This is a genomic window from Deinococcus sp. AJ005, from assembly GCF_009017495.1.
Lineage (GTDB): Bacteria > Deinococcota > Deinococci > Deinococcales > Deinococcaceae > Deinococcus.
Map to the genome: position 1 here is coordinate 427,296 of NZ_CP044990.1, position 56,274 is coordinate 483,569.

Genomic DNA, 56,274 nt, shown 5'->3' on the forward strand with positions numbered 1-56,274 from the left:
GTAGAGGGGAGATCATACGGACTCCGATTGATAGGTATTGGAAACACCTGTCATCCGAGCGGGAATCATAGAGCTGTGCCAGGAGAGGAGCAGCGTCCTCTCCTGCGGAGCTGGACCAGTCATGGGCGTTTGTTCGCGACGATGGAGAGAAGGAGAAAAACGGGTTCCGGGTGTGGAGTGTGGAGATCGGAACAGCACCGATCTCTATAGGAAACAAACGGAATCCACACCATACTTTGGAATGCCCTGACTGTATTCCGGGGAGCTGGAAATGCTCTGGCAGAGTGCCGATGCTAGTTGCCTCTGTCTCTCGCCTTTTGTCGGGCCATGCAGAACATCGGCGCATGTGGGATTTCGCTTTCGGAGCCGATGCGGACGCTTCTCTTGACTCCAACGCTCTGGAACTCAGGATGAGTCGGCCCTGCCAGCATCATGCTCCGCTCCTGAACCGTTAGCCTGAGCTTATGACTGCCCCGCAGACCGATCAGAAGGCTGGCCCGCTGCGCCGCTTCCGGGCGATTGCCGTGCAACCGAAGTGGAGCGCAGAGAACTTCGTCAGTGACGGCGCTTTCCGAAGCTGGCTGCGTGGTCAGTTGCAGGCGGCGCAGCCCCACTTCTCGCCGGATCGCCCCAATCTGGTGGTCCTGACCGAGTTGAATGGCCTGCCGCTGGTGCTGCGTGGTGCGGGCTGGGCGCTGGCACTGAAAACCTTCGAGCGGGTGGCCCTGGCCCTGTTCCTGGCCCGCCTGCCCCGCGCGCTGCCCGTGATGGTGCGCGAAAAGGTCTCACCTATCCGCGCGCTGCAACTGGCGGCCAGCCCGGACAACGCCCGCCTGTACCTGCACACCTGCCGCGACCTGGCTCGTGAGTACGGCGTGTATCTGTGCTGTGGCAGTGTGCCCATGCCCCGCTACAGCCTGGTGAACGGCCAGCCTGTGCGTGAGGCAGCCACCCTGACCAACCAGACTGTGCTGCTGGCCCCGGACGGCACCTTGATCGGCGTGACTGACAAGGTTCACCTGACCCCGGCCGAGGAGGCAGGCGGCGTGGACCTGACACCGGGCAGGCTGGGCGAGATGCGCGTCTTTCCCACGCCGGTGGGCGATCTGGGGGTGGCGATCAGCCTGGACGCCTTTCGCGCAGACGTGATCGGGCGACTGGAGGCGGGGGGCTGCACCGTGCTGCTGCAACCCGATGCCAATGGCGCAGCGTGGACCTCTCTGGAAGGTCTGCCGCCGGACCCGGACAACGTCCGCGATCAACCGGTGGCCTGGCTGGAATCGAGCTGGACGGCCACCACCTCAGGCCGCAGCATTCGCTACGCGGTCAACCCGATGGTGGTGGGCAACCTGCTGGACCTCAGCTTCGACGGTCAGAGCGCCATCACTGGCCGCGCGGCGGACGCCCCCAGGCTTCGCAGCTACGTGATGACCGAGCTGCGCCCCGGTTTTCTGGCCCTGACGCCCTGGGTGGCCGATGGCCCCCACGCGGAGTTGCGTGCGGTAGGCCAGCAACTCGCCGCCCACAGCGGCCACCCGCGCGAGGACGCCTACCGCACGGATGTGCTGCACGCTGACCTGGAATTGCCTGCCAGCACGCTGACCCCGCCGCCCCGGACCCCACATGAACAGGCGCTGGAAGTCATCCTGATGCAGGCGGACAGGCCACGCCGCGTCTCTTCGGTGGGGGTGTGGCTGCTGGCTGGGCTTGGCCTGATCGCCGCCGTCTCTGCGCTCCGGCACAGGCGTTAGGCCAGGGCTTCGACGATGACCTGTCTCGCTTCATGGTGATCTCTCGGGTGCGGAAGCCGGAACACGCTGCTCAGCGCGGATATCCATCCGTGAGGTCTTGAATCCTGTGGTGGCTGTCCTTGAAATAGGTTTCATACGGACTCCGATTAAAGGGTGTTGAAAACACCTGTGATCCGAGCGGGACTTGCAGAGCTGCGCTCGCAGAGAAAGAGCGTCCTCATGGGGAGGAGTAGCCCCATACGGGTGCTCTTCCACGACGACAGTCTATTCATGACGAGAGCGAGAAGGAGAAAGACGGGTTCCGGGCGTGGAGTGTGTAGACCTACGCTTTCCCGATCCCTGCCGCGTTACAAACGGAATCCGTATCAGCACCCAGCCCTTTCCCTGAAGGTTTTCAGGACGAGATTCCTGTCCTCGCAAGATGGGGTTGTATCCTGATCAGGCGACTCGCGCTGAGCGAAGGTTTGAAAGTACTGTCCTGGATAGAAATTTGGAAACTGTCAGGGGCGGAGTCCCCCCGCCGCGCCACCCCCACTTGCGTGCCTTTGCCTACCTTGCCCGTATGCGGGCCGTTCTAGACTGCGTGCGTGCGCTTTTCGCCCTGGCTTCCCGTTCTGCTCATCCTGGCGCTGGGGGCTTACCTGCTGCCCAACTGGCAGCCGAAGTTCGAGCTGGTGCCCAAGCAGTCGCCGCAGGTGTCCACCACCCTGCCGGGCACGTTGCCCGAGGCCGCCCAGGCGCTGTTTGAGAAGGTTCGCCCCGCCACCGTGCGCGTGGAGAGCCTGGACCCCCGCACGCGTGAGGCGGGCATCGGCACCGGCTTTTTTATCAGCGACACCGGGCAGGTGCTGACCGCCTACCACGTCGTCAGCCTGGGCACACTGTTTCAGATCAGCATGCTGGATGGCAAGTCGTACCGTGCAAAGGTGACCGCCTTCGATGCGCGGGCGGATGTGGCGCTGCTGGACGTTCAGGGACGCGGGCCATTCCCCTTCCTGCCGCTGGCAGCCCGCGCGCCGCGCGTGGGTGAAACGGTGCTGGCGGTGGGCAACAGCGGTGGAGACTTCCTGCAACCCCGGCGCGGCAAATTGCTACGGCTGGGCGCGTCGGCGTCCCGCGCTGATTTCCCACAGGGCACGCTGGAAATGAATGCCCCGCTGGCCCCTGGCGACAGCGGTGGACCGATCATTGATGGGCTGGGCAACGCGATCGGCGTGGTCAGTTACATCAGCGTGGACAGCAGCGGTATCACCCGGCGCAGTTACGCGGTCCCGGTGGTGGACGGCGACAATCTGATCACGGCGCTGCGGACCGGTGAGAAGCGCGACACTCCAGTGCTGGGCATCGAACTGGACAGCGTTCACAGTGGCCTGACCGAACCGCCGGGCGGCGTGATTACGCGGGTGGTTCGGGGCAGTCCTGCGGACCGTGCCGGGCTGGTAGGCGGTGACTATGACGCGAATGGCAATCTGGCAAAGCTGGGCGACATCATCATCACTGTGGGTGGCCAGCGGACCCGCGACGCCAACGAGGTCATCCTGGCCCTGAGAAGTGGCGAGGTGGGCGATACCGTGACCATTGGTTACATACGCGGCAAGCAGCCTCGCGAGACCCGCATCACTCTGGTGGCCAAGGCCAGCCTGCCCAGCCTGCCGGACGAGTAAAGGCCCGGAAACGCCGAGAGGTAAAGACGGTGTTACGCTGCGCCTATCCGCGTTTCATCCTGTCTCAGTAAGCTAAAAGGATGTCTAGTGCATTTATGAAAGAGGAAGCGGGCGTGCCGTGGACGCCGCCCAGCGCCACCCGTGCCTACCGCGTCGTCTGGACGGGCGACATAGATCCTGCAAGTGCTGCCCAGCCGGAAGTCATGCGCGAGACCGACGATCTGCTGGACGCTTTGCGCTGGCTGGCAAACCGTCCCCGCCCCGGCTTCGAGCTGCGTGGCGTGGATGGCGAACTGCTGGCCACCAACGCGGCTTAAATGGTCCTGCTTACCACGCGCCTTCCAGCGTGATCCGCGCCGTTCCTGCCAGACTCTGCCCCGGCGACAGCACCCGCATGTCCACGCCCGCCACACCCTGCGCCGCCAGATTGAAGGCGTCGGTGGCGTGAGAGACGGGTTCCAGCGCCAGATTGCCGTCGGGCGCGGTGAAGACCACCAGATGCGAATAGACGTTGTCGGCGGTCTGGACCAGCGCACGCGCGGGCTGGCCGTCGGCTGACCAGTCCAGCCGGACGATGCCGTCCCAGGCGGTGTAGGTCCGGTCCACCTCTCTGGAGCTTATGGGTGTGGGCATGCGGAAATCCTCGTCAGGCTGGACCTCGCGTGATCCGCCCACCGTCAGTTGCCGTTCGTCGGTGTCGTAGGTCAACGGGGCGTCAAATTCCAGTGCCGGATCGATACCGTCTTGCAGGCGCTCGAAGTACGGATGTATCCCCATCCCGGCAGGCATGTCACGGGTATCGGCGTTGGTCAGCGTGATGGTGGTGTCCAGATGTGGCCCGTGCAGGCGGTACTCCACGCGCGCGGTAAAGGCCCACGGCCAGTTCATGTCGCTGAACTTCCGGCTATCGAAGTCGCAGATCAGGTGACTGTCCGAGGCCCATGTGACCGTCCACGGGCGGTTGCGGACGTCGCCGTGCTGGGCCAGCCCATTTTTGGTGTTGGGTGCAAGCTGCACGTCCTGACCTTCAAAAGGAAAGTGCGCGTCCCGGATGCGGTTGGAAAATGGGATCAGCAGAAAGCTGGCGCACTGGCTGCTGGTTTCCACATCCGCCACATTCACGGCCCGCAGCACCGGGCGGCCCGACGCGGCGCGCAGGTTCAGGACGCTGGCTCCCAGATCGGGCAGCACTTCCAGGGTCATCGCGGCGCTGGAGATCGTCTCGGTGCGGCGGGTTTCAGACGGGGTCACGCCTTGCCACGCCCGCGCATCACCTCATGAATTAGGATGCCCGCTGCCACCGAGGCGTTCAGGCTGTCTACCTGCCCGCGCGTGGGGATGCTCACCAGCACGTCGCATTTCTCGCGCACCAGACGGCGCAGGCCCTCGCCCTCCGCGCCGATCACCAGCGCCACGCGCCCGCTGAAATCCGTTTTGGTCACGTCCTGTGCCGACTCGCCCGCTGCGCCGTAGACCCACACGCGGTCTTCCTTGAGGGCGTCGATCAGGCGGGGCAGGTTCTTGGTCTGCGCCACCGGCAGGAAACTGGTGGCCCCTGCCGCCGTCTTGGCCACCACGGGCGACAGCGGGGCGCTGCGGCGTTCCTCCACCACCACGCCGTGCGCGCCCAGCACCTCGGCGCTGCGGATGATGGCCCCGAAATTGCGCGGATCGGTGATGCCGTCCAGTAGCACGATCAGCAGCTCTTCACCCTTTGCCTCGGCGCGGTCCAGAATGTCGTCCACGCTGGCCCAGGCCAGATCCTCTACCTCGGCCATCACGCCTTGGTGGGCGGTGGTTCCGGCCAACTGGTCCAGTTCGATGCGCGCGGCAAACCGCAGGCGCACGCCGCTTTCCCCGACTCCGGCTTTCAGCTCGTTCACAAAGCTTTCCTCGACGCCGCGCGCCACCATGACCTCGCTCACCCGTCCGTCTTTCAGGGCTTCCAGCACCGGATTCCTTCCATACAGCAACATGCCGGGCAGTCTAGGGCAAGCCGGCGCTGCACTGGCAAAACAAGAAAAAGCCCTCACGAATGGAGGGCCTTGAGGATGGACGCAGGTTACTCTGCGACAGGCTTGACGAACGCCGCGCTGTCGTAGTAGGTGCGGAATGCGCTCACCTTGCCGCCTTCGATCTCGATGATGCTGACGCCCCGGTAATCGATGTCGTCCCCGTTCTTCAGTTTGCCCGTGGCGTTCCATTCCATCACGCCCTGGCCGCCACTCTCGTGGTGGTAGGTGAATTCACTGTGAATCGTCTCGAAGTCGCTCAGGTACGTTTCCCAGAACGCCTGTGCCCCGTCGGTGCCCTTCCAGGTCTTGCTGGTCAGGTTGCTGAGGGTCACGTCCCCGGCATGCAGCGCCACCAGCCCGGCGGGGTCCTTGCTGGATTCGGCGTGTTGCAGCGCGCTCATGAACTCTTCGGTGATGGTCATGCCTCACCAGACCACCCGGCCCACCCGTAGAGGGTATGTGGCCTTACCTTCAAAAAGTTTGGTGAAGCTGTGGGGATCTGCCTTCAGCGCTCCGCGAGCCAGGCCAGCAGCTCCGTCTCGGGCAGCGGCGGGCAAACCCCGTAGCCCTGTGCGGCGTCGCAGCCCAGTTCGCGCAGGATGTCCAGTTGCTCGCTTCTCTCCACGCCCACAGCCACCACCTTCAGCCCCAGGCGGTGCGCCAGATCGATGGTAGAGGCCACCAGCGTGACCACCCTGGGGTCGCCGGGCAGGCGGGCGGTCAGGGTGGGGTGCAGCTTGATGGCGTCCAGCGGAAAACGGGTCAGGGCGCTGAGGTTGCTGCCCGCGCCGTCGCCGAAGTCGTCCACGCTCAGGCGTGCGCCGTGGCTGCGGAGCTGCCCCAGCATGTCCAGCGTTTCCTCGCTGTGGTCCAGCAGGCTGCCCGCCGCGACCTCGATATCCGGCGCGCCCTGGGCGCTCAGCAGCGGCAGCAGACGGCTCAGGCCCTCGCTGCGGCGAAGTTCTTCCAGGCTCAGGTTCACCGAGACCTGCCATTCGGGGTGCGTCTCTCCGCACTCGGCGCGCACGCGGTCCCGGCTGGCCACGGCTTCCTCGACCACCCACTCACCGATATGAGTGATCAGTTCGCTGCGGCCCGCCACCTCCAGAAAGCTGTGGGGCAGCAGCAGGCCCAGTTCCGGGTGCTGCCAGCGCAGCAGCGATTCCGCGCCCAGCGGCTTGCCAGACTTCAGGCCCAGCACCGGCTGATACAGCAGCGTGAATTCACGGGCGGTCAGTGCGCCGCGCAGGTCTTCTTCCAGCGCGTAGGCGCTGCGGACCCCGGCGCGCAGGGCAGGGGTATAAAAGCCCAGGCCGCCCCGGCCCTGCTGCCGGGCGTGACGTACGGCGATCTCGGCGTTCGAGATGCTGTCTTCGGCTGTCCCGTCCAGTGCGGCCACCCCCAGCGCAAAGGTCAGGGGCGTCTCGCGTGGGCCGCAGCGCAGGGGAACGCTCAGCGAGCGCTGCACGGCTTCCAGCGCGTCGTGGATGTCCAGGCCCGGCAGCAGCACGGCGAAGGTGCCGCCTTCCAGCCGGGCTGCGCTGCCGCCCTTCCCACCGGCCACGTCGCTCAGGCGGGCGGCCAGACCGATCAGCAGGCGGTCACAGGCCACCCGGCCCAGCGCGGTGTTCAGCGCACTGAAACCGTCGATGTTCAGGCAGACCAACGCGCCCACTGGGTTTTCAGCCGCCTCCACTTCAGCCGTTTCCAACTCAGTCTTCTTCAGTGCGGCCAGATCCTCGCGCAGGCCCACACGGTTGTGCAGGCCGGTCAGGGCGTCGTGGCGGGCGTCGTGGTGCATCTTGGCCTCGGCGCGGCGCAGCACGGTCACGTCGCGCAGGGTCAGCAGCAGGCCGCCCGACTGCACGTTGCCCCGGTTGCCGGTTTCGCGGCGGCCCGCTTCCGGTCCTACCGGGGTCACGCGCAGTTCCATGTGGCGCAGCGAGTGGCCGGGCAGCGCCAGCAGCACCTCGCGGCACAGCGGTGACGGCAGGGTGCGCCAGTCGGGCAGCGCCAGCGGTTGCCCGTCCGGCGAAAAAACCTTGACCCCTAACTCGCCCAGCACCCGCGTCAGGCCCAGGCCCACCAGCCGGGAGGCTTCCACGCCCAGCAGCAATGCGGCGCGCTCATTGATCAGTTGCGCCCGGCCAGCGGCGTCCACCAGTACGGTGGCGTCCTCGGAAAGTGAGAGCATCTGCGTGATCAGGCCCAGCGGGGCCGCGCCGCCCACTGGCACGCCCACACTCTCGGCCACCAGCAGCCCGCTGGCCGCAGAGTGGCGCACACTCAGGGTCAGCGTCTCGCCCCCGGCCAGGATCAGGTCCGCCTGCGCCTCGCCCCCCGCTGCCGCCAGCCGCACCAGATCACGCGCCGCCGCCACAGACGCGCCGTCAAAGCCGGGCCAGTCCCACAGGGGCGCGCCGATCAGTGCCGGAACCGGCTGACCGGGCATCTGCGGGGCCAGTTCGCTCAGGCCAGGGCTGGCGTGCAGAACAGTTCCGTCCTCGGTCAGCAGCGCGGCGGGGGTGCGGGTGTCCAGCAGCGCCGAGACCCGCGCAGCCCGCTCGTATTCGCCGCTCACGTCCTGCAAGGTCACCATCACGCCCGCGCCCCAGCCGCCCAGGTAGGGTCGGGCCTCGCCGCGTACCCAGCGCGGGGCGGTGTCTGCTTCTTTGGCGGAAAGCAGCGCGTCGGGCAGGTGCACCGAACGGCCCGCCACTGCGCCCTGAAGTGCCCCCAGCAGCGCGGGATGGCCGGGCAGCACCTCGGCCACCGTATGGCCCAGCACCCCGGCGTCGCTGATGTCCAGCAGTTCCAGAAAGGGGCGGCTGACCCGCCGGAACACCAGTTCGGGGGTCAGCCACGCCGTCGCCACCGGAAGCTGCGTGACCAGCACCTCGGCCTCCCGCCCCGCCCCGTCCGGGCGAGAGGCCGCCAGCAGCATGGTCAGCACCTCGGTGGCCGTGGGCGACACGGGCCTCCCTTCCGGCCCACCGTCGCTCCACAGCAGCCCCAGCAGTTCGCCGTCGCGCGACAGCCAGGTCATCTCGCCGCTTTCCAGCCACGCCTCGGGCGGCTCCAGCTCCGGGCCGCACAGCTCCAGAATGTCGTTCTGAAGGTGCAGCACCGCGCCGCCCACCCGCGCCAGCAACGCCGCTTCCGGCGCGTGGACGCGCAGCAGATCGCGCAGGGCGGTATGCAGCGCTGAGCTGGAATGATCCGTGCTAGGCACATGGACCCGGGCGCTGATCTGAATGGGGGCCGGGTGGCTGGCGCGTTTCCCGGTCACGGGGTCCGGGGCCGCACGCTTGGATTTGGACAGGGAAGGAGTCACGCTGAAGTTACCTCGCGTCATCTAGACGCTTTTGAATGTTCGGTCCTGGTGGGAAAACGCAGCAGCGGGAAAAAGGACAGGAAGGAAGCGGTGAAAACGGGCCACGGCGGGCGACGGATAGGGGTTGAAAAAAACAGACCGGGACGAACACGGAAGTTCAGGAAGAACGCAGCTGCCTGGCAAGAAGGAGTGTGGGGAAAATGGAGCAGCGGCGAGGGAAGGAAGAGCCGGTGATGATCACCTGGGCATCATCCTGTCACCCGAACTCTTACCCCAATCATTCAAGAAAGTGCGTGAGATACGGTGAAAACTGACCTGTCAGTCATTCAGGCATCTGCCGCTGGCCTGGAAAAGCCTACCAACACGCTCTTTTCGGGGTTTTGAGGTAAAGCCGACTGGGATCACGGATGCCCCCATCCCCCCCCATTGCAGCCGTCCAGGCGCGGCTTCCTGGCTCCAGGACCACGACTACTGGTGGAAACACGGCGTCACAGCAGGCAGCAGCCCTCGCCCCGGCGCTGGCCGGTTACAGTCTGCGGAGGCGGCATGTGAAAGGGCAGAGCAGACACGCGCAGAAAGTAAAGGGGCCTCTGCGCGTGTCTGCTCTGAAGATCCGGCCTGAAAGATCAGTCCTGCCAGCGTTCCTCTTTCCAGGTGGCGGGCCAGACCAGATAGATGCCCGGATCGCTGGGGTTGCTGGCCGCCACCAGTTTTCTGATCTCGCCCGCGTCCGGTTCGTCAATGACCCGTGTGAAGTCCGAGCCGTTCAGCACGGTTTCGCGCACCAGCCACTCGTGGTCCTGCGCCCAGCGCACCAGTTGCTCCAGCGCCTGCATCCCTGGCTGCCCGTAACGCGGCCCGAACGCCTGGGCCGCCACCGTCACCACTGGCCCCGCGATGAGGACCACCGCGTAGCCCGCACGGTCCCGGTCTCCCTGCCGGTCCGTGACCAGAATGAGCTGGCCCACCGCGCCCCCGGAATGAAACTGTTCCAGGTGCGCCATCATGGCGGTCAGCGTTTCCTGCGGCGCTCCGGGAACGCCCAGCGGGTCGGCAATTTGCAGGGGCGCGGTAGTGGTCATGGCCGCAGTGTACCCAAGCGGGACGCAAGGTGGCGTGTGGAGAGAGCACACCCCATTCTCAGGCCCCTATCAGCTGGCGGATCAGCGCAATCTGCCCAAAATGGTAAGCGTTGTGTTTGGCGACGCTGGCCGCGAGTTTGTAGCCTACGGTCCAGCCCGGCTCATCGGCAGTGGCCGGGTAAAGGGTGCGCGCAAGCTCCTGTGCATCTTGCCCCACCTGTCCCAGCCGTGCCAGATCGGCTAGAAATGCCTGAGCCAGATGCGGCCATTCTTCTGCGGAAACGGAGGGCCAGGGGTTTTCTGGTGGTTGGAACGAGAGAGGGTCTGCGCTCCCAATCAGCCCCAGATTGAAGGCGACGTTGGCGTGCATGTGTGCCAGGATGGCCGCGATGGAGTGCGACAGCCCTGGCGGCACGGTAACAGCCTGCTGGGGTGTTAATCCACTTAAAAGGCGTTCGGCGCAGGGAAAATCGTGTTCGGCAGGATCATCCAGCAGCAGTTGCAGCGTGGCTGGCGGCGGACCGAACAGTGTGTCCATGCACAACGCTATCTCTGGAATTGGAGACTGGCTGTAAACCAACGTCGCCGCGCTCATGAACATGGTGGTAGCGCGCCTTGGTGATCTTGCCTGTAGAGCTGTCTGGGTGGGTCAAAGCCGCGTCAGAGCTTTTCCTGCCGTCCTACTCTTCCTCGTCCGGGTAGACCTTGATGTCCGTGATGTGCGCGCGGTCCGGGCGGGTCAGGATGTGGGCCACACTCTTGGCGAGGCCACGCGGGTCAATCATCGTTTCCCATTTCATCCCTGCGTCGCGGTTGGCGGGGGTATCTATCGCGCCCATCGGATACAGCACGCACCCGCGCACCCCTTTGGACTTCAACTCGTCGTTCAGGCTGTTCAGGTACGCCCCCAGCGCCGCTTTGCTGGCGGTGTACAGCGCCGCACCGGGGCCTGTGTTGCGGGCGGCCTGCGCCGCGCTGACGCCCAGGATGATGCCGTCCTTGTTCTTGATCATGTTGGGCAACACGCCCTGAACCGCGTGAAACAGCGTCAGGAAATTGGCGTCCAGCATGGCCCGCAGATCGTCGGTGGTGGCCTTCTGCACGGGCTGCATGCTGTACGCGCCCGCTGTATGCACCAGGATGTCCACCTTGACCTTTTTCAATTGCGCCACGCACGCCGGGTCAGACAGATCGACGTCAATCACTTCGGTGGCGGGAATGCGGTCTGCGGCGCGGGCCAGGGCCTCGCCTCGCCCCACCAGTACCATCTGCGCGCCTGCGTCGTCGAGTTCCTGGGCTATCGCGGTGGCCAGCGCGCCGCCCGCCCCGGTGAGCATCACTGTCGAGGAGCTGAGGTTAGCCATGCCTCCCAGCCTAGCGGGTTGAGGGCCGTGGGGTGTGGGATATGCAGAAAAGATTCAGCAATGTCAGCAAGGGGGGGCCTGAAGAACAGATTTATTTCCCGTATCCTGCTTATTCCCCGTACCCTGCTGCCCGCACCGCCGCCCACTCGCCCTCGCCCAGCACGAACGGCTGGCGCTGAAGGTCCGTGGTCACCTCCGGGCCGTCCGGCGACAGGTGAATGTCCACCTCGGTGCGGATGCCGAAGCCCTTGGCTGCCGGGTAAGTGCCAGGTTCCACGGTCACGGCCAGCCCCGGCGTCAGCGTGCGGGTGTCGTGCGTTTCATAGTCGTCCAGATTTGCGCCCGAGCCGTGAATCTGCACGCCCAGATCATGCCCGGTGCGGTGGAAGAAATACGGTGCCCAGTCGGGTCCCATCGCGTCCCGCGCGGCGCGGTCCAGTTCCCAGCCCTGGAGGTTGCCCCAGCCCTCGGCCTTAAAGTGGGTCTTCAGGAGGTCCAGCGCTGTGTCCCGCGCGCTGCGTACGGCTTCCCACGCGTCCAGATATTCGGCGCTGGGTTCTCCCGCGTGTCCCACCCAGGTCACGTCGGCAAAGGGGCGGCCCGGTTCCTGCGCCCACAGGTCGATCAGCACGCATTGGCCCGCTTGCAGCACGGCATTCTTGTCCCCGCCCGGCTCGTAGTGCGAGTCCGCCGCGTTCACGCCGAAACTGACATTGACCGGATGGCCTGCGCCCATGCCCGCACCTGCGATGGCGTCCATGATCAGCGCCTGCACTTCCAGTTCGGTGATCTGTTGGCCCGCCTTCAGGCGTTCGTGGATCAGCCAGTACGCGTTGTCCTTGGCGCGCATCAGCAGGGCGGCGGCGCGCTTGTGGGCGGCCAGATCTTCCTCAGACCATGCCAGGAAGGATTGCAGCAGGTCGGCGCTGCTCACGATCTCCACCGCTCCCGCTGCCCGCACACGCTCAATCGTCCCGGCGTCCACCCGGCTCACGTAGGGCACGGCCCCATTCGGGCTGTACTCCATCGCAATCCGCTGCCCGGAGACGACTTCTTTCAACGCTGCATCTAACTCATCATGAGAGCCGAAGGCGCGGCGCTCGATGTCCCAGTCACGCGTGATCTCGCCCCAGGTGCCGCCCTCGATGTGGTTGTGGAGCAGCACCGCCTGACCCTCGCGCGGCACGTACACGAAAAACCGGCGGGTCAGAAACGCGCCTCCTGGCATGTCCAGCACTTTCCGGGCGTGCGGGTTGAGGTTCTGGAAGTCGTAGATCAGCCAGCCGTCCAGGTCCGTGGGTTGCAGGGCGGCGCGCATCCGGTCAACGGGAGAGGTCATGCCCTGATTATGGAGTGCGCGGCTCTGGTGTGGAACGCAATTCCCCCCGCAACCCCGCGATCTCGCCGCGCAACTCGCGCAATTCCTGGCGCAGGACCTCGTTGTTCACCTCGTCGTCATCGGCGTCGGGCGGCCAGTCCTGATCCGCGCCCACGAACAGGCTCGCCAGCGCCGCCGTGATGTAGCCGAAGACTGCGAAGCCGTACAGCGCCAGCAGAAAGGTCAGGGCGCGGCCCTCGGCAGTCAGGGGCCAGTATTCGGACCCCAGGCTGGTCAGCAGCATGCCCACCCAGTACAGCCACTGGCCAAAACCCTGCGGCGCACTCGTCTGGCCTGCCTCAAAGGACGCCATGCCCGCTGCCCCGGCCAGGGCCACCAGCGCGGTTGCCCCTACCACGAAGCCCAGGCCCCGGCGGCGTAGAGTACGCTCAAGGGTCCGCAGTCCCCGATTCAGGCTGGTCAGAATCCGCAGCAGGTTGGTGCCGCGCGTCAGGCGCAACACGCGTAGCGCCCGCAGTCCCCGGAACACCCGCAGAATCCGCAGTGCGGGCAGCATCAGGCTCAGGGCGGTCAGCCAGTTTTTCTTCAGGTACTCGGACTTGTCGGGCGCAAGCACAATCGCCAGTGCGAAGTCCAGCACGAACAGTCCCCAGATCACGTTGCTGACGATTTGTAGCAATGGCGGCAGCCCCTGCACCAGATCCAGCACCAGCAGTCCCAGCCACGCGAAACTGAGGACGATCATGGGCCGTTCCAGCAGCGCGTCCAGATGCGCCAGCGTGGTCAGGCGGGCGGACTTGAGTTCTTCTGGAGGGGGCGGGGTCAGGGCGGCGTCGGGCATGGGCTTCAGGGTAAGGCGGCTGGTGGGCAGGGAAATGGGCGGAGTCTTGGCTGTTTACCACGCTCCCCGGAACGCTCCGGCAGCCGTGTGGACATGCCCCGCCGCGTCCCCGCCCACCCTCACCAGATGGCGGCGCACCAGCTCATAGCCCAGGCTGTAGCCGCTCCAGCGTGGCAGACCCTCGGCCTCCGAGCCGTAAAACCAAGCCTCAAAGCTGTGATCGCTGCGGTTCAGCAGCGGCAGGGTACGCACCCACAAGCTGTCCAGATCGACCTGTGCCCGTGCGTAAGGCGGCGGCTGTCCACCCCGCTCGTCCAACTCGTTTGCCTGGGCCAGCCCCTCGCTGACCAGCACTTCCAGCAGTGTCTGGCCGTATCCTGGTCCCTGCCAGCGCCGCGCGTGGTGGAGTTCGTGGGCCGCCGTGGCAGGCAGTTCGGTGCGCCAACTGGCGGCAAAGTTGGGATTGTACGGGTCAAGGGTGATCTGCACCAGATGGTCCAGCGGCGCGTAACCGAAGATTCCGGTTTCGGGCAGCCCCCAGGGCGAGACCGACACAGCCACGTCCACGCCGTCCAGCTTCAGCCGCGTGGCCTGCCGGGTCAGGGCAGCCAGCGCCACCTCTCGCACTTCGTTTTCCAGGGTAGGGGAGAGGTGACCGCCAGCGTTCATGACGTGCAGGGCGTTGGACATGAACCGATTCTGACGGGTTTCTAGCGCCCCGGTTCTGGCGTCGGTGGGGGCAGTTTCAGAACCAGTTGGCGGGCGCGGTCGTAACCCGCGTTCCAGCCCCGCCAGTCACGCGGCGCGTCGTACTGATCGTGCAGGCGGTTGATCACGTACTGGCGCGAGTCCAGGCAACCCTTGCCCCATTTACACTCGCGGGTCAGGGCCTCCAAGTGGGTCACGATGGTGGGGACGGCGTTGGCCCCCAGCCCCAGCAGGGTCAGCACGCTCACGTCCTGCGGGGTGCTGCGGAGTTCGTTGGTCACGCCGGTGACGGCACGCTCCACATTCACGCGGGCGATCAGCGCGCCTGGGTTCAGGGCGGTGGTGGTCAGCAGCACCGCCAAACCCATCAGCAGGGCCGGGTACGTGAAGCGCTGCGGGCGTGACTGCCACAGCAGATACGCCAGCCACACCAGGCACAGCGCCATCCAGACGAGAAAGGCCGCGCCCATCAGTCGGGTCTCGCTCAGGCCGTAGGCGAGGGTATACAGCCGCCAGCGGTTGGCCGCGCTCAGCAGCACCAGCGCCAGCGGGACGAGAACGGCCAGATTCAGCAGGCGGTACGACAGGCGGGTGCGGACCTCCTGGCGTGTCAGGGCGTGTGCGCCCAGTAGCAGGGTCAGGCTCAGGAAGGCCACCGCCATCAGTTGACCGAAGCCCTCGCGGATGTAGCCCGCGAAGGTCACGCCGTCCGGCAGACCCGTGCCGCTCAGGTAGTACGGCAGTTGCGCCAGCAAAAAGACCACGAACAGCGCCGCCAGAGAGGCCAGCGGCAGCCCGATTTCGATCAGTCCCAGCCGCGCCACGTCCGGTCCGGTGCGCGGAAAGAGGCTGGGCCGCAACGCCATGACCGCCGGGTAGACCAGCCCGCCCGTGAAGGCGCACCACAGGGCCAGTCGAACACCGTCGCTCCACAACCGGTCCAGCCGCCAGTCCAGCACGCTGCCCAGCAGTCCGGCAAAGCCTGCGTCCGCGCCCGCCAGCAACCCGCCGAACACAACCAGCACCGGCAGGGTCAGCAGCAGGCCCACGCCCCAGCGCCCCAGTCCGCTGCCCTGCGCGGGCCGCAGCCGTGCCCAGGGTAGGCGCTCAAGGAGTGCCAGGGGGCCGTAAATAAAGCGCAGGCCGCCCGTGACGCCCGCGCCCACGGTGGCCCAAAGGCTCCAGCCGCCCAGGCCGGGAAAGCGCAGAAATGCCGCGCCCAGCAGCAGCGAGAGCCACAGTGCAAAAGCGTTCAGCGCCCCCAGGTCTCCCGGCACGTCCCAGACCGCGCAGGTGGTGACGGCCAGTAAAAAGGCCGTGCCCAGCAGGGTCAGCCCCGCCGCCGTGGGTCGTTCGCCGCGCCGCCGCAGCGCCCACAGGCAGGCGGCCACGAACAGGGCCACCCAGATGGGAACATTCACACCGAACCCGCCCCCCTGTGCGCCTGTCAGAATCTGCGCCGCCACGCCCAGTCCCAGTGCGATCAGGAAGGGCGTTGCGGCTCGTGCAGGACGGGGAACTGAAGGGGCGGGCGTGGAATGCCCGGAAATGGTGGGCGGCGCAGCGGGTCCAGCCATCGGGGTTCCGGTCATGCCCGTACCGTAGCGGCGGGACAATGGTGATGTCGTCCGCCTTTGGGGGGATGGAAGAGGTTTCGCGGCCCTAGCCTCCCCGCGCGAACCGCTGTTCCAGTCGGCGCTGCACCACTTCCAGTGCGCTGGACAAGGCCCAGTAGATCATCGCGGCGGCCAGATACGGCCCGAACGGCTCGAAGGTGCGGGCGATGACCAGTTGGGCGCTTCGCAGCAGTTCCACCACCGTGATCACCGACACCAGCGAGGTGTCCTTGACCAGCCCGATCAGGCTGTTGCCCAGGCTGGGCAGCGCCACCCTCGCGGCCTGCGGCAGGATGATCAGCCGCATGGTTTCCGCCTTGCTCAGGCCCACGCTGTAGGCCGCCTCGTGCTGCCCTCTGGGAATACTCAGAATCGCGGCGCGAATGGTCTCGGACAGGTAGGCGGCGGCGTTCAGGGTCAGGGCCAGCACGCCGCCCACCACCGGATCAAGGATGATGCCGAAACTGGGCAGGCCGTAATAGATCACGAAGATCTGCACCAGCAGCGGCGTGCCCCGGATAAACGACACGTACAGCCCGGCCAGCCAGCGCACCGGCCCCGGCGCGTACAGCCGCAGCAGCGTAACCGCCAGCCCCAGCGGCAATCCCAGCACCATCGCCGCCAGCGCAAAGCCGATGGTCAGCCGCGCCCCCACCAGCAGCGCGGGAACGGATGCCCAGGCACTCTGCAAGATCAGTTGAAGTTGTTGGGTGTCCATGCGGGGCGCTCCTTCGAAGGCGGTTTAAGGGTCAAACCATCCAACAGTCTAACGGCCAGAAGAATAAGTCACTTTTGCGGTTAGACGACTAGATCTGTCAACGGTTTGACCCGCCCCTCAACGCAAACCCCTCCCCACTGAACTGGGAGGGGTCCACGTGCACAGGCGGGTGCTCAGGGCTTGCTGACGTCCTGACCGAACCACTGCTGGCCGATTTTTGCCATCGTGCCGTCGGCCTTCATGTCTTTCAGGGCGGCGTCAATTGCGGTTTTCAGTCCTGTATTGGTTTTCTTGATGGCTATGCCCATGCTGTCCACCGAACCGGCGTTGCCCACGCCCTTGATCGGTAGGCCCTGCGATTTGGCGAGGTAGCCGATCAGCAGGCGGTCATTGTAGATGGCGTCCAGGCGGCCACTGGACAGGTCCGCCAGATACTCCGGGGTGCCGGGATAGGTGACCACCGTGATGCCGCCCGCGTCGCGCAAATCCTTCTCGAACACGGTGCCCAGCCCCACCCCCACGCGCTTGCCTTTCAGGTCTGCCAGCGTGTTGTAGTTCTGCCCCTTGGTGCTGCTGACGGCAATTTGTGGGCGGCTGAAGACGTAGGGATCGCTGAAGCCGATGCTCTTCTGGCGCTCGGCAGTGATGCCCACCTGGTTGATAATCACGTCGTATTTGTTTGCCTGCAACCCCGCCAGAATGCCGCTCCACTCGGTCAGCACGAACTCGGGCTTCAGGCCCAGCTTGGCGGCCAGTGCCCGCGCCACGTCCACGTCAAAGCCAGTTAGCACACCCTTGTCGTCTTTGAAGGTGAAGGGGGCGTAGGTGCCTTCCACAGCGATCTTCAGCACGCCTTTGCTCAGGGTGGGCGCGGTCTGGGCCAATGAGGACGTGGCGGCGGCGAGGATCAGTGCGGTGCCTGAAAGCAGAGCAGAACGGAATGCGCGCATGGCTTCTCCTTGAACACGGCCCATTGGAAGCGCCGTCAAGAGGGTGGGGGAATTGCACTGGCCCGATACAGGAGGAATGAAGCCGACTATAAGCCTCCTGGGAGGGACTGCTGTTCCGCTGTCTGGCGCACGGCCTGGGGCGGCAGCGCGAAACGGGGCAGGTGCCAGGGATGCCTTTCCCCCAGCGCGTGCGCCGCCAGCAATTCTCCAAGCAGCGGCGTGAACTTGAACCCGTGCCCCGAACAGGGAGAGGCCAACGTAATCTGCGGGCAGTCCGGGTGCGGCGCGAGGATGAAATCGCCGCCCGGCGCGCGGGTGATCAGGCAGGTCTGCCGTTCCATGACGGCGCTGGCCCCCGGCAGATAGCGCCGCATGAACGTGTCGGACGCCTTGCTGACCTGCGGCGGAACCTCAAATGTGCGGGTGTCGCCGCTGGTGACAGGACGCACCACATCCACACCAATTTTTACGCCAGGGACGCCGAAAGCTGGAAAGCCGTACGCCTGAAATTCATCATCGTGCGTGATGAACACCGGGAAGCGTTCCGGCTGGAAGGCGGCCAGATCATCCGGGCGGTAAAAGCTGGAGGCCGCCAGCGTCACGCTCAGCGAGGGTTGCAACCCCGGAACCAGACGCGGCAGCCACGCGCCCGCCGCCACGATCAGGTGGTCACAGGTGATGACGCCCATGCTGGTCCGAACGGCGGGTTGCTGTCCTGCCTGAATCTCCAGCGCCGCCACACCTTCCAGCACACGCGCCCCGTACTGGCGGGCGCGATCGGTCAGGACCCTCAGCGTGAGCTGCGGGCTGACAATTCCCGCTTCGGGTGAATACACGGCTTCCCAGTCGGGCGGCACCTGCCACTGCGGGTAGCGCCGGGCCAGTTCACGGCGGCTCAATCGCTCGGGGGCTGCGTCTAGCGCACTCAGCGAAGCGTGAACCCCTTCCAGACTGGGCGTTCCGGCGGGGCCGAGGTCCAGGCCCCTGGTGCGCCAGTACAACTGCTGTCCAGCCTCACGTTCTAGTGTCCGCCATGATTCCAGCGCCGCCAGTGCCAGTCCCGCGTACTCCGGTTCCTCGTAGGCAAGCCGGAAAATCCGCGACGGCCCGAAGCTGGAGCCGCGCCCGTGGCCAATCTGGAACTGCTCTAGCAGCAGCACATTCTGTCCGTGCCGGGCCAGCGCATACGCCGCCGCGCTGCCCGCTGCCCCCGCCCCGATGACCAGATGCTGGACGTGCTGCTTCATGGTCTGATTTTAAGGGCTTCCAGCAAAAACCCCTCCCATTACAGCGAGGAGGGGCGAGGTTCTACCGAGTAAAGGTTCAGGGCTTGCTGACGTCCTGCCCAAACCACTGGCTGCTGATCTTGGCATACGTGCCGTCGGCCTTGATCTGCAAGAGTGCTTTGTCAATCGCCGTTTTCAGGCCCGTGTTGCTCTTTTTCAGGGCAATGCCCATGGCGTCGGCGCTGCCTGTACCTGCGCCGCGAATGGGCAGGTTTTGCGACTTGATCAGGTAGCTCACCAGCAGGCGGTCGTTGTAGCCTGCGTCAATCCGGCCCGTTGTCAGATCGGCCAGCACTTCGGCGGCACCGGGGTAGGTCAGGATGTTGATGCCGCCCGTTGCCTTGAGCTGCGCTTCGTAGTTGCTGCCCAGGCTGCTGCCCACGCGCTTACCTTTCAGGTCGGCCAGGGTTTTGGGCGCAAAGTTGCCGTTTTTCTTCACGATGATCTGGGGCGTGCTGTAAACATACGGCGTGCTAAAGGCAATGCTTTTCTGGCGCTCGGGCGTAATAGCCACCTGGTTCACGATCACGTCGTACTTGTTGGCCTGGAGTCCGGCGATAATGCCGCTCCACTCGGTCAGCACAAATTCGGGCTTGAGGTTAAGCTTGGCGGCAACAGCCCTGGCAATATCCACGTCAAAGCCAGTGAGGTTGCCCTTTTCGTCTTTGTATGTAAACGGGGGGTAGGTGCCTTCCATCCCAATTTTCAGCGTTCCCTTCGTGATGGTGCTGGGCGCGGTGGCGGCGAGGCTGCTGGAGGCGAGAACGAGGGCGGACATTAACAACAGGTATTTCATGGGACTCCTTGAGGGGTTAAGGCTGAAGATCAGATCAGACAGCTCAGATCTCTGATCGTTAAACCAGTTTATAAAACAGAGCGGAACCAATTGTGAACCGAGTGCTGTATGGGCTTGAGCGAACCGTCATGTTCGCCTCGCCGCATCTCGCCTTCCGGTACGGTTGCCCCGCCCCCGCCGCCCTATCCTGCCAGGCATGGCCTTTCCCGACATTCAGAGCTTCATGCGCCTGCTGGAAGAACGCGGCGAACTGCTGCGCGTCTCCGCGCCCGTCAGTCATGACCTTGAAATCACCGAGATCGCGGACCGACTGGTCAAATCCGGCGGCCCGGCGGTGCTGTTTGAAAACGTGCGCGGCAGCGAGTTTCCTGTGGTCATCGGCCTGATGGGAACCCGTGAGCGCACCGCTCTGGCGCTGGGCGTGGGTGACCTGGATGATCTGGCGAAGAAGGTTCGCGCCCTGATTGACCTCAAGGGCAGCGGCGGCAAGCTGGGGATGCTGGGCAACGTTACCAAGCTCAAGGACGCCATGAACCTCCCGCCCAGGCGCGTCAAGACTGGTCCAGTACAGGAAATCGTCTGGCGCGGCGACGAGGTGGACCTGTCGCGCATCCCGGTCCTGAAATGCTGGCCGCTGGACGGCGGACCGTTCGTGACCCTGCCCCTCGTCATCAGCAATGACCCCGAAACGGGCGAGCGCAACATGGGCATGTACCGCATGCAGGTTATGAGTAAAAACACGACTGGGATGCACTGGCAGCGCCATAAAACAGGGACCAAGCATCTGGAGAAGGCCAAGCGGCTGGGGCAGAAGCTGGAGGTGGCGGTTGCCATCGGCGGCGATCCGGCATTGATCTACGCGGCCACCGCCCCCTTGCCGCCCATTCCCGGTCTGGACGAGTTCGCGCTGGCGGGCTATCTGCGCGGGCAGCGTTATCCGGTTACGAAGGGCATCACGGTCGATCTGGACGTGCCGGCCAACGCCGAATTCATTCTGGAGGGCTACGTGGACCCCGCTGAGGACTGGATCATGGAAGGGCCGTTCGGGGACCATACCGGCTTTTACACGCTGCCGGACCTGTACCCGCTGTTCCACGTCACCGCCGTGACCATGCGCCGCCAGCCCGTGTACCCTGCCACCATCGTGGGCCGCCCGCCGATGGAAGACGCCTACCTGATTGAAGCCTCCGAGCGGCTGTTCCTGCCAGCCGCGCAACTGATCATTCCCGAGATCACCGATTACCACATGCCCCCGGCTGGCGTGGCGCACAACCTCGTGTTCGTGGCCATCAACAAAACCTATCCGGGGCAGGCGTACAAGGTGGCGAATGGGATGTTCGGCCTGGGCCAGATGATGTTTGCCAAGGTGATCGTCGTGCTGGACGATGATGTGAAGGTCAATGACTTTGAAGCCGTGTGGCGTGCGGTGGCCGAACGCGCCGTGCCGGGCCGCGACACCCTGACCACACGCGGCCCGGTTGACGTGCTGGACCACAGTAGCCGGGGCTGGGGCTACGGCAGCAAGCTGATTATTGACGCCACCACCAAGCGCCCCGAGGAAATTGGCGGGGCCGAATCCAGCCGTGACCTTCAGGCGGGCGATCTGGCGCATGAGACGGTCTTCAGGCCGCACGCCGCCGCCGAGTTGCCGGACTTTGAAGGCGTGGTGGCCCAGCGGCAGAACGGGGACGGCTACTGGCTGGTGGCCCTGAACAAGACCCGCCCCGGTCAGGCGCGGGAGCTGGCGCAGGCGTTTGCCGCCCATCCCGCCGCCGCCGGAGTCCGTCACCTGCTGATCTGCGACGAATTCACCGACGTGAACAACATTCAGGACGTGTGGTGGACCATCCTCAACAACATCGACCCGGAGCGGGACGTGGTGCAGCACGGCGAAATCTTGACCTGGGACGGCGCACGCAAGCTGCCTGAAGAAGGCTTTGTGCGCCCCTGGCCCCCCAAAATTAGTATGGACCCGGCGGTGGTGGAGCGGGTCGAGGCGATGTGGCATGTGTACGGGTTGCCGGAGCAGTGGCGTTAGGCCGTCATCTGATACGGACTCCGATTGAATCGTTCGCAAAAATGATGAAGTCCGAGCGGATGTGAGAAAGAGAAGGACGGTTTCCGGGCGTGGAGTGAACAAACCAGAGCTTTCCCAGTTTGTTAACGAAACAGACGGAATTTGTATGAATCAAGGAAAGGCAGGGCGGAACGGTTGCAAGACCATCCCGCTCTGCCCTTTCTTAAGAACCTGCCTTACCAGCGGTACAGCACGCTGGACTTGCTGGTGATCACGTTGCCCTGCACGGCGCTCTGCACGGTCTGACCGTCGTAGCGGTTGATCAGGTCCGCCATCAGATCGCTGACGGTGCCGATGACGCCCGACATCATCTCGCCGTCACCGAAGGCGCTGTCGTCGAAGGTCATGTCCATGTCGTCGCCCATGTCGGTCATGTCCTCCATCCCCCCGGTCTGAGGCGTCGTCGCGCGGCCCTTGCCCGACTTGCCGGGGGTGGCCGGAACGGCGGCGACAGCGGCAGCATCCGTTATCTCCGCTGTGTCCACATCAGAAGTGTCCATATCGTCTATCTGGCCGTCCATCATTGCGCCGTTCGCACCCATGCCGCTTAGGATGGCCGCCGAGAGTTCCTCGCCGCTGATGTCGGCGGGATTGGGGGCATAGGTCCACCCGGCAGAAAAGAGGGGGTTGATCCCGGCGGCCATGAAGCCCGCATCCTGTGCGAGTGGCGCGGCACTTTCGTCCAGCGCCGTGTCCAACGCCGCCCTGCTGAAGGCCGTGATCAGGTAGTCACCCCGGAAGGCATAGACCATCTTGAGGTTGCCCAGCATGTCGTCCACCATTTTCAGGCTGCTGCTGGCTGCCGCGCCCCCGGCCACCGCCGCCGCGCCCATCTCGCCGGGCAGCTTCTGGCCCATGCCGCCGAATAGATCGTCCTTGAGCAGTGCTTTCAGGCTGCCTGATGCCCCTGCGATGGCCGCGTTCACGCTATCGGCGTATTCGGGCATCTGTGCCTGGGCCGCCGTCATGTCCGCGACGCGCTGGTAAGTCACGGTGTAATCCAGGCTGGACAGCGGGTTGCTGGCGTCCAGGCCCGACTTCATGCCCCCGGCCAGCGTGACCTGCGCGCATTCGTGGCCCAGCCACGCACCCGAACGTTCCAGGTGGCTGGCGAGCTGGCTATCGGACAGGAAGCCCAGTGGATCGAACAGGTCCAGGCGGGTCAGCCAGCGGCCCAGGTACGCGCCGGATTCGGGCGCGCAGGCCGAGGCCACCACGCTCTCTGCGTCGGCAGGGATAATGTCCTGCACGGTAAAATCGGTGCTGTCGGTCAGGATGCGGTACAGCGGTTTGTCCTTGCCCTGCGCGTTGGCGGCGTGGGCGGAGGCGGCGGTCAGGCCCGCAGCGGTGGTGGTAAAGCCCGCCGCGTACTGTCCCAGTGTGTCCAGCGCGTCCACGATGGGCGACAGCAGGCGCGGCAGCATGATGGCCTTGCCCAGCGCGCCGCGAATGACCTTGGCGGTGGCCGAGAAGTTTAGGAACAGCGACAGTTCCTGCGGCCCCGTTGCCCGTCTGGGCACCGTGTAGGCCGACGAATTCATCAGTTGCGGGGCTGCCTTACCACTTAGGCGGCCCAGGTAACCCATCAGCAGGTCCTTGTTGGTGGAGACGTAGACCAGCCCGTTCGCCATACCCGCGAAGGTGTCGCCCTGCCGTGAGAAGGTGTAATTGCCCACCCGCGCGCCCTTTCTGGAGTCCATCAGACTGGTGAAGAACTCGCCAGAAAGTTTGTCCACCTTTGAAACTGCCAGCAGTTCCGGCGAGAAGGTGCCGCCCGCATTGCCCACCGAAAAGACGCCTGCCACCGCTTCCTGGCCCAGCGAACCCTTGAGAATCTGCTGAAAGCCGCCGATCATCTGGCCGCCCTCGTCTCCACCAACAAAGCCGTTAACTGCTGAGGCCAGCAGGCCAGAGAAGCGGTCAATCGCCCCACCCGCGTTCTTCGTTTCCAGCGTCAGCAGTGCCCCGGCGGGCAACCCCTCGGCCAGGGAGGCGGCGCGTGCAGTGGAGGCCGTACCCAGCAGAAGGGCCGTCAGGAGCAGAGCGTTTTTCATTCTTACATCATAAGGAAACTGACGGGAGAATAAGTCGGACATTAGATGTATGCGTCCCTCACCCCCCAGCAGATGAACGCAGAATGGGCAGACGATTCTGGCCCGCATTTCGCTGGCGTGTGGTCTGGAGGCAATGCTGGACGCCGCTCAAGGCAGCACGATCCTGGGTTCCGGCCCCTTACCGCGTGCCAGCCGCTGAACCTCGCGCAGAGTGGCGTCGCCGTCCGTCTGGACGCCGTGCTTGCGAAAGCTGGTGGCCAGACTCTGGGCGTCTCGGCGCAGCAACTCGGAGAAGTTGGGGTTCTGGCGGGTGGTCAGTTGTGGAAAGTCGATGATGATCACGGTGTTCTCCCACCACAGCAGGTTGTAGGTGCTGTAGTCGCCGTGCGCGTAGCCCAGCCGCAGCATGTCGGCCAGCCCTTGCACGGATTGTTTCCAGGCGCTGTTCGCCTCGGCGGGGGTCAGGTGGGCCTCGCTTAGCCGGGGGGCCACCTCGTCCTCGGTGCCGATCAGGCGCATCAGCACGGCGGGAACGGTTTCGGCGCAGACCTTGACGTTCGGCCCAACCAGGGGTTCGGGAACATTCAGCCCCGCTTGCCACAGCGTCCACAGGTGCGCGTACTCGGCGCAGACCCAGTCGGCTTGCAGCATCTCCAGTCCCTTTCTGGTGCGGCCCTGCATCGCCCGCGCGGCGCGTTCGTCCAGCACCACCTGACCCTCGCGGTACACGGCGTCGTTCTTGAAACTGCGGGCTTCTATCTCGCGGTACAGCTTGACCAGCACGCTTCCGCGCGGGCCGCGGGCCACATACGCGGTGGCCTCCTTGCCGCTCTTGAGTTCGGCCACGATCTCGGTGATGTGTCCGGTGTCGATCAGGCGGCGAATGGTGTCGTCGGCGATTCTCTCCGGGTCTTCGGCAGTCAGGTCATCCAGTCTGCGGCGGCCCAGCAGTTTCTTTTGCCTGAACTTGCTGCGGCGCTCGGGCGTGATATCTGCGCCCTCCAGCTCTGCATCAAGCCAGCGGGCGTTCATGGATGCCTCTGGGGTCTAGACCAGTCTGGGTCCGAAAGTAGAGGCGGCACTCTGATGTGGATCAGCAAAATTACTCCGTGTTGCGGGGGCGGGGATGGCTATTCCTGGGGCCTTCGGAAGATCAATGATGTTGATTTCGGTCATATGCAGCACCTCCTTTTCGGTGATGGGTAAAGCGTAGCAGGCAAAAGACGGGACTAGGCCATCATGCCTAATGCGGTGGACATTACTTTCCCACTCGTTATTCCTGACATGACGAAGCCGCGCCTCCACAGTTGTTGTGAGGGCGCGGCCTGTTCTGACCTTGTTCCGGTTCTGTTGGTTCTGGGCTGGGGAAGGCGGGGCTTCCTCCGGGCTGGCCTGCGAACACACTGTTGGCGTTCCCGTTCCGGTGCCGACATAATACGCCGCAAGCATAATCATGTCAAGTCTATCTGTGTATGAAGCCTGAGTATGAAGTGGCCTGGATATTCGGCCCCGGCGTTGGACAGGGAGGAACATCTGTATTCACCCGGCGCATATGCAGGAAGTGCGCCATTTGGCTTAGGGTGGAAATTCGTTCCCTGCCTGCCTGTCGGCGAGGATATCGCTATGAACGATCCACATGAACACCTACCTGGAGGCGATTTCACGCTACGTCCCTTCCAGAACGCCGATGCCGCCGCTGTTGCCCGCCTCGTCACAGACGGCGTTCGCGGCCACTGGACCTATCCGCCGGAGCGCTTCCGCGCAAGTGCCGATCCGTTGCGTCGTCGCCTTGTCGCATCGAGTGGAACGGAGATTGTCGCCACCGCTAACCTGTCGCCTTTCGGGGATGCCACCCCCGACGCCCTGCGCCTTGATCTGGCTGGAGACGGGGCCGCCTTTACGCCGCTGTATCTGGCGCTGCTCGCCGATCTGCCCCACGGTTTTTCACGGCTGCTGGGTGTGACCCGCGAGGATTTTGGTGAGCAGATGGGCTTTTTTGGTGCTGCAGGCTTCCGCAACGCCTGGCAGTCCTGGGGCGCACACCTGGACCTGAGCGGCTTCGATTTCGCCGCCTTTCAACCTCTGGAAGAACGCCTCTTTTTGAAGGCCTATGAAGTCGAGCGGCTTTTCAACGATGCGCCGGAAGCTGACTGGGCCGCTTTATACGCTTTGCATCAGCGCGGGCTGGCCGACGCGCCGCGCAATCCCACCACCACGCCCGAGCCTCTGACGCAGGCAGGGCTGCGCGAGACCATTGTGCGCGAGGAAACGGTGTTCGTGGTCCGCTGGCGCGGCGAGATCGTGGCCCTGACCCGCCTGACTCCGCAGGGGCCTGAAGTGGAGAGTGAGAATACCGTGACCCACCCGGACCACCGCTCACGCGGGCTGGCGACGCTGGTCAAGGCCCGCGCACTGGCCTGGGCCGTGGGCGAGGGCTTTCTGAAGGCGGGCACGGGCGGCACGGTCCTGAACCTGCCGATGCTGCGCGTGAATACCCGGCTGGGCTACCGCGTGGAGCGCATGTGGGTGACCTGGGAGCGTGAGCTGGTCCCGCGCTTCACCCCGGAATGACCCGGCTGGATGAGCGTTGGCCCAAGGCTGAGCCAGTAGATGTGCTAAATGTAGCAGCGGTCACCAAGACTGGTCTTCTAGAATGGCCTGGATGCCGGAGAACGCCCTGCGCGAACGGATGCTGGAAGCCACCCGTCGCCGGGGCTATCTGGTGCTGTGCGCGTGTTCGGTGGCGGTCCACTCGGCCATCGCCACGCGGGAATTGCCGCATGGCAACTGGCGGGCCGCGATGTTGGCCCTGCTGAGTGCTGCGCTGCTGCCCGCCATCCTGAGTCGCCGGGTCTCGGCGCAGCGGCTGGATACGCTGGTGGTGTGGTGCGCGAACATCGGGGCCAGCTATTTCCTGTGGGACTTCTCCAGCCGTGGCCTGGGCCTGGGCGCGCGGGAGTCGCTGACAGTCCCCCTCTTTTTCGCGGTGTGGTTCGGGCTGCTGCCGCTGAAACAGGCCGCCCTGCGCGGCGGGGTGATGTACCTGGTGCTGGCCGCACTGGTGCTGCGCCACTGGCCCACCGATCCGGTGCCGCTGCTGTATATCGGCTTTCTGCTGTTCCTGATCGGGCAGATGACCGTGGCCGGGCGGCAGATTCAGCAGGAACTGTCGCGCACCGCCCGTTACGCGGATCTGGCCCTGACCGATCCGCTGACCGGGCTGTTCAATCGCCGCTCGATGGAACGGCGGCTGGAGGACCACTACAGTCCGCAGGCCATTGCGTCTCAGCCCGTTGCCGTCACCCCGCCTGCCGCCGTGGAGGGGCCTGCGCCCATCGGAATCCTGCTGATCGACGTTGATCTGTTCAAGGCGGTCAACGACACCCACGGCCACGTGACCGGGGACCGGGTGCTGGTGGCCGTGGGACAGACGCTGCGGTCCTGCGCCCGGTCCGGCGATCTGGCGTTCCGCTGGGGCGGCGAGGAATTCGTGCTGCTGGTGGCTGCGGGTGAGCGGGCCGCGCTGGAGCAGATCTGCGGGCGCATTCACCGCGCGCTGGCCGAGCAGGACTGGCCGCAGGCCCTGCCCCGTGTCACGGTCAGCATCGGTGCGGCGCTGTCGGGCGAGGCGCAGGACGCGGCGGAACTACTGAAGCTGGTGGACCGCCGCCTGTACCGTGCCAAGGATGCGGGCCGCGCCCGGATGGTCATGGATGAAGCGCAGGCCACCGATCTGTCTGATGAGAGCCGGGCCTTCAGCGCCGCGCCGCCAGAACTGGCTTCTTCCGGATAGCGGGGCTATTGAATGGCTGCAACGCTATGGCTGCGGGGACGCCTCTGTGTGGAGACAGTGGGGACAATTGAGCCTGTCGGCGTGGCCTAGACTACGCCTGTCTCTGGCAGACGGCTCCCCTCTCCGCGCTGGTTTTCCGCTGGCCGCTGCCGCCACACCTTCACCAAGGAGTTGTCCCATGTCCCTCCCCACCTCCCGCCGGATGTTGCTCGGCGCTGTCCTGATGACGGTCCTTGGGTTGCCTGCGCTGGCCCAGCACACGGACCACGCCATGCCCATGCCTGCCGCCACAGCCCAGAAGACGGCCCAGAAGTCCACTGGCACGCTGCCCATCAAGTCCATGAACGCCACCGTGGTGGCCGTGCCGCCGATCATCACGGAAACCAGCGTCTTCGGCACGCTGATGAACACGGGCAAGACGCCGATCGTCATCAGCGGCGTGAGTTCCACCGTCGCCGGTCACGGCATGTTGATGGTCACCAGGAAATCTGTGGGCGGAATGCAGGGCATGAGCATGACCAAGACCCTGACCATTCCCGCCGGGGGAAAGCTGGTTCTGAGCGACACGGGCGATCACCTGATGCTGATGAAGCTCAAGCGCCCGCTGAAGGTTGGCGAAACGCTGACCCTGACTCTGAGTGCCACCGATGGACGGACCTTCGCCCTCAAGGCCACCGTCAGGAAGCCCTGAGCGTATGACCGAATTGCCTGTAACCTCCGAGATTCAGACGGGTCCGGTGCGCCGTCCGTGGTACGTGTCGGCGCTGCTGGCGCTGGCCGCCGTGGCATTGCTGCTGGGTGCGGCCTGGGGCTTCGCACGCCTCAAGAGTCCTTACCCCTTTTATGGCACCGCCTACAACGGCAACACGGCGGCAGCAGGCTTCAAGGGCACCGATCAGGACGGCAAGCCCTATGCCTTCGTGCCGGGGCAGGACAACAAGGTCACGGCGCTGTTCTTCGGTTTCACCCACTGCCCCAACATCTGCCCGCTGACCCTGGCGTATCTGGACAAGGTCAAGGCGGCGCTGCCCGAGGGTGAACGTGACCGCTTTCAGACCGTGCTGGTCAGCGTGGACCCGGCCCGCGATACCCCTGAGCGCCTCAAGGCCTACGTGGAGTATTTCGGCAAGGCTGAAGGAATTCAGGTTCCCGAACCCGCTCTGAGCGAGGTGGCCCGCGATTACGGCGTCGGCTATCAGCGCGTGGAAGTGAAGGGCGCGGATTACCAGATGAACCACACCACCGCCACCTACCTGATCGACGGCGCGGGCAGGTTGCGTCTGCTGTGGGACTACACCCAGTTGCCGCAGGTGGACCGCGTGGTGGCCGACGTGCAGCAGGTGCTGGAGACTTCCCCATGAGGACTACAACATGAGCGCCCCCGTCACGGTTCCTGGCTCCATCAACCTCGATCCCACGCTGGCCGATCTGCTGATCCCGGCCCCCGATCTGCTGTTCCTGATTCCCACGCTGCTGGTGGCCGGATACTACGTGTGGCGCTTCATCGTGTCGCGCCGCAGCGCCGAGGGCCGTGCCCGCTGGCCGGTGTGGCGGGCCGTGCTGTTCGCGCTGGGCATGGTGCTGCTGCTGATGACCACGCAGAGCCGCGCCGCCACCCTGACCGGCAGCAGCATGGCGCTGTACATGGGCCGCCTGATGCTGCTGGCCGAGATCGTGCCGCCGCTGCTGGTGCTGGGTATTCCGCGCGGAATCAGGATCAACCCGCGCGGCGCGGCAGCCCGCGTGCTGGGCGTGCTGCTCGATCCGTGGGTGGCGCTGGCGGTGTGGGCCGCCGTGATCATCTTCTGGAACGTGCCTGCCGGGTTTAACGCCAGCGTGGTCACCAATACCGCCGCCGCGCTGCTGCCCGCGCTGTATCTGCTGAGCAGCCTGCTGGTCTGGAGCGTCATTCTGCGCCCGCTGCCGAACGTGCAGCCCGCCGGAATGGGATCGCGCGGGGGTTTCGGCCTGCTGGCGGCGCTGCCCATGATGAGTGTGGCCTCGGTGTGGCTGTACGCGCCGAACGTGCTGTACACGCCCTACGTGAACGCGCTGTGCCTGTGGAACCTCTCGCCGCTGCAAAATCAGCAGCTCTCGGGCTGGATCATGATGCTGGCCGGGATTCCGGCGCTGGCACTGGCGTTTATCCAGTTGTTCCAGTGGCTGGTGCAACTGACCGGGGGCGACGAGCCGACGCCGAGCTGAGTGTGTTCCCTTTCCCGCCCCATCCTGTGCCCGGTGGAACGGCGACTGGCTGGGGCTTTTTATGTGGCGCACTGTGGGGCCAGCTCACCGCTGAAGGTGACGGCGATTCAGGTTCCAGTGTGGCAAGTGCTGAAGCAGGATGGGGCCGAATATTGATTGGCCATCCGCCGTTTGCGAGAACGTGAGCCGGGGCCGGGGCAACCGCTGCGCGAGCGTGGATAATACTTCTCTAGGCGGGGGGGACACCCGGCAGCGTGCCGATGCCCTACGCTAGACACCATGCACTGCACACGCCATGAAGTGCGTCCCGTGAGGCGCATATGGAGGGCCAAGATGGTCAACACAGCATGATTCGTAAAGAACGCGCAATTCTGGCGCTGGAAGATGGCACGGTCTACCGGGGCTACGCATTCGGACACCGGGGCGAGACCGTGGGCGAGGTGGTCTTCAACACCTCCATGACCGGCTATCAAGAAATCATGACCGATCCCAGCTACAACGGGCAGATCGTGACCATCACGTATCCGCATGTGGGCAACTATGGCGTGGCGATCTACGACATGGAGAGCAACAAGCCCTACGTGCGCGGCTTCATCTCCCGCGAATTTAGCGGCGAGTACAGCAATTACCGTGCCCAGCAGTCGCTGGAAGCCTTCATGCAGCAGTACGGCGTGGTGAGTATTCAGGGCATCGACACCCGCGCCCTGGTGCGCCGCCTCCGCACGGGCGGCGTGGTCAAGGGCGTCATCGCCCACCGCTCGTATACCCACCCCAAAGACCCCTACGGCGAGTTTTCCCCGGAAGAGGAGAGCGTGTACGTGCAGCGGGCCAGAGACCATCAGGACATCGACGGCTTTGACATGACCAAAGACGTGACCACCGCCCTGCCCTACGCCTTTCCCACCCTGCGCCACGGCAAGCGCGTGGTCCTGATGGACTTCGGGATCAAGCACACCATCATCGAGCGGCTGGCAGAGGTGGGCATCGAACCTATCGTGGTCCCGGCGCACACCACCCCGGCGCAGGTGATGGCCCTGCAACCGCACGGGCTGTTCCTGAGCAACGGTCCCGGCGATCCCGCCCCGCTGGAATACGCCCACAAAACGGCCTGGGAACTGATGGGCCTGCTGCCCACCTTCGGCATCTGCCTGGGGCACCAGATTCTGGGGCTGGCGGCAGGGGGCCAGACCTTCAAGATGAAATTCGGCCACAGGGGCGGCAACCAGCCTGTCAAGAATCTGCTGACTGGCAACGTGGAAATCACTGCGCAAAACCACGGTTACGCGGTGGACCTGGAAAGTATTCCTAATGGCGCATTCGTCGCCACCCACATCAACCTCAATGACGGCACGCTGGAAGGCATGGCGCACAGCCGCTACCCGGTCTTTAGCGTGCAGTATCACCCCGAAGCCTCTCCGGGGCCGCACGACAGCCGCTACCTGTTTGACCGTTTTATTGAAGAAATTGACGCTTTTGACGGCGCAACGGGCACGCCCGCTGAGAAAGCCTTGACCGGGCGACTGGGCGTTTAAGCCGCCTTCAGGTTTTCCAAAGCCCCAACCTGTCTCTTCTTACCGTCCATGCCGCAGCCTTGCATAAGACTGCGGCGTGCCTGTTTCTGCACAATTCAGCGTCGCAGACTCCCGCCCCGTTCAACTCGTCTGGTTCAAAAAGGACCTGCGTGTGGCGGACCATCTGCCGTTGCGTGAGGCGGCGGCGCGCGGCCCCGTCCTGCCGCTGTTTATCTACGAGTCGGAACAGCTTGGGCACGAGGAATTTACTGGACAGCATCTGACCTACCTGAATGACTGCCTGCGCGAATTGGACGGCAATTTGCGTAGGCTGGGCACGCCGCTGGTGGTGCGGCAGGGTGAGGTGGTGGAAGTGCTGGAGAAGCTGAGCCGCGAGCTTCCGCTCGGCGGCGTGTGGGCGCATCAGGAAACGGGGAACGGCGTGTCCTTCGCGCGGGACAGACGGGTCAGGGCCTGGGCGCGGGCGCGTGGGCTGCCGCTGACCGAACTGGCGCAAAACGGTGTGGTGCGCGGCATGAAAAACCGTGACGGCTGGGCCGATGCCTGGGAAGAACGCCTGGGAACGCCGCCCCTACCCGCGCCGGAAAAGTTGTGTGGAACGTCCATTTCACCCCGCCGGATCATGTCTCACGCTGAACTCGGTGTGGAGCCGGACCACAAAATCATCCCCCCTGGCGGCGAATCGGTGGGCTGCGCCACCCTGGATTCCTTCCTGGCCGTGCGCGGCGTGAACTACATGCGCGAGATGAGCAGTCCCCTGAGCGCGGAGGAAAGCTGCTCGCGCCTAAGCGGGCCGCTGGCGTATGGCACCGTTTCGCTCAGAACCGTCGTAAGCGCCACCCGGCAACGTCTCGCCGCCGTGCGCGGCGACACCTGGGCCGATCCGCGCTGGGTGCGTTCGCTCCGAAGCTATGAAAGTCGGCTGCACTGGCACTGCCACTTCATGCAGCGCCTGGAGTCTGAACCAGGGATGGAGTTTCGCAACCTCAACCGGGCGCTGGACGGATTGCGCGAGGACGAGTGGAACCCGGAGTTCTATGACCGCTGGGCGCACGGGCAGACCGGTTACCCGCTGATAGACGCCTGTGTCCGGATGCTGCGGCAGACCGGCTGGCTCAATTTCCGAATGCGGGCCATGCTCGTTTCCTTTGCCAGTCAGCACCTGTGGCTGCACTGGCGGCAGCCGGGGCTGTTTCTGGCGCGGCAGTGGCTGGACAACGAACCCGGCATCCACTGGTCCCAGATGCAGATGCAGAGCAGCACGGTGGGCATCAACCGCGTCCGCATCTACAGTCCTACCCGGCAAGCGCGCGAGCAGGACCCGGACGGCATTTTCATTCGCCGCTGGGTGCCGGAGCTGGCGGACATGCCAGGGGATTTTCTACATGCGCCCTGGGAGTGGAGCGGGGCCGCCCGGCTGAATTATCCGCCCCCTATCGTGGATGAGAACAAAGCTGGGCGGCTGGCCCGCGCCCGGATTGCCGCCGCCCGCGCCTCGCCGGAGTTTGAGCTGGAATCCCGGCGCATCTATCTCAAACACGGCAGCCGCAAGAAAGCCGCCATTCGCGCCGAGAGAGTGGCCAAAGGTCTGCCCGCCAAACCTCTCAAAAAGACGCCCACCAAACCGCCCACCCCCAGGAGAAAACCCATGAGCGATCAACCAGACCTGTTCGGCAACGCGCCCGACGCCGCCAAACCCATCATTCCCGCCGGACTGCCAGAGTCGTGGAAGGAGGCGCTGGCCGGGGAATTCGCTGCGTCATACTTCCACGAACTCAAGGATTTTCTGGTGGAGGAACGCGCCGCGCAGACCATCTACCCGCCTGCCGCCGACGTGTTCAACGCGCTGCGGTTCACGCCGCTGGACAACGTCAAGGTCTTCATTCTGGGGCAGGACCCGTACCACGGCCCCAATCAGGCGCACGGCCTGAGCTTCAGCGTGCGGCCCGGTGTGCGCGTTCCCCCCAGTCTCCAGAACATCTACAAGGAATTGCAGACCGACATTCCCAGCTTCACGCCGCCGCGTCACGGCTACCTGCGGGCCTGGGCCGAGCAGGGCGTGCTGATGCTGAATGCTGTGCTGACCGTGCGGGCGGGGCAGGCCAACAGCCACGCCAACAAGGGCTGGGAGAGCTTTACGGATGCGGTGATCAAGGCCGTGAATGCCAAGGAGGAGCGCGTAGTCTTCGTGCTGTGGGGCGCATATGCCCGCAAGAAGGCCAAGCTGATCACCAATCCCAACCATGTGATCGTGGAATCTGCCCATCCCAGCCCGCTGAGCGTGACCAAATTCATGGGAACCAGACCTTTCAGCAAGGTGAACGCCGCGCTAGAAGAAGCCGGGGAAACGCCGATTGACTGGCAGTTGCCGATGCAGGCGCAGGAGTGAGCGTTTAAATGCGGAACAACGATCAGCGCGAACATTATCTCACCGCACTTAAAAATGGCAAAGTTGGCATTTTTAGACAGGAGACATCGCTGGAGGCATTGCGTGCAGCGTTGCCTGAAATGGAATCAGGACACACAGAGGGATTCTTTTATTTACCCGGTTTTGAAATCTGGTTCGCTGACAGTCTGAGGCGTGTGATCTTTGATCTTGAGGACATCAAATCGAACGCTGCCAGCCTAAAAGTTCTGGGCAAAATCCAAGCCGTCTTGGTACGTTCAATTGCCCATTTAACCATTGACGAGCTTGCAACAGAAATGATCGAGAAGGGAATAGATTTCATCAGGCTTTCGGGTAAGGAAGAGCTTGTTGCCTTATCTCGTTTTAAGTCTCCCGCCAACATTTTCATTCAAGGAAAGGCCAACGAATTGCATCATCTCATTCTTGAATTTGATAATCGCTTCTCTTGTATTGCGCCATTCAAGAAAATTGAAGTCATTGATGGACTAACGAATGGGGTAAATGTGAAGTTTCGGGGGAGTGAATAATGCCGGGCCGCACCGAAATCTTGCAGGAGGAATACCTGCGCCGCGAGGGCAACGATCCGAAGAAATTCAAATACTTCTGGCCGGACGGCACGAGTTACAAGGACGAAGACGGCATCTCCCGTATCGCCAGTCTGGCCGTGCCACCCGCGTACACTGACGTCTTTGTCTCGCCCGATGCGGATGCCGAGTTACAGGCATTTGGCCGCGACGCCGCCGGACGTCTCCAGTACCGCTATCACCCTGATTTCGTGCAGGCCGGGGCACTGAAGAAATGGCAGCGGCTGACGCGCTTTGCCACTGCTTTACCGACACTGCGCGAGGTCACCACCTCCGATCTGCGTCTTCAGGGACTGCCGCCGCGCAAGGTGATGGCCCTGATGACCCGGCTGCTGCACGTCGCGCATTTCCGGGTGGGCAGTGACGCCTACGCCAAGCTGCACAAAACGTATGGCCTCAGCACGCTGCGCCAGCGGCATGTCACGCTGGAGGGCAACCTGATCACCTTCAACTTCCGGGGCAAGCACGGCATCACGCAGAACAAGGCCACGCGCAACCCCACGCTGGCGGGCAACATCGGCAAGCTGCTGGAACTGCCCGGCCCGTGGCTGTTTCAGACGGTGGGTGATGATGGCCGCCGCCGCGTTCACGCCCCGGAACTGAACCATTATCTGAAGGAGGTGATCGGCCCCTTTACCGCCAAGGATTTCCGCACCTGGGGCGGCACGCTGCTGGCCGCCGAATATCTGGCCGAGGCCGGGGTGGCGGGAACCGAGCGCGAGACCCGTAAGGTGCTGGTGGACTGTGTCAAGCATGTGGCCGAGGACCTGGGCAACACGCCCGCCGTGACGCGTGGCAGTTATATCTGCCCTGTCATTTTTGACCGCTATCTGGAGGGCAAGGTGCTGGACGACTACGAACCTCGCGCCGGACGCCTGCCCGCCGAACTGGAGGGCTTGAGCCGCAGCGAGGCGGCCTTAAAGCGGCTGCTGGAGAGTGAGAAGGTGTTGAAGGTGGGGCGGGGGAAAAGAGCGGCTTAGCGCCCAGACTTACAGCTTCAGCAAATCGCGCCCCACTTCCTTCAGACTCTGTTTCCCACTCAGGGCCAGGGCCAGCCTCACTTCACCCTTCAGCAGCTCCAGTACGCGGCGCACGCCTTCCTCGCCCCCTGCCGCCAGACCCCACAGTGCGGGGCGACCCAGAAAGACGGCCCGCGCGCCCAGGGCCAGCGCCTTGAGAACATCCGTGCCGCGCGAAATGCCGCCGTCCAGATAGATTTCCATGCGGCCCGCCACCGCGTCGGTGATTTCGGGCAGGGCGGCAATGGCGCTGATGGCGGTGTCCAGTTGCCGCCCGCCGTGGTTGCTGACCCAGATGTGGCAGCCGTGCTGCACGGCCAGTTCGGCGTCCTCGGCAGTCAGGATGCCCTTGAGGACAACGGGTAGCCCGCTCAGGGATTTCAGCCAGTCCAGATCGCGCCAGCTCAGGCTGGGGTCCACCAGTCCCTGGAAGTGCCGGACCAGCTGGGAGCCGCTGTGCGTTTCCAGCCCGGCCAGTGCCTCGCGTGACCCGGCGTTCGGCACTTCCAGGTGTGGCGGCAGGTTAAAACGGTGGCGTTCATTGGCCTCGCGGCGGCCCACGAAGGGCGTGTCCACCGTCAGCACCAGCGCCCGTGCCCCGGCAGCCTCGGCCCGGCGCACGAGGCCCGCCGAGACCTCGCGGTCCCGGTACAGATAAAGCTGGAACCACAGCCGCCCCGCTGCCGCCCGCGCCACGTCTTCAATCGGGGTGTTGGAAAAGGTGCTGAGGGTCATCACGCTGCCCAGTCCAGCGGCGGCCCGCGCCGTTGCCAGCTCTGCATCTGGGTGGGCCAGTCCGTGAAAGGCGCTGGGGGCGATGCCCACCGGAAAGTCCAGCGGCAGGCCCAGCACCGATGTTGTCGTCTGCACCTCCGAAACGTCCACCAGCATGCGCGGACGCAGACGGATGCGTGCAAAATCCTCGTGGTTGGCGCGGTGAGTGTGTCCGTCATTTGCGCCGCTGGCGTAGTAGTCTAGGGCGTTCTGATCCAGCCGGGCGCGGCCCAGCGCCTCGATCTCGCTCAGGTTGACAGCCTGTGCGAGCGCTTCCAGATGTATCTCTGTCGGTGGAATGGTGGTCATGGGCCAGGGTAGCAAGCGCGTGTGCGCGAGGAAGGAGAAAAGAGCTGCTTCGTGTGCCCTCCGACAGCCGCACACGCCCATCCCTGCCATGCTGACCCATGTTCCGTTCCCGTCCGAAACCCGAAAAACCCCGCGCCGGGCAGGAGAGCGTCTGGGACTACCCGCGCCCGCCCCGGCTGGAGCGCACCCACAGGCGCATTGAAATCTGGCTGGGCGGCGAGAAGATTGCCGACACCACCGAGGCGTTTCGCGTACTGGAAACCAGCCACCCGCCGGGCTATTACCTGCCGCCCGAAGCCTTTGCTCCGGGTGTGCTGGCCCGTGCCCAGGGCAGCAGCATGTGCGAATTCAAGGGCGCGGCGACGTACTGGACACTCTCGGCAGGGGGTAAAACGGCAGAGGCGGCAGGCTGGAGCTATGAATCCCCCACGCTTGCCTTCCGCGACATGGCTGGGTACATCGCCATTTATCCGGGGCGCATGGACGAATGCCGTGTGGACGGCGAGAAGGTCATCCCACAGCCGGGCAACTTCTACGGCGGCTGGATCACTGAGGATGTGGTGGGGCCGTTCAAGGGCGCGGCGGGAACGATGGGCTGGTAAAGAAAGAGTGTGAGCGGGCACGGCAGCGCTCTTTCCTCTGCATTCCGCAAACGGCGTTTCTCTATCTGCCTTGCTAACCTGACCCCATGACCGACGCCCCCATCCGCACCCGCCTTGACGCCCTGGCCCCGGCGCTGCGCCACTTTCACTCCGCATTGCTGGACTTTGCCAAGGGAGAATACGAATTTCTGCACGGCCCGGTGGGTAGCCCCTTTGAGCTGTATTCCCTGGTGATGAACAACCCGGATTTCCAGTGGTTGCGTCCACTGTCGGGCCTGATGGCGACGCTGGACGAGGTGCTGGACGCCAAGAACAAGATCCTGACCGAGCAGAACCTGACCGATATACGCGGCGCACTGGGCCTGCTGTTCTCGGAGAGCGATACCCGCTTTGCCGACTTCCGGGCCGGATATACGCGTGCGAAGGGCGACAACCGCGTGCGCGAGACGGAAGCGAAGTGGCGCGAAGTTCTGAACAGCCTGGAAGCCTGAATGCTGAGCCTTCAATGAAGCTGGTTGTGGGACTCGGAAACCCTGGCCTCAAGTACGCCCAGACCCGCCACAACGTCGGCTGGCTGGTGGTCAATGAATTGGCCCGCCGCGCCGGGGGCAGTTGGCTCAAGGCCAAAGATGCGGAGGTCTGCGAGGTGCGCCTCGGTCCTGCTCCGGGTGAAAAGGTGCTGCTGGTCAAGCCACAGACGTTTATGAACGCGTCGGGTAAGGCCGTTGCGCCCCTATTTTCCTTTTATAAGCTGGAACTGGGTGGTCTGCTGGCTGTTCAGGACGATCTGGACAGCCCCTTTGGACTGCTGAAATTCCGTTTGGGCGGGCGGCACGGCGGTCAGAACGGCGTGCGCGACATGATCCGCCTGCTGGGTTCAGAGGGCTTCGCGCGGCTGAAAGTGGGTATCTCGCGCCCACCCGCTGGCCGTGATCCGGCGGACTGGGTGCTGAGCAAATGGCATCCTGACGAGGCCACGACGCTGGCGGAACTGGTGCGGCTGGGCGCGAACGCAGTGGAGGTCTGGGCGGCGCAGGGACTGGCCGAAGCCCAGGGGCAGTTCAACGGCACGGATCTGCGGCCTGAACCTCCAGCCCCGGCACCTGCCACGCCCGCGTCCAGCGAAAGCGAACCTCAAGATGCAGAGGCATCGGCTCAACCCGTTCAGGGCTTACCCTGAGCGAATGGCAAAAGCTAAATCGGTTCCTGATTCCGCAGCAGAGTTGAGATTAGACGTATTGATGCACCTCTCCAACCTTCCCGGCGTTCCCGGCCAGGAAGACGCGGTGCGCGATTTCGTGCTGGACGAACTGGACGGGCTGGCCGACGATGTGCGCGTGGACGCGCTGGGCAACGTGATCGCCACCCGCAACGGCGAGGGCAAGAAGGGCAAGCGCGAGCGCGTGATGGTCAGTGCCCACATGGATGAGATCGGCTTTCTGGTGCGCTTCATTGATGAGAAGGGCTTCGTGCGCGTGCAGGCGCTGGGCGGCTTTGACACCCGCAACCTGTTCGCGCGGGACGTGACTGTGCATGCGCGCGGCGGGGCACTGCCAGGGATCATGACGCCGGGCGGCAAGCCCATCCACATCTCGACTGCCGAGGAACGCAAGAAGATCCCCGAGGTCAAGGAGTTCTTCATTGATCTGGGCCTGGACGCTGAGGAAGTCAAGCGCCGTGTCCGCGTGGGCGACATGGTGACGCTGGATCACACCGCCCGCCGCGTCGGCTCGCTGGTCTGCGGCAAGGCGATGGATGACCGCGCCTCTGTGTTCATGCTGCTGGAAGTGTTGCGCCACTTCCGCAAAACGCCGCCCAAGCATGACCTGATCGCCGTCTTCAGCGTGCAGGAAGAAGTCGGTCTGCGTGGGGCCATTACCGCCGCCTATGGCGTGGAACCCACTGTGGGCATCGGCCTGGACGTCACCCTCGCGGTGGACACCCCTGGCGTCAGCCCGGATGAAGCGGTCACGCGCATGGGCGAGGGCATCGGCATCAAGGTCTTTGATTCCAGCATGATCTCCACCCGCAGTCTGGTGGACGAGTTCTATGATCTGGCCGAGAGCCGGGGCATCCGCGCCCAGATGGAAGTGCTGGGCCAGGGCGGCACCGACGGCGCAGCCATCCAGCGCAGCCGTGCGGGCGTGCCGACGCTCACGCTCAGCCTGCCAACGCGCTACATCCACAGCGTCGTGGAATCCGTGCATGTGGATGACTTACGGTCTGGGGTGGATTTGCTGGTGGCTTACCTGGGGTAAGAGCAAACCCCTCTCCTACGGAGCTGTACTGGCCAGTCACCTTCGGTGCCAGCTTCCCTCAAAAGGGAGCCAAGGAGCGCAGGAGACTGTGCAGCGCGAAGAATACCCTTGCCTCCCTTCTAAGGGGAGGTGCCTCGAAGGGGCGGAGGGGTTAACCTTGGGAGCAATTCCCTAAACCTGCCTGACAACCAAAAAAGCGGCCCTGGCACGAGCATCTGCTCCCAGGGCCGCCTTCCTCTTTCTCCTACTTGTTCATGATGTGGATGGCCTGCTTATGCACGGCTTCCGCCGCTTCCAGCACGGCCTCGCCCAGCGTGGGGTGGGCGTGGATCGTCAGGGCAATGTCGCTGGCAGTGGCGGCCATTTCCAGCGCCAGACCCGCCTCGCCCAGCAGATCGGAGGCGTGCGGGGCCACGATATGTACGCCCAGCAATAGATCGGTGTCCTTCTCCACCACCATTTTCACGAAGCCGTCGGTGGCTTGCAGGGTCATGGCGCGGCCAGAGGCACTCAGAGGGAAAATGCCAGTTTTGACCTCGTAGCCCTTGTCCTTGGCCTCCTGCTCGGTCAGGCCCACCCAGGCCAGTTCGGGGCTGGTGTAGACCACGCCGGGAATGGCGACGGCATCCTGCTCGGAGGGTTTGCCCGCGATGACCTCGGCGGCCACCAGCCCTTCCTTCATGGCCTTGTGCGCCAGCATGGGGTTTCCGGCCACGTCGCCGACGCTGTAGATGTGCGGCACGTTGCTGTGCTGGCGGGTGTCGGCGGGGATGAAGCCGCGCTCGGTGACATGCACACCTGCCGCCTGAACGTTCAGACCATCGGTGCGCGGGCGACGGCCCACGGCCACCAGCACGCGGTCAAAGACCTCGGTGGTCTTCTCGCCGGTCTTGACGTTTTCCAGCTCCACATGCACGCCGTCGCCCTTCTTCTCGGCCTTATTCGCCTTGGTTTCGGTGGCAATCTTGATGCCCTGCTTCTTCATGATCTTGCCGAATTCCTTGACTGCGTCGGCGTCGGCACCGGGAATGATGTTGGGCAGAAATTCAATAACCTTCACTTCGCTGCCCATGTTGTTGTAGACATGCGAGAACTCAAAGCCGATCACGCCGCCGCCCACGCACAGCATCCGTGCCGGGACTGGGTCAGGCATCACCAGCGCCCCAGTGCTGTCCACGATCACGTTCTGATCCACGTCCAGCCCCGGCAGTTTGGCGGGTTCGGAGCCGGTGGCAATGATGAAGTTGGAGGCGGTGTAGGTCTTGTCGCCCACCTTGACGGTGTGGGGGTCCACGAAGCTGGCCTCGCCGATCAGGTGCGTGACCTTGTTGGCCTTGAACAGTGCGCCCACGCCACCGGTCAGCTTCTTGACAATCCCGTCTTTCCAGCCGTTGAGCTTGGCGATGTCCAGCTTCTGCTCACCGAAGGTCAGGCCGAAGTCGGCGGCGTGACGGGCAGCGGCGATCTGCTCGCCCGCGTGCAGCATGGCCTTGGTGGGAATACAGCCCACGTTCAGGCACACGCCGCCCAGATACTCGCGTTCCACGCACGCCACCTTCAGGCCCAGTTGCGCGGCGCGGATGGCCGCGTGGTAGCCGCCGGGGCCAGCGCCGATTACCAGTACGTCAAAATCCATTTGTTCGGCCATCTGTTTGGTCATGGGGGCAGTCTAACGCCCGTTTGGGTGGGCGTCAGTAACCTGCTGAGAGAGTTGGACGCGCGGCATTGACAAGACAGAATGGTGGGTCTATGCGGGGCTATTTACGCGGTCCCAGCGGTGTTCTCAGTCCACCCGCACATCCAGCCGCTGCACGCCGCGCAGTACCGGATTGGGCTTGAAAGGTGGGTTGGAATTGGTAACGCGCAGTTTTGGAAAGCGCGTGGCGATGGCAGCGAACGTTTCGCTGATTTCCAGCCGCGCCAGACTGGCCCCCAGACAGTAGTGCGGCCCGGCGGCCAGGGCCAGATGGCGGTTGCTGTTCGGGCGTTCCCAATCAATCCGATCAGGATCGGCAAATACCCCTGGATCACGGTTGGCGGCTCCCAGAATCAGTTGCGCGAGGTTGCCGCCGGGCAGGGTCATGTCGCCCACGCTGACGTCCGCGCTCAGGGTACGGCCATCGAACTGGACTGGGGAGACCACGCGCAGCAGCTCGTCGGCCACGTTGGGGTGGCGGGGGTTTTCTATCAGGGCGGCCCAGGCGTCCGGCTGGCGTGAGAGTTCCAGCAGGCCGCCAGGAATCAGGTTGCTGGTGGTTTCGTGTCCGGCGGCCAGCAGCAGCACGGCGTTGGACAAGAGTTCGTCACCGCTGAGGCGTTCGCCCCCGTCCTGGGCGGCGCTCATCGCGCTCAGCAGGCCCGGTTGCGGCTTGGCGCGCAGTTCGTCGGCCAGATCCTGAAAGAAGGCGCGCATCTCGCGGGCGTCGGCGTCGATGCGGCCCATCAGCTCAGGGGACTGGTTCATGCCGCCCAGTAAGTCGGCCACACTCTGCGTCCAGCCCACGAAACGGGCCTCGTCATCGCCCTTCAGGCCCAGCATGCCCATGATCACGCGGGCGGGCAGCGGGTTAGACAGATCAGCCACGATGTCGCCGCCGCCCCGCGCCGCCATATCGTCGAGCAGCGTGTCCAGCAATGAACGCACCAGTTCGCGCTGTTCCTCCACCACCCTGGGTGTAAAGGCTGCGCTCACCAGACTGCGTAAACGCTGGTGCGACTGGCCGTTGTGAAACAGCATCATAGATTGCAGCAGGCGCACGCCCTCGGAACCCTCTCCATCCAAATTCTGAATGCCGTTGCCACTGAGCGCATGCGGTGAACGCAACACCGCCGAGCAGGCCGCGTGCCCGGTCAGAAACAGCGCCTTCCAGTCGGGAAACTGCGCTTCCAGCACGCCGCCGTCACTCAGCGCCCGCACCTGTTCGTAGGCGGCGTAGGGATTCGCCAGAGACTGCGGGTCCCACAGGGCATTGACGGCGTTGCCAATCGCGGCGGCGCGGTCCTGATTCATCGGCTCAGAGGTGGTCATGCTGTAGCCTGCGCCTTTCTCTACTCGGCACTCAAGCTATTCTGTCGAGTAGTCTGATTCATGCCCCGAATCTGGCAACAGGTGATCGCCCCGGACGCCGTGAAGGTGTTCCTGTCGGGCCGCGATCTGCCGGTGCTGGCGGCGCTGATGACGGCGGAATGGGCGGTTGCCCCGCTGGCCGCCTCGCTGCATTTGCCGCTGAACGCTACCCACCACCGCGTGCGCCGTCTGCTGCGGCTGGGGCTGGTGCAGGAGACCCGGCAGGAAGCGCGCCGGGGCCGCCCGATTCGCCATTACCGCGCCAGTTCGGAAGGCTATCTGGTGCCTTATCACGCCACTCCACTGGGTTCCCTCGAGGAACTCGTCGGCGTGTACGAACAGGAGTTCACGGCCCGTTTCCTGCATGCCGTGGTGCAGGCGGCCATCCCACTGGTCAGCGACGAGCGCGAAATCGGCCTGCGTGTTTTTCTGGATGGGGGAGAGGTGTCCTTCGACGTGACGCCTACCGCAGGGGCCTTTCAATACGCCGATCTGCTGCGCCCGGATCGCCCGGCCCTCCTGCTGAACTGGGGCACCCTGCACCTGGATTCGGCGGATGCCAAGGCCCTCCAGCGCGAACTGAGTGAGTTGCACGCCCGGTATGCTGCCCGACACGGTTCCGAGCGCTATCTGCTGCGCCTGGGCCTGACGCCCGACGTGCTGGGAGACGATCTGGGCAGTTAAGCCTCCAGAAAGTCCGTCACCACGCGGTTTAGAACCCACCAGCCCGCAGGCGTGGCCCTTAGCCATGTTCCGTCCAGTTCCAGCCAGCCGCGTTCCACGTTGGCGGCAATGGCCCCGGCGTAGCGCACTCGCACGTCCAGCCCACTGCGCTGTGACAGGTCATCCAGATCAATGCCTGCCCGCAGCCGCAGCCCCATGAACAGCGCGTCGGTCGCGTATTCCTCGGCGTCGATGGCCTCCGCCTCGCCCTGTTCTCCGGTCAGCCAGATGTGGAGGTGGGGGTTGGTGCGCCTGGAAGTCAGCACAGTCTCAGACCCAGGCACAGCCGGATACTGCCCCGCCGCTCCCGGCCCCAATCCCAGATACGTGCGGTTGTTCCAGTACGCCAGATTGTGCCGCGATTCCTGGCCGGGCTTCGCGTAATTGCTGATCTCGTAGCGGGCAAAACCGTGGGCACTCAGCAGTTCCTCGGTGCGCTCAAAGCCCGTGCGCTCGTCATCCTCCTGCACGGTCACGCCGCGTCGGGCGAACTCGGTGCCGGGTTCGATGGTCAGGGTGTAGGCGCTGATGTGGTCCACACCCAGGGCCACCAGACCGTGAATATCGCTGTCCAGTGGCTGCCCCGGTACGGCGGTGATCAGGTCGCCGGACACGCGCAAACCTGCCCCGAGCAGGGTGGTCACGGCTTCCCGCGCCCCCGCCGCGTCGTGCTGGCGGCCCAGGAACTTCAGGGTGGCGTCGTCCAGACTCTGCACGCCCACGCTGGCGCGGTCAAAGCCCAGCCCTTTCCACAGTGCCGCCCGCGCCTGGCTGACCGTGCCGGGGTTGATCTCCAGCGTGTTTTCCTGGCGGCCCCAGCCTAGATGACGGCGAATGCTGCCCACCAGCGCCGTGATCTCGGCGTCGCGCAGAAAACTGGGGGTGCCGCCGCCCAGATATACGGTGTCCAGCTCCACCGCATACTGGGAGGCCAGCCACGCCGCCTCCTGCTCCAGCCGCTCCAGATACGCCTCCACCTGCCCACTCTTGCGGGTCAGCACATGGAAATCGCAGTACGGGCAGATGCTGGGGCAGAAGGGAACGTGGACATAGAGGTGGCGCACCGTCTGGTCAAGGACGGTTACGTTCAGCAGGGGCGGGGCGGGGACAGCGTGAATCACGGCCCCGAGTCTATGCGCGGGTGTGGGTCAGTGACCGTGAGGCTCGGCGGCGAGGCCCGGAGCTTTCAGCGCCCATGTGGTGTGGCGTCCATCCAGTCTTCCAGAGCCTTCTGAAGTGCCGCCGCCGTCGTCACGATCACGGCCACATTTAGCGAGGCCACCGCCGAGGCCGCCGCGTTCTGGCCCCTGCGCTTGCCCGTTTTCAATCCAGTGGGCGCGGTCCAGGCGGGAAAGGTGCCGCCCTCGGCATATTCCACACCGCCCGCGTCAGAGACCACAGCATCGGGCACCGTCGTCTCCGGCCCGGCAGCCAGCGCCTGTTTGCCGATCACGAGGACGCCGCGTGGGCTGACTTCGCGCACGGCGGCCAGCAGCGGCGTCAGGCCGTCGTGGACAATCAGTTCCACGCTACCCTTGCCGTCCACGGCGGCCAGAGCTTCCGGCAGGCCAGCGGCCAGTTCGGCGGGCGCGGCCACCAGCCACGGGTGGCCCCCGGCACGGCCCTCGAAGCTGGCGTGGGCGCTGCCGTAAATGTCGGTCCAGGTGCGGGTGTGCTGCATGGTGTTCAGCATAGGCGAGTTCAGGAGAGGCGGATTATTCGCCGCCCTCCTCGCCCAGCGCCACGGCCCGCGCGTCGTCGCTGATCCAGTCGCTCCACGATCCGGCGTACAGGCGATTGTCCGGCCCTAGCGGAACGCCCGCCAGCTCGCGTGCCAGTAGGTTGGGTGTGGCGCTCACCCCGCTGCCGCAATAAGTGATGGTGGGAGCGTTACCCACGTCCAGCCGATCTGCCTGCAACTCGCCGCCTTTCCAGCGGCCCGCACCATCCAGCGCGCCGCTCCAGTCGCGGTTGACCGCCCCCGGAATATGCCCGGCCTTCTTATCTATCGGCTCGGTGTCACCCCGGTAACGGGCAGGCGCGCGCGAGTCGATTAAAAGCGTGTCGGGGGCGCGGTTCTGTACGTCCTCCGCAGTTGCCACGAAGCCGGGCTGCACATCTGGGGTAAAGGTGGCGGGCATGGGTTCCGGGTCTGCGGCATCCACCGCGCCACCCGCCGCCAGATACGCGGGCCAGCCACCGTCCAGCACATAAACCTGCGTGTGCCCCAGCCAGCGCAGCAGCCACCACGCGCGGGCAGCGTAGAAGCCCTGCCCGGTGCTGGGATCGTCGTAGGCCACCACCACGCTATCGTTGCCGATGCCCACGCCGCCCAGCCACTGCGCCAGCGCCGCCGGATGGGGCAGCGGGTGACGCCCGCCCGCGCCGTCCTCCTGCACGGGGCCGCTGAGGTCCGTTTCCAGATCGGCGTAGCTGGCCCCCGGCACATGGCCTTCCATGTACGCGATACGGCCCACCAGCGGATCGCTCAGGGCGTAGCGGCAGTCCAGCACGCGCAGATGGGCGTCTTGCAGATGGTCTAGCAGCCACTCGGCGGATTTCAGGGGAGAGGAGGGTTGGGTCATGGGGCAGGCTACACTGCATAGCCCGGCAACCCTTGAAAGAGTCAGAAATAAAAAGCCCGCCCTCTCGGACGGTGATAAGAAAAATATAGCGCCAGATGCAGCGTTTGTCAATTTCATGCAAGCCCTGCTGAAAAAGCAATTCCAGACGGTATTTTTCGCATCTTTGCGAAGAAGAGAGTGCATAGTGCTGCATGCCCCTCGCTCATGCCAGAGGCTTTTGAAATCAGCCCCCACCTTATCTGCAAGGGCAGCCGGGCGGTGCAGCACAAGGCCGACTCTGAACGCAGCAAAAAGACTGCCGGGCAGGGTAAATAGTGGAAATGGTCTATGTACTTTTCATCTGTGACTGCTAGAATGTTGCTGTCGGTGAAAGCCGATCAACATCTGGGGGTGACCCGGTTTCGACAGGGGAACTGAAGGCGCTGTTGCGTGTCGAGGATTCCGTTGGCCTCGTTAAAAAACGGAAAAGCCATTAACTGGCAACCAGAACGAATTTGCTTTCGCTGCATAAGTGAAGCCAGTGACCGTGAAGCCCTGCCTTTGGCGTCGCGCGAGCTGAAACAAAAGAAGGCTAGTCCGGGCGATGTTCTGTAGTCCAGGGCGAAACTAAACAGAAATAAGGAAGGGGGAAACCCGCCCACTGGTGGCCCCTGACCCGACAATTAAACAGTGGGATACACACGTAGACGCACGTTGGACGGACTTTTGGACGGCGGTTCGACTCCGCCCACCTCCACCAGACGAGGAAGACCCTGCCACCCCGGCGGGGTTTTTCTCTATATTAAGTGCGCCTGCAATGGGCGTGGGCCGGGATGGCGGAAGGGTAGACGCATTCGACTTAAAATCGAACGGGAAACCGTGCGGGTTCAAATCCCGCTCTCGGCACCAGATAGACCAGACCTCGCGTGATGCGGGGTTTTCTATTATCCGGCGGGCGCTTTCCGGCTTCGGCTCCTTCGAGCGACTCGCTTCGAGTTTAAGAGTGATGGCGACCTTTCCTGACCTAACTGTTCACCTGCGCTCGCAGCCATTCCAGCGCCGCCTCGCCGGAATTCAGCACGGAAATGTGGCCGTCTTCAGGACTTCTCCACAGTTCCGCCGTGGGGCAGTGGGCCAGCAGCCATTCGCTGTGCGTGCTGGGCACCACGCGGTCCTGTGTGCCATGCAGGAGCAAAATGGGCGCGTCGATCTGCGACGGCGCAAAGCCCCACGGAGCGACATACGCCAGATCATCCGCAATCAAGCCACCGGGGCCATGCTTCATTCCTGGCCCCACCACGCTGTTCATCCACTTCCACGGGCCGGAGAGGGCGGCGTAGTCGGCAGGCGTGAAGGTTTCGGGGTCAAATTCAGGTTCGGATGCCTCGTAAGCCTCTTTCGCCGCGCGCCCTTCGGCAGACGCCCGCAATGACGCCGCGCCCGATGGATTCATGCCGCCGAAATAGTCCAGCCCAGCCGCCCCATACGGAGCCAGCCCCGCCATGCTGACCACGCCCAGCACCCGTCCCGGCAGCAGCGCGGCACAGGCCAGAGCGTGCTGCCCGCCCCCTGAATGGCCCATCACTGCAAATTCTTCGATGCCCAGCGCGTCCGCGATCTGTTCTACATCCCGCGCCGCTGAAGCCACATCCCGGCCCGGCAGCGGGGAGGAACCGCCGTAGCCGGGGCGATCATGCGACACCCAGCGGAGATTCAGCCGCCTCGCCGCCTCAAACAGAGGTTCGGGCGGCGCACCGATGTTGGGCGTGCCGTGGTGCCAGAACACGGTCAGAGGATTGTTCAGCTCCTTCACGGCTGTGTCGTAGATGTGAAGGGTGCGGCCATCTTCAAGGGTCAGATCGGTCTCGGTCATGGGTGGACCTCCTTTATGTGTGGGACTATTTTATCACCGAGATTCTGTTGTGGAAGAATTTAGTCTGAATCCTTCTCTTTCGTCCCGTACCCCGGCGCTATCCTGCCCCTCATGTCTCAAGCGGCTCAATCTTCAATAACCCAGTCCCAAACAAACCAGCCTTACGCGGTGGTGATCGGTCTGGAGGTTCACCTGCAACTGCGGACGCGCAGCAAGATTTTCAGCGATTGTCCCGCCGATTATCACGGTGCGGCCCCGAACACCTTCACCGATCCGCTGACGCTGGGCCTGCCCGGCACGCTGCCCACCCTCAACCGCGAGGCCGTGGAACTGGGCATCATGTTCGGCCTGGGCCTCAACTGCGACGTGTCCGGCTTCACGCAGTTTCACCGCAAGAACTACTTTTACCCCGACGCCCCCAAGAACTTCCAACTCTCACAATATGACCGCCCGATTGCGCGGGACGGTTATCTGGACATCGCCGGGCGGCGAATTCGCATCATGCGCGCCCACCTGGAGGACGACGCGGGCAAGCTGATGCACCCGGCCTACGCGCCCTACAGCCTGCTGGACCTCAACCGTGCCGGGTCCCCCCTGATTGAAATGGTGACGGAAGCAGACATCACCAATGCCGAACAGGCCCGCGCCTTTCTGGAAACCGTGCAGGCCATCGCGCAGGCGCTCGGCGTCAGCGATGCCACCCCCGAAGAGGGCAAGATGCGCTGCGACGTGAATCTCAGCGTCCATAGGCCCGGCGAGCCGTGGGGAACCAAGTGCGAGGTCAAGAACCTCAACTCGTTCCGCAGTGTGGAGCGGGCCATCGTGTACGAGACGGCCCGGCAGACCCGCGTGCTGGACGACGGCGGGCGCATCACCCAGGACACGCTGGGCTGGGACGAGGGTGGCGGCAAGACCTTCCTGATGCGGACCAAGGAGGGCGAGGCCGATTACCGTTACTTCCCGGAGCCGGACCTGCCCCCGCTGGACATCACCCCCGAGTGGATCGAGCGGGTGCGGGCGCGGATGCCCGAACTGCCCGCACAGAAGCTGGAGCGGTATCTGGCGGCGGGCGTGCGCGAAAACGACGCCGTGACGCTGAGCCTGAACGTGGGGCAGTCCCGTTTCTACGACGAGGCGTTTAAAGCCGGGGTGGATGCCCAGAAGCTCGCCAACTGGTTGTTGACCGATGTGACGGGCGCTCTAGCCTTCTCCGAACAGCGTCTGGAACAGTCGGCCCTGCAACCCGCCCACCTCGCTTCCCTGGTGCGCCTGATCGATGCCGGAACCATCAGTGGCAAGATCGCCAAGGAACTGCTGCCGGACGTGCTGGCGGGCCACGATCCGGCGGCGCTGGTGCAGGAGCGCGGGCTGAGCGTGGTCACCGACACGGGCGCAATTGACGCGGCCATCGACGCCGCCATGAGCGCTGACCCGGCCACGGTGGAAAAGGTACGCGGCGGCAACATAAAGGCCATGAACGCGCTGTTTGGCCCAGTGATGAAGGCGATGGGCGGCCAGGCCAAGCCCGAAGTGGTGCGCGAACGCCTGACGCACAAGCTGGGGCTGTGAAGGCCGGGACCCTGAAGGCCGGGACCCTGAAGGCCGGAACTACGAGGCTGGCCCAGTGAACCCCATTCCCAGCCTGCCGCCCCTGCGCTGGCGGGCGCTGGCGCTGGGTTTCCTGTGGGCCGAGGTGGTGGTGGTCTTCGGCATGGTGGCCTTTATCCTGCTGCGGGGCCAGCCGGGGCCACAGGAATGGATCAACGCCTTCGATTCCTTTCTGGCCGCGCTGGTGCTGATGTGGTGGACACTGGTGTTCACCCGCGTGAGTGCGGGCGAGGCCACGTCGCCGGGAAACGGCACGCTGCGTGCCCTGACTGTAGCCTTTCCGTGGCTGACCTCCTTCCGGGCGGCGCTGTGGGGTGTGACCCTGCTGGGTCTGGCGACGGGCGGCGCACCCGAGGCCAATACACTGGCACTGACGGCCCTGATGACCGTGTGGGGCGCGGCGATTCTGGCCAGCAACGCGGTCAACGGCTCTCTGGTGCGGCTGGCCCCGGAACCCGCTGATCTGGCCCGGCGCAAGCGGCTGATGGATTGGCTCAACCTCTCGGCAGCGCTGGCGCTGGGCATGGCGGTGCTAAACGTGGTGCCTATCGTGGGCTTTTCGGCCAGCACCACGCTGTCGTCGCAGGTGGTCTACGGCGTGGGCGGCCTGCTGGACGTCGTGGCCACCGTGCTGGCCCTGTGGACGCTGATGGCGCGCAGCAGGTTGGGAGAGCGGCAGGCTGTCAAGGGTGGATAGTTCATTCGGGTTCCGTGTGTTTCCATCTCGTGTCCGCTCAGATCAGGCCGTTTTTGCAGACGATTGAAGTCGAGTCGGGAGTTGGCATCAGCCCCCGGCCAGCAATTTCACCATCTCCGCGTAACCGAGCTGGCGGGCGTGTTGCAGCGGGGTCACGCCCTCACGGTCCGCGATCTGGCGGTCTGCGCCGTGGATCAGCAACTCGCGCACGATCTCGGTGTGGACCTTGCCGCCGTCGCCCAGGATCACCGCTTCCAGCAGCGCCGTCCAGCCCAGATTGTTGATGTGGTTCACGTCGATCTGCGTGGTTTGCAGAAGCTCGCGCACGTAGGGTAGGTGGCCCCGGTCTGCGGCGGGAATCAGGGCGGTGCCGCCGTAGCGGTTGGTGCGGGTCAGGTCAGGGTTGGCCTTCAGGACCTCGCGCAGCATGGCGACGCTGCCGGTCTCGCCCGTGACCAGCAGGGCGTTGTTCCGTTGGTCATCCTGCGGATCGGGGTCCGCGCCCGCCGCGATCAGGGCGCGGGCCACCGCCACATGGTCTCCCTTCGCGGCCCAGGTCAGTGCGGTGCGTCCGGTGCCGTCTTTAGCATCGGCAGACGCGCCCGCTTTGAGCAGCGCTTGAACCCGCTCCAGATCGCCGTTTTCTGCGGCATTGAGCAGTTGTGCATTCAGTTCGTTTTGCCTGTCAGTCGTCACAATGGCCCCCTTCGCGCTGCCTGCCGAACCCGCCGTCACCGGGAACATGGGGAGACTGCCCAGTAGCGCCAGTCCGAGAATCCATGTTCTGGACCGCTCTCTCACGCCCTTCGTCTGTCCTGGCCTAGCCTGCACGTCAGCCGCCGCGTGGACGGCTCAATGCGGCCAGATCGTCCAGCACTATGGCCGCCGCCTTCTCGCCGCTTTCCATCGCGCCCTGAATGCCGCTCATGGAGGTAACCTCGGAGGCCAGCAGCACGCCCTCCATGTTCGTGGCATGGCTGGGCAGGGTGGCCGCGTAACCCGGCGGCTGCGGGTACTGTGCGTGCTGGATGCGCTCTACCGCCAGCGTCCGCAACCCGGAGACCGCCGCCTCGCCGTACCAGTGTTCCAGCTCACCGCGCACGCTGGCGTCCAGTTCGGCATCATCTTCCGCGTGATTCCCCAGCGCCGTGACCGCCAGCAGATGCTGCCCCGGCGGCACCCGCCCCGGCAGCACGTTGCTGAGCCACTGGGCGTTGTTGATCAGGCCCATTTCGGCGTTCAGCAGCAGCCTGGTCTGGGTATCCACCTCCTGATCGGCGGCGTAATACAGGTAGGTGCTGCCCAGACTCCCGCGTGAGATGTTCTGGCCCAGCAGCGCCGCCGCCGTGTTCGGATCGGTGGCGACGATAACGTTCCCCGCGTCCACCTCCCCGGCAGAGGTTTGAAGGGTGACGTGAGAGCCGTGCGCCGTCAGCCCCATTACCCGCACGTTGACCTGAACATCCAGCCCCTTCGCCAACTGCTGCGGAATGGCGCTCATTCCCGCTCTGGGCAGCGCCGCGCCACCATCAATCAGCATGCGGAGGTAATAGCGGAACAGCCGCGCGGAGGTATCCAGCTCGCGCCGCAGGAAGATTCCGCCGAAGAAGGGGCGAAAGAAATTGTCCAGCGCGGCCTCGCTGAAGCCCTGGCCGCGCAGATAACTCTCGGTGGTTTCATCGGGGCCGGTCAGCAGGGTGTGGGGCGGCGGAAGCAGCAGCTCCAGCGCCAGTTTGCCCACCCGCAGCTTGTCGGCTACGCCCAGCACGCCCGTGGTGAGCGTGCTGGGCAGCGCCGCCGGATCACGCCGGGGATCGCCCAGCACGTCCTCGCGCCTGCCGCGCCGCACGGCAGCCGAGGGCGGAATGGGGACCAGATCCAGCGCCTCCAGATCCAGGTTGCGTTTCACCGCCGGGTAGCTGGGAAACAGCACCTGATACCCGGCGTCCAGCGTGAAGCCGTCTACCACGCGCGAGCGCACCCGTCCGCCCAGCACCCCCGAAGCTTCCAGCACCCGCACCCGCTGCCCGGCCCGGCTCAGGATTCGCGCCGCCGTCAGCCCCGCGAGGCCCGCGCCTATGACCACTGTGTCTATGTGCCGCGTGTCGTGCATGGGTCACAGGGTACGGGATGGGAGACAGGACAGGGGGGGAGAACCAGAAGTCTGGCGTAGACTCCAATGGCACAACTGTCACTTTTTCACGCCCAGAAGCCCCCTGCGGTCTTCGCCCTTTTTCTCTGTTCTGGAGGTTTCATGAAACGACTCTTGACTCTGACCCTTTTTGCCACGGCGGCCACGGCTGGCGCGCAGGGCAACCTGACCTTCGTGTGCGGCGCACAGGCTGACTGGTGCCAGGTGGTTGCTAACGCCTACAAGAAGGAAACTGGCGGCGAGGCCAAGTTTCTGCGCCTGTCGGCAGGCGAGTCGCTGGCCCGGTTGCGTGCCGAGAAGGCCAACCCCAGCTTCGACGTGCTGTTCGGCGGCACGGGGGACGTCCACGAGGCGGGCACTAAGGAAAAGCTGCTGACGTTCTACAAGCCCAAAGCGTGGAACGAGCTGTATCCAGAACTCCGCAAGCAGGTCAAGGATGCCTACATTCCGCTGTATACCGGGGCGCTGGGCCTCGCGGTCAACGACACTGTGCTGAAGAAGCGCAACCTGGCCGCCCCCACCGACTGGCCCGATCTGGGCGATCCCAAATACAAGGGCCTCATCGCCATGCCCAACCCCAACACCTCCGGCACGGCGTACACCATGATCACCACGCTGATCCAGATTTACGGCGAGGACAAGGCGTTTGACCTCCTGAAGAAGATTCACAACAATGTGCCGCGCAACGGCTACACCCGCCCCGGCTCCGGCGCGGCGTTCCTGGCGGCGCGCGGCGAGGTGGCCGTGGGCGTGACCTTCCTGCACGACGCGGTGGCGCAGAACGTGCGCGGCTTCCCGGTGCGGGCCGTGGCTCCCAAAGCCGGGACGGGCACCGAGATCGGCGGCGTCAGTCTGGTCACGGACGGCCCCAACGCCGCCGCAGGCAAGCAGTTTATCGACTTCGTGCTGAAGCCTGAAACGCAGAAACTGGCGGCGACGGTGGAATCCTTCCAGATCCAGTCTAACGCCAAGACCCCGGTGGCCGCTGCCTCGCCCAAGCTGGACAAGATCAAGCTGATCGACTACGACTTTGGCAAATGGGGCGACAGCGCCACCCGCGCCCGTATCATCTCGCGCTGGACCAAGGAGGTCTTTCCATTACCACGGCGGTAATCCCTCCCGTTTCGGAAAGGAACCGGGCTGGAGTTCAGATTGCCCTGCTGCTGTGGCCGCTGCTGGGGTTGCTGGCCTTCTGCGTCCTGCCCTGGGCGCGTGAGGGCCGAGCCTTCCTGGCGGGTGGCCCCAGCGGTCTAGCGCTGCTGGGAACCCTGCCCGTGCTGTGGGTGCCGCTGATTGCTCTGGTGGCCACCCTGGCCCTGAGCTTTCTGGGCCGCGCCACCCGCGCCCCGCCCACGCTGGCTGCCGCCCTGGCCGGGTTTCTGGTTACGGCCTTTTTCATCGTGTTCAGGAACGAACCTGCCGATCTGGGCGCCCTGATCACCGCGCTGGCGCTGCTGTCGGTCACCGGCATGGCGCTGTCGGACACGGGAATCATCAAGGCGGACCGCTTCATCGCCAGTTCGACGCTGTGGGTGGGCCTCTTTCTGATCCTGTTCGTGATGTTCCCGCTGTACAGGGTGCTGCGAGGTGCGTTTGGGGAAACGGGTTTCTCGCTGGAAGCCTTCCGCAGCGTGCTGACTTCTCCAGCGTTCTTCGTGCTGGAGAACGAAACCACGGCGCGCAGTGAGGCGACGCTGGCGCTGATCGCCACCATTATCGGCGCGGTGGCCGGACTGGGGCTGTCGCTGTGGCGCAAGCGCCCGGTCTGGGTCATCCTGCGGAATACCCTGCTGGCGGCGCTGGGCGTGGGCATCTTTGCTGCGCTGTACTTCGGCTTCGGGGCGCTGCGGAACAGCGTGTTGCTGGCGATCAGTGTGGCGACGGCAGCCACGGCTCTGGCACTGGCCTTCGCGCTGCTGGGCACACGCAGCCGGGTCCCGTTCGGGCCGTATCTGTTTGTGCCGCTGGCGCTGGCGGGGTATGCGATTGGCTCGCTGGCGGCCAGCACACCACAGACCGCCGGGCTGGGTATTGTGTTCAAGGCCATCGGCGTGTTGGCCGGGGTGGGGCTGGCGTGGTGGCTGACCCGGCGGCGCATCACGGCGGGCAAGCTGCTGGGCGTCTTCTCGCTGCTGCCGATCATCACGCCGCCTTTCGTGATCGGCTTTGCCCTGATTTTCCTGCTGGGCCGCCAGGGACTGATTACCAGCGGCATCCTGGGCCTGGACACTGACGCGCTGCTGGGGACGCTGGGCGTGGGCATCGCGCAGACGCTGGCCTACACCCCGATTGCTTATCTGGTGCTGGTAGGCGTGGTGAAAAGCCTGAACGGCACGCTGGAGGAGGCCGCCGTCACCCTGGGTGCAAGCCGCTGGCACGTCCTGAAAACGGTGATCTGGCCCCTGGTGCGCCCTGGCCTCGCCAATGCCTTTCTGCTGACCATCATTGAAAGTCTGGCCGATTTCGGCAACCCCTTTGTGATGGGCGGCTCGTTCCTGGCGACACAGGTGTATTTCTCGGTGGAGTTCAACCCCGCCGAGGCGTCGGTGTACGGCACGGTGCTGCTGGCCCTGAGCGTCTCGGCATTTCTGGCGCAGCAGGCGTGGGTGGGCCGCACCAGTTTCACCACGATTACGGGCAAGCCCGCAGCGGGCATGGTGACGCCTTTGCCAGCCGTGCTGGAGCGTGTGCTGCTCTTCGTGTTCATGATCTGGGTGCTGTTCGTGGGCGCGGTGTACGGCAGCATGTTCTTTGGGGCGCTGGTCAAGCTGTGGGGCTTCGACAACACCTTCACCTTTGAACACATCCGCAACCTGTCTGTAGGCTCGCTGGGCGTGTTCTTCAACACCCTCAAGATCGCGGCCATCAGCAGCCTGCCCGTTCTGATTCTCAGTGTGGTGATCGCCTACCTGATCACGCGGCAGAAGTTCTTCGGGCGCGGCTTTATTGAACTTGGCTCGCTGCTGTCCTTCGCCGTTCCCGGCACCGTGATCGGTATCGGGTACATCCTGGCGCTGAACAGCGGGTTCGCGTACATGACCGGCACCATGCTGATCCTGATCGTCGCGTTTATCTTCCGCAACATGCCGGTGGGCATCCGCTCCGCCGTCGCCAACCTGCGCCAGATTGACCCGGCGCTGGAGGAGGCCAGCACGACACTCCGCGCGGGCAGTTTAACGACGCTCTGGCGGGTAGTGATGCCCCTGATCCGCCCGGCGCTGATCTCGGCGCTGATCTTCGCTTTCGTGCGGGCCATGACCGCCATCTCGCAGATCATCTTCCTGATCTCGCCGGACCACAAAGTAGTCACCAGTGAAGTACTGAGCATGGTGGAACGTGGGCAACTCGGGGATGCGGCGGCACTATCCGCACTGCTGGTCTTCACGCTGGCCGTCGTGATTGCCCTGATGACCTGGGGCGTGGGCCGGATGGGCGGCTCAAAGGCGGGAGTAAGCGTATGAACATCATTCTTGAGGGGAATCCATGACCGCCACCCAATCCCGTCCACCCTCCACCCCCAACAGTGGGGCGGCCCCGGTCAAGCTGGAGGGCGTCACCAAGCGCTTCGGCAAGACCACCGCTGTGCAGAGTGCCAATCTAGAGGTGCAACCCGGTACGTTGGTCACGCTGCTGGGTCCTTCGGGCTGCGGTAAGACCACCATTCTGCGGATGATCGCCGGGCTGGAAACCATCACCGAGGGCAAGCTGTCTATTGACCACGAGGACGTGACCCAGCTCTCGGCGGCGCAGCGCGACGTGACGATGGTGTTCCAGAGCTACGCGCTATTTCCGCACCTGAGTGTGCTGGAAAACGTTGCTTACGGCCTGCGCGTCGCACGCCGCCCCGACGCTGCCGAGGCTGCCGAGGAAGCCCTGAAACTGGTGGGGCTGGGCGGCTACGGCAGCCGCGCCCCCTCACAACTGTCGGGCGGGCAGCAGCAGCGTGTCGCACTGGCCCGCGCGTTGGTCATGAAACCCAAAGTCCTCCTCTTTGACGAACCGCTGTCCAATCTTGACGCCAAGCTGCGCCGCCAGATGCGAAACGAGATTCGTGCCATTCAGCAGCAACTGGGCATCACCGCCGTGTACGTGACCCACGATCAGGCCGAGGCGCTGGCAATCTCGGACGTGGTGGTGGTCATGAGCGCGGGCAAAATTGAGCAGATCGGCACCCCTGAAGACCTGTACCGCCGCCCCGCCAACGCCTTTGTCGCGGACTTTATCGGCGAGGCCAACCTGCTGCAAGGCACCTATGACGGGCAGAAACTCGGCTTCGGCAATGTCTTCTTGCCTTACACGCAACCCGGCGCACCCACAGGTGACGTGCGCGTGCTGGTGCGGCCCGAATCCATCTCGTTCAGCGAAACGGGGCTGGCTGGGCGCATCACTTCCGGCGCGTACCTGGGGGCCATGACCGAGTACACCATTGAAACCTCTGCTGGGGCCGTGTTGATCGCCCCGCCCTCCGAGTCCACCATTTTGCCCAACGGCAGCGACATCCACCTGGATTTC

General features: G+C 64.6%; 50 protein-coding genes, 1 tRNA gene and 1 other RNA gene (2 of these 52 running past the window's edge). 26 read left to right on the plus strand and 26 right to left on the minus strand.

Features of this window, described 5'->3' with window-relative positions; translation table 11 throughout:
• From DAAJ005_RS04125 to DAAJ005_RS04140, 4 genes are all read left to right on the plus strand, one after another.
• Positions 1-4, plus strand: the 3' end of a protein-coding gene (locus tag DAAJ005_RS04125) for an aminopeptidase (RefSeq protein ID WP_151846003.1). The gene continues 1,097 nt to the left of window position 1, outside the view; only the last 4 of its 1,101 coding nucleotides appear in the window; the start codon falls outside the window, past its left edge; it ends in the stop codon at positions 2-4.
• A 460-nt stretch (positions 5-464) separates the two neighbouring features.
• The gene (locus tag DAAJ005_RS04130) at positions 465-1,751 is read left to right on the plus strand and encodes a nitrilase-related carbon-nitrogen hydrolase (RefSeq protein WP_151846004.1); all 1,287 of its coding nucleotides are present in this window, start codon (positions 465-467) and stop codon (positions 1,749-1,751) included.
• A 587-nt stretch (positions 1,752-2,338) separates the two neighbouring features.
• Positions 2,339-3,415 (plus strand): S1C family serine protease, encoded by a 1,077-nt coding sequence (locus DAAJ005_RS04135; RefSeq protein WP_151846005.1) that lies wholly within the window; start codon positions 2,339-2,341, stop codon positions 3,413-3,415.
• Between the two features lie 80 nt (positions 3,416-3,495).
• Complete coding sequence (locus tag DAAJ005_RS04140; RefSeq protein WP_151846006.1) at positions 3,496-3,732, plus strand: hypothetical protein; 237 nt, start codon at positions 3,496-3,498, stop codon at positions 3,730-3,732.
• 10 nt (positions 3,733-3,742) lie between these two features.
• Here the strand turns inward: DAAJ005_RS04140 and DAAJ005_RS04145 are convergent, their stop codons facing one another.
• The 15 genes from DAAJ005_RS04145 to DAAJ005_RS04215 form a co-directional block, all read right to left on the minus strand.
• On the minus strand, positions 3,743-4,618 hold the full coding sequence (locus tag DAAJ005_RS04145; protein ID WP_151848379.1) for an aldose 1-epimerase: 876 nt from the start codon (positions 4,616-4,618) through the stop codon (positions 3,743-3,745).
• A gap of 44 nt (positions 4,619-4,662) precedes the next feature.
• Positions 4,663-5,391, minus strand: coding sequence for a 23S rRNA (guanosine(2251)-2'-O)-methyltransferase RlmB (rlmB, locus tag DAAJ005_RS04150; RefSeq protein ID WP_151846007.1), 729 nt, complete (start codon positions 5,389-5,391; stop codon positions 4,663-4,665).
• Between the two features lie 86 nt (positions 5,392-5,477).
• Complete coding sequence (locus tag DAAJ005_RS04155) at positions 5,478-5,852, minus strand: nuclear transport factor 2 family protein (RefSeq protein ID WP_151846008.1); 375 nt, start codon at positions 5,850-5,852, stop codon at positions 5,478-5,480.
• 83 nt (positions 5,853-5,935) lie between these two features.
• Positions 5,936-8,764, minus strand: coding sequence for an EAL domain-containing protein (locus DAAJ005_RS04160; protein WP_226342564.1), 2,829 nt, complete (start codon positions 8,762-8,764; stop codon positions 5,936-5,938).
• A 626-nt stretch (positions 8,765-9,390) separates the two neighbouring features.
• Positions 9,391-9,846, minus strand: coding sequence for a DUF3197 domain-containing protein (locus DAAJ005_RS04165; protein ID WP_151846010.1), 456 nt, complete (start codon positions 9,844-9,846; stop codon positions 9,391-9,393).
• A 58-nt stretch (positions 9,847-9,904) separates the two neighbouring features.
• Entirely contained in the window at positions 9,905-10,384 is a 480-nt protein-coding gene (locus DAAJ005_RS04170) for a DinB family protein (RefSeq protein WP_192930861.1), read from the minus strand.
• Positions 10,385-10,526: 142 nt separating this feature from the next.
• Positions 10,527-11,210, minus strand: a complete 684-nt coding sequence (locus tag DAAJ005_RS04175; protein ID WP_151846012.1) for an SDR family oxidoreductase — start codon at positions 11,208-11,210, stop codon at positions 10,527-10,529.
• A 109-nt stretch (positions 11,211-11,319) separates the two neighbouring features.
• Positions 11,320-12,549 carry a Xaa-Pro peptidase family protein gene (locus DAAJ005_RS04180; protein WP_192930862.1) on the minus strand — a complete coding sequence of 410 codons (1,230 nt, stop codon included), beginning with the start codon at positions 12,547-12,549 and terminating at the stop codon, positions 11,320-11,322.
• Positions 12,550-12,556: 7 nt separating this feature from the next.
• Positions 12,557-13,390, minus strand: coding sequence for an ion transporter (locus tag DAAJ005_RS04185; RefSeq protein WP_151846013.1), 834 nt, complete (start codon positions 13,388-13,390; stop codon positions 12,557-12,559).
• 54 nt (positions 13,391-13,444) lie between these two features.
• Positions 13,445-14,080, minus strand: coding sequence for a DUF2268 domain-containing putative Zn-dependent protease (locus DAAJ005_RS04190; protein ID WP_226342565.1), 636 nt, complete (start codon positions 14,078-14,080; stop codon positions 13,445-13,447).
• Positions 14,081-14,100: 20 nt separating this feature from the next.
• Positions 14,101-15,690, minus strand: a complete 1,590-nt coding sequence (locus tag DAAJ005_RS04195; protein ID WP_151846014.1) for a DUF4153 domain-containing protein — start codon at positions 15,688-15,690, stop codon at positions 14,101-14,103.
• Positions 15,691-15,760: 70 nt separating this feature from the next.
• On the minus strand, positions 15,761-16,432 hold the full coding sequence (locus DAAJ005_RS04200; RefSeq protein ID WP_151846015.1) for an amino acid ABC transporter permease: 672 nt from the start codon (positions 16,430-16,432) through the stop codon (positions 15,761-15,763).
• 173 nt (positions 16,433-16,605) lie between these two features.
• Positions 16,606-17,382: a transporter substrate-binding domain-containing protein gene (locus DAAJ005_RS04205; protein ID WP_151846016.1), complete on the minus strand. Its 777-nt coding sequence runs from the start codon at positions 17,380-17,382 to the stop codon at positions 16,606-16,608.
• A gap of 86 nt (positions 17,383-17,468) precedes the next feature.
• Complete coding sequence (gene solA, locus DAAJ005_RS04210; RefSeq protein ID WP_151846017.1) at positions 17,469-18,629, minus strand: N-methyl-L-tryptophan oxidase; 1,161 nt, start codon at positions 18,627-18,629, stop codon at positions 17,469-17,471.
• A 76-nt stretch (positions 18,630-18,705) separates the two neighbouring features.
• Positions 18,706-19,464, minus strand: a complete 759-nt coding sequence (locus DAAJ005_RS04215) for a transporter substrate-binding domain-containing protein (RefSeq protein ID WP_151846018.1) — start codon at positions 19,462-19,464, stop codon at positions 18,706-18,708.
• Between the two features lie 196 nt (positions 19,465-19,660).
• Between DAAJ005_RS04215 and DAAJ005_RS04220 the strand changes: the two genes are divergently transcribed.
• Positions 19,661-21,502: a menaquinone biosynthesis decarboxylase gene (locus DAAJ005_RS04220; RefSeq protein ID WP_151846019.1), complete on the plus strand. Its 1,842-nt coding sequence runs from the start codon at positions 19,661-19,663 to the stop codon at positions 21,500-21,502.
• Between the two features lie 215 nt (positions 21,503-21,717).
• On the opposite strand, the gene DAAJ005_RS04225 is transcribed toward DAAJ005_RS04220, so the two are convergent.
• Both DAAJ005_RS04225 and DAAJ005_RS04230 read right to left on the minus strand, forming a co-directional pair.
• The gene (locus DAAJ005_RS04225) at positions 21,718-23,595 is read right to left on the minus strand and encodes a hypothetical protein (protein ID WP_151846020.1); all 1,878 of its coding nucleotides are present in this window, start codon (positions 23,593-23,595) and stop codon (positions 21,718-21,720) included.
• 147 nt (positions 23,596-23,742) lie between these two features.
• The gene (locus DAAJ005_RS04230) at positions 23,743-24,627 is read right to left on the minus strand and encodes an RIO1 family regulatory kinase/ATPase (protein ID WP_151846021.1); all 885 of its coding nucleotides are present in this window, start codon (positions 24,625-24,627) and stop codon (positions 23,743-23,745) included.
• Positions 24,628-25,218: 591 nt separating this feature from the next.
• Here DAAJ005_RS04230 and DAAJ005_RS04235 point away from each other — a divergent pair.
• From DAAJ005_RS04235 to DAAJ005_RS04275, 9 genes are all read left to right on the plus strand, one after another.
• On the plus strand, positions 25,219-26,166 hold the full coding sequence (locus DAAJ005_RS04235; RefSeq protein ID WP_151846022.1) for a GNAT family N-acetyltransferase: 948 nt from the start codon (positions 25,219-25,221) through the stop codon (positions 26,164-26,166).
• Between the two features lie 91 nt (positions 26,167-26,257).
• The gene (locus tag DAAJ005_RS04240) at positions 26,258-27,388 is read left to right on the plus strand and encodes a diguanylate cyclase (protein ID WP_151846023.1); all 1,131 of its coding nucleotides are present in this window, start codon (positions 26,258-26,260) and stop codon (positions 27,386-27,388) included.
• Positions 27,389-27,566: 178 nt separating this feature from the next.
• Complete coding sequence (locus DAAJ005_RS04245; protein ID WP_151846024.1) at positions 27,567-28,079, plus strand: copper chaperone PCu(A)C; 513 nt, start codon at positions 27,567-27,569, stop codon at positions 28,077-28,079.
• 4 nt (positions 28,080-28,083) lie between these two features.
• A complete protein-coding gene (locus DAAJ005_RS04250) occupies positions 28,084-28,749 on the plus strand; it encodes an SCO family protein (RefSeq protein ID WP_151846025.1) in 666 nt (221 codons plus the stop codon).
• Between the two features lie 10 nt (positions 28,750-28,759).
• Positions 28,760-29,593, plus strand: a complete 834-nt coding sequence (locus tag DAAJ005_RS04255; protein ID WP_151846026.1) for a cytochrome c oxidase assembly protein — start codon at positions 28,760-28,762, stop codon at positions 29,591-29,593.
• Between the two features lie 347 nt (positions 29,594-29,940).
• A complete protein-coding gene (gene carA, locus DAAJ005_RS04260; RefSeq protein WP_151846027.1) occupies positions 29,941-31,125 on the plus strand; it encodes a glutamine-hydrolyzing carbamoyl-phosphate synthase small subunit in 1,185 nt (394 codons plus the stop codon).
• A gap of 76 nt (positions 31,126-31,201) precedes the next feature.
• Positions 31,202-33,514 (plus strand): uracil-DNA glycosylase, encoded by a 2,313-nt coding sequence (gene ung / locus DAAJ005_RS04265; RefSeq protein WP_151846028.1) that lies wholly within the window; start codon positions 31,202-31,204, stop codon positions 33,512-33,514.
• An 8-nt stretch (positions 33,515-33,522) separates the two neighbouring features.
• The gene (locus DAAJ005_RS04270) at positions 33,523-34,059 is read left to right on the plus strand and encodes a hypothetical protein (RefSeq protein ID WP_151846029.1); all 537 of its coding nucleotides are present in this window, start codon (positions 33,523-33,525) and stop codon (positions 34,057-34,059) included.
• On the plus strand, positions 34,059-35,096 hold the full coding sequence (locus tag DAAJ005_RS04275) for a DNA topoisomerase IB (protein WP_151846030.1): 1,038 nt from the start codon (positions 34,059-34,061) through the stop codon (positions 35,094-35,096). The genes DAAJ005_RS04270 and DAAJ005_RS04275 overlap by 1 nt, the downstream gene beginning before the upstream one ends.
• Before the next feature lie 9 nt (positions 35,097-35,105).
• Here DAAJ005_RS04275 and DAAJ005_RS04280 read toward each other — a convergent pair whose 3' ends face one another.
• Entirely contained in the window at positions 35,106-36,218 is a 1,113-nt protein-coding gene (locus DAAJ005_RS04280; protein ID WP_151846031.1) for an alpha-hydroxy acid oxidase, read from the minus strand.
• Positions 36,219-36,316: 98 nt separating this feature from the next.
• On the opposite strand from DAAJ005_RS04280, the gene DAAJ005_RS04285 reads away from it, so the two are divergent.
• The 4 genes from DAAJ005_RS04285 (at position 36,317) to DAAJ005_RS04300 (ending at position 39,078) form a co-directional block, all read left to right on the plus strand.
• Positions 36,317-36,820, plus strand: a complete 504-nt coding sequence (locus DAAJ005_RS04285) for a DUF427 domain-containing protein (protein WP_151846032.1) — start codon at positions 36,317-36,319, stop codon at positions 36,818-36,820.
• 86 nt (positions 36,821-36,906) lie between these two features.
• Positions 36,907-37,311, plus strand: a complete 405-nt coding sequence (locus tag DAAJ005_RS04290; protein ID WP_151846033.1) for a hypothetical protein — start codon at positions 36,907-36,909, stop codon at positions 37,309-37,311.
• Positions 37,312-37,325: 14 nt separating this feature from the next.
• On the plus strand, positions 37,326-38,000 hold the full coding sequence (gene pth, locus DAAJ005_RS04295; RefSeq protein ID WP_151846034.1) for an aminoacyl-tRNA hydrolase: 675 nt from the start codon (positions 37,326-37,328) through the stop codon (positions 37,998-38,000).
• Between the two features lie 4 nt (positions 38,001-38,004).
• Complete coding sequence (locus DAAJ005_RS04300) at positions 38,005-39,078, plus strand: M42 family metallopeptidase (RefSeq protein ID WP_226342566.1); 1,074 nt, start codon at positions 38,005-38,007, stop codon at positions 39,076-39,078.
• Between the two features lie 244 nt (positions 39,079-39,322).
• Here DAAJ005_RS04300 and lpdA read toward each other — a convergent pair whose 3' ends face one another.
• Both lpdA and DAAJ005_RS04310 read right to left on the minus strand, forming a co-directional pair.
• Positions 39,323-40,726, minus strand: coding sequence for a dihydrolipoyl dehydrogenase (lpdA, locus tag DAAJ005_RS04305; protein WP_151848383.1), 1,404 nt, complete (start codon positions 40,724-40,726; stop codon positions 39,323-39,325).
• 135 nt (positions 40,727-40,861) lie between these two features.
• A complete protein-coding gene (locus DAAJ005_RS04310; RefSeq protein ID WP_151846035.1) occupies positions 40,862-42,106 on the minus strand; it encodes a cytochrome P450 in 1,245 nt (414 codons plus the stop codon).
• A 60-nt stretch (positions 42,107-42,166) separates the two neighbouring features.
• Here DAAJ005_RS04310 and DAAJ005_RS04315 point away from each other — a divergent pair, with 60 nt between their 5' ends.
• The gene (locus tag DAAJ005_RS04315; RefSeq protein WP_151846036.1) at positions 42,167-42,829 is read left to right on the plus strand and encodes a hypothetical protein; all 663 of its coding nucleotides are present in this window, start codon (positions 42,167-42,169) and stop codon (positions 42,827-42,829) included.
• Here the strand turns inward: DAAJ005_RS04315 and hemW are convergent.
• From hemW to DAAJ005_RS04330, 3 genes are all read right to left on the minus strand, one after another.
• Positions 42,826-43,989: a radical SAM family heme chaperone HemW gene (hemW, locus tag DAAJ005_RS04320; RefSeq protein WP_226342567.1), complete on the minus strand. Its 1,164-nt coding sequence runs from the start codon at positions 43,987-43,989 to the stop codon at positions 42,826-42,828. The genes DAAJ005_RS04315 and hemW overlap by 4 nt on opposite strands.
• A 65-nt stretch (positions 43,990-44,054) precedes the next feature.
• Positions 44,055-44,549: a hypothetical protein gene (locus tag DAAJ005_RS04325; protein WP_151846037.1), complete on the minus strand. Its 495-nt coding sequence runs from the start codon at positions 44,547-44,549 to the stop codon at positions 44,055-44,057.
• Positions 44,550-44,583: 34 nt separating this feature from the next.
• Entirely contained in the window at positions 44,584-45,453 is an 870-nt protein-coding gene (locus tag DAAJ005_RS04330) for a sulfurtransferase (protein ID WP_151846038.1), read from the minus strand.
• Between the two features lie 386 nt (positions 45,454-45,839).
• Here DAAJ005_RS04330 and ssrA point away from each other — a divergent pair.
• Together ssrA and DAAJ005_RS04340 are read left to right on the plus strand one after the other, a co-directional pair.
• Positions 45,840-46,192: a transfer-messenger RNA gene (gene ssrA / locus DAAJ005_RS04335) on the plus strand.
• Positions 46,193-46,259: 67 nt separating this feature from the next.
• A tRNA-Leu gene (locus tag DAAJ005_RS04340) sits at positions 46,260-46,341 on the plus strand.
• A 115-nt stretch (positions 46,342-46,456) separates the two neighbouring features.
• Here DAAJ005_RS04340 and DAAJ005_RS04345 read toward each other — a convergent pair.
• The gene (locus tag DAAJ005_RS04345; protein ID WP_151846039.1) at positions 46,457-47,305 is read right to left on the minus strand and encodes an alpha/beta hydrolase; all 849 of its coding nucleotides are present in this window, start codon (positions 47,303-47,305) and stop codon (positions 46,457-46,459) included.
• A gap of 111 nt (positions 47,306-47,416) precedes the next feature.
• On the opposite strand from DAAJ005_RS04345, the gene gatB reads away from it, so the two are divergent.
• Positions 47,417-48,874, plus strand: coding sequence for an Asp-tRNA(Asn)/Glu-tRNA(Gln) amidotransferase subunit GatB (gatB, locus tag DAAJ005_RS04350; protein WP_151846040.1), 1,458 nt, complete (start codon positions 47,417-47,419; stop codon positions 48,872-48,874).
• Between the two features lie 55 nt (positions 48,875-48,929).
• The gene (locus tag DAAJ005_RS04355) at positions 48,930-49,610 is read left to right on the plus strand and encodes a hypothetical protein (protein WP_226342568.1); all 681 of its coding nucleotides are present in this window, start codon (positions 48,930-48,932) and stop codon (positions 49,608-49,610) included.
• A gap of 87 nt (positions 49,611-49,697) precedes the next feature.
• Here DAAJ005_RS04355 and DAAJ005_RS04360 read toward each other — a convergent pair whose 3' ends face one another.
• The gene (locus DAAJ005_RS04360; protein WP_151846041.1) at positions 49,698-50,354 is read right to left on the minus strand and encodes an ankyrin repeat domain-containing protein; all 657 of its coding nucleotides are present in this window, start codon (positions 50,352-50,354) and stop codon (positions 49,698-49,700) included.
• Between the two features lie 88 nt (positions 50,355-50,442).
• Positions 50,443-51,723: an NAD(P)/FAD-dependent oxidoreductase gene (locus DAAJ005_RS04365; protein ID WP_151846042.1), complete on the minus strand. Its 1,281-nt coding sequence runs from the start codon at positions 51,721-51,723 to the stop codon at positions 50,443-50,445.
• 141 nt (positions 51,724-51,864) lie between these two features.
• On the opposite strand from DAAJ005_RS04365, the gene DAAJ005_RS04370 reads away from it, so the two are divergent.
• The 3 genes in view from DAAJ005_RS04370 to DAAJ005_RS04380 are tightly spaced (at most 22 nt apart) and all read left to right on the plus strand, a layout consistent with a single transcriptional unit that may run on beyond the window.
• Positions 51,865-52,875 carry an ABC transporter substrate-binding protein gene (locus tag DAAJ005_RS04370; RefSeq protein WP_192930863.1) on the plus strand — a complete coding sequence of 337 codons (1,011 nt, stop codon included), beginning with the start codon at positions 51,865-51,867 and terminating at the stop codon, positions 52,873-52,875.
• Complete coding sequence (locus DAAJ005_RS04375; protein WP_151846044.1) at positions 52,800-55,223, plus strand: iron ABC transporter permease; 2,424 nt, start codon at positions 52,800-52,802, stop codon at positions 55,221-55,223. Before DAAJ005_RS04370 ends, DAAJ005_RS04375 begins: the two co-directional genes overlap by 76 nt.
• 22 nt (positions 55,224-55,245) lie before the next feature.
• On the plus strand, positions 55,246-56,274 hold the 5' portion of the coding sequence (locus tag DAAJ005_RS04380) for an ABC transporter ATP-binding protein (RefSeq protein ID WP_151846045.1). It continues 33 nt past the right edge of the window; the window shows 1,029 of its 1,062 coding nt (coding positions 1-1,029); its start codon is at positions 55,246-55,248; the stop codon falls past the right edge of the window.

Excerpts from the sequence above, each read along its gene's own strand:
- DAAJ005_RS04130 (WP_151846004.1), top strand. The coding sequence starts at position 465 with ATGACTGCCCCGCAGACCGATCAGAAGGCTGGCCCGCTGCGCCGCTTC.
- DAAJ005_RS04140 (WP_151846006.1), top strand. The coding sequence starts at position 3,496 with ATGTCTAGTGCATTTATGAAAGAGGAAGCGGGCGTGCCGTGGACGCCG.
- DAAJ005_RS04145 (WP_151848379.1), bottom strand. The coding sequence starts at position 4,618 with ATGACCCTGGAAGTGCTGCCCGATCTGGGAGCCAGCGTCCTGAACCTG.
- rlmB (WP_151846007.1), bottom strand. The coding sequence starts at position 5,391 with ATGTTGCTGTATGGAAGGAATCCGGTGCTGGAAGCCCTGAAAGACGGA.
- DAAJ005_RS04155 (WP_151846008.1), bottom strand. The coding sequence starts at position 5,852 with ATGACCATCACCGAAGAGTTCATGAGCGCGCTGCAACACGCCGAATCC.
- DAAJ005_RS04165 (WP_151846010.1), bottom strand. The coding sequence starts at position 9,846 with ATGACCACTACCGCGCCCCTGCAAATTGCCGACCCGCTGGGCGTTCCC.
- DAAJ005_RS04170 (WP_192930861.1), bottom strand. The coding sequence starts at position 10,384 with ATGGACACACTGTTCGGTCCGCCGCCAGCCACGCTGCAACTGCTGCTG.
- DAAJ005_RS04175 (WP_151846012.1), bottom strand. The coding sequence starts at position 11,210 with ATGGCTAACCTCAGCTCCTCGACAGTGATGCTCACCGGGGCGGGCGGC.
- DAAJ005_RS04180 (WP_192930862.1), bottom strand. The coding sequence starts at position 12,549 with ATGACCTCTCCCGTTGACCGGATGCGCGCCGCCCTGCAACCCACGGAC.
- DAAJ005_RS04185 (WP_151846013.1), bottom strand. The coding sequence starts at position 13,390 with ATGCCCGACGCCGCCCTGACCCCGCCCCCTCCAGAAGAACTCAAGTCC.
- DAAJ005_RS04190 (WP_226342565.1), bottom strand. The coding sequence starts at position 14,080 with ATGTCCAACGCCCTGCACGTCATGAACGCTGGCGGTCACCTCTCCCCT.
- DAAJ005_RS04195 (WP_151846014.1), bottom strand. The coding sequence starts at position 15,690 with ATGACCGGAACCCCGATGGCTGGACCCGCTGCGCCGCCCACCATTTCC.
- DAAJ005_RS04200 (WP_151846015.1), bottom strand. The coding sequence starts at position 16,432 with ATGGACACCCAACAACTTCAACTGATCTTGCAGAGTGCCTGGGCATCC.
- DAAJ005_RS04205 (WP_151846016.1), bottom strand. The coding sequence starts at position 17,382 with ATGCGCGCATTCCGTTCTGCTCTGCTTTCAGGCACCGCACTGATCCTC.
- solA (WP_151846017.1), bottom strand. The coding sequence starts at position 18,629 with ATGAAGCAGCACGTCCAGCATCTGGTCATCGGGGCGGGGGCAGCGGGC.
- DAAJ005_RS04215 (WP_151846018.1), bottom strand. The coding sequence starts at position 19,464 with ATGAAATACCTGTTGTTAATGTCCGCCCTCGTTCTCGCCTCCAGCAGC.
- DAAJ005_RS04220 (WP_151846019.1), top strand. The coding sequence starts at position 19,661 with ATGGCCTTTCCCGACATTCAGAGCTTCATGCGCCTGCTGGAAGAACGC.
- DAAJ005_RS04225 (WP_151846020.1), bottom strand. The coding sequence starts at position 23,595 with ATGAAAAACGCTCTGCTCCTGACGGCCCTTCTGCTGGGTACGGCCTCC.
- DAAJ005_RS04230 (WP_151846021.1), bottom strand. The coding sequence starts at position 24,627 with ATGAACGCCCGCTGGCTTGATGCAGAGCTGGAGGGCGCAGATATCACG.
- DAAJ005_RS04235 (WP_151846022.1), top strand. The coding sequence starts at position 25,219 with ATGAACGATCCACATGAACACCTACCTGGAGGCGATTTCACGCTACGT.
- DAAJ005_RS04240 (WP_151846023.1), top strand. The coding sequence starts at position 26,258 with ATGCCGGAGAACGCCCTGCGCGAACGGATGCTGGAAGCCACCCGTCGC.
- DAAJ005_RS04245 (WP_151846024.1), top strand. The coding sequence starts at position 27,567 with ATGTCCCTCCCCACCTCCCGCCGGATGTTGCTCGGCGCTGTCCTGATG.
- DAAJ005_RS04250 (WP_151846025.1), top strand. The coding sequence starts at position 28,084 with ATGACCGAATTGCCTGTAACCTCCGAGATTCAGACGGGTCCGGTGCGC.
- DAAJ005_RS04255 (WP_151846026.1), top strand. The coding sequence starts at position 28,760 with ATGAGCGCCCCCGTCACGGTTCCTGGCTCCATCAACCTCGATCCCACG.
- carA (WP_151846027.1), top strand. The coding sequence starts at position 29,941 with ATGATTCGTAAAGAACGCGCAATTCTGGCGCTGGAAGATGGCACGGTC.
- DAAJ005_RS04270 (WP_151846029.1), top strand. The coding sequence starts at position 33,523 with ATGCGGAACAACGATCAGCGCGAACATTATCTCACCGCACTTAAAAAT.
- DAAJ005_RS04275 (WP_151846030.1), top strand. The coding sequence starts at position 34,059 with ATGCCGGGCCGCACCGAAATCTTGCAGGAGGAATACCTGCGCCGCGAG.
- DAAJ005_RS04280 (WP_151846031.1), bottom strand. The coding sequence starts at position 36,218 with ATGACCACCATTCCACCGACAGAGATACATCTGGAAGCGCTCGCACAG.
- DAAJ005_RS04285 (WP_151846032.1), top strand. The coding sequence starts at position 36,317 with ATGTTCCGTTCCCGTCCGAAACCCGAAAAACCCCGCGCCGGGCAGGAG.
- DAAJ005_RS04290 (WP_151846033.1), top strand. The coding sequence starts at position 36,907 with ATGACCGACGCCCCCATCCGCACCCGCCTTGACGCCCTGGCCCCGGCG.
- pth (WP_151846034.1), top strand. The coding sequence starts at position 37,326 with ATGAAGCTGGTTGTGGGACTCGGAAACCCTGGCCTCAAGTACGCCCAG.
- DAAJ005_RS04300 (WP_226342566.1), top strand. The coding sequence starts at position 38,005 with ATGGCAAAAGCTAAATCGGTTCCTGATTCCGCAGCAGAGTTGAGATTA.
- lpdA (WP_151848383.1), bottom strand. The coding sequence starts at position 40,726 with ATGGCCGAACAAATGGATTTTGACGTACTGGTAATCGGCGCTGGCCCC.
- DAAJ005_RS04310 (WP_151846035.1), bottom strand. The coding sequence starts at position 42,106 with ATGACCACCTCTGAGCCGATGAATCAGGACCGCGCCGCCGCGATTGGC.
- DAAJ005_RS04315 (WP_151846036.1), top strand. The coding sequence starts at position 42,167 with ATGCCCCGAATCTGGCAACAGGTGATCGCCCCGGACGCCGTGAAGGTG.
- DAAJ005_RS04325 (WP_151846037.1), bottom strand. The coding sequence starts at position 44,549 with ATGCAGCACACCCGCACCTGGACCGACATTTACGGCAGCGCCCACGCC.
- DAAJ005_RS04330 (WP_151846038.1), bottom strand. The coding sequence starts at position 45,453 with ATGACCCAACCCTCCTCTCCCCTGAAATCCGCCGAGTGGCTGCTAGAC.
- DAAJ005_RS04345 (WP_151846039.1), bottom strand. The coding sequence starts at position 47,305 with ATGACCGAGACCGATCTGACCCTTGAAGATGGCCGCACCCTTCACATC.
- gatB (WP_151846040.1), top strand. The coding sequence starts at position 47,417 with ATGTCTCAAGCGGCTCAATCTTCAATAACCCAGTCCCAAACAAACCAG.
- DAAJ005_RS04360 (WP_151846041.1), bottom strand. The coding sequence starts at position 50,354 with ATGTTCCCGGTGACGGCGGGTTCGGCAGGCAGCGCGAAGGGGGCCATT.
- DAAJ005_RS04365 (WP_151846042.1), bottom strand. The coding sequence starts at position 51,723 with ATGCACGACACGCGGCACATAGACACAGTGGTCATAGGCGCGGGCCTC.
- DAAJ005_RS04370 (WP_192930863.1), top strand. The coding sequence starts at position 51,865 with ATGAAACGACTCTTGACTCTGACCCTTTTTGCCACGGCGGCCACGGCT.
- DAAJ005_RS04375 (WP_151846044.1), top strand. The coding sequence starts at position 52,800 with ATGGGGCGACAGCGCCACCCGCGCCCGTATCATCTCGCGCTGGACCAA.